This window comes from Shinella sp., assembly GCF_052438155.1.
GTDB lineage: Bacteria > Pseudomonadota > Alphaproteobacteria > Rhizobiales > Rhizobiaceae > Shinella.
In genome coordinates, this window is record NZ_JBQVPI010000020.1 from 1 (window position 1) to 56,893 (window position 56,893).

Here is a 56,893-nt window from a genome sequence, read left to right on the forward strand (position 1 = left end):
CACGGACAGGGACGGCGCTGACGACCATGACCGGAGGCGTGGGTGACGTTGTCGTCACCATCAACGATGCGACTGGATCGACGGCCGGGCGCTTCGTCGCCGATGGCGGCTCCGGCATCGATACGCTCTGGATCAACCGCTACGACAGCACCAAGAACCTGTCGTTCACGCTGTCCGCCAACGCGACCCTTGTCAATGGCGACGTTACGGCCAGAAATTTCGAGCGGGTTCACATCTCCGCCGGCCAGGGCAACGACACGATCACCGCCGGCAACCTCGCCGACGACCTCAACGGCATGGCCGGCAACGACACGCTCAAGGGCCTCGGCGGCGATGACAAGCTGACCGGCTGGTACGGCGCAGACACGATCCTCGGTGGCGATGGCGATGATACGATCTGGGGAAGCGGGGGCATCAAGGATACCCATGCTGACAAGTTGTACGGGGAAGGCGGCGACGACCTCATCACCATGAATGTAAGCGACTACGCTTCCGGTGGCTCCGGCGCGGATCGCGTCGTGGTCGATCTTTCCGAGGAAACCTTCGGCGTTTCGTTTGTATTCAGCAACAGCCTTGTCAAGGTGAACGCGAACACCTCGTTTACCGGCATGGAGGCCATCGATTTTCTCGGCGGTTCTGGCAATGATGCGGTCACCGGTGGGGCCGAAATCGACTATCTTGACGGTGCAGCCGGGAACGACACTCTGAGGGGCGGTGCAGCGGGCGACTTCCTTGTTGATGGAAGAGGCAATGACAAGCTCTACGGAGATGTGGGCAACGACATTTTCACGCGCTATCTCGATGAAGTTGGCACGGATTACTTCAATGGTGGTTCTGGTACGGATACATTGAACTTCAACATCGTTTCAGACCAGTCGGTGATTGTCGACCTTGAGAACAATGCCAAGAATGGTGGTGTCGCATCCGGCCTGACGCTGGTGAGCATCGAAAACGTCACCGGCAGTTACAAAGACGATACGATCTTCGGCAGCAGCGCGGGCAATGTGCTCAAGGGCGGCTCGGGAGACGACAGGCTCGACGGACGGGCCGGCAATGACAAACTCGAAGGTGGCGGCCACGGCGACCTCCTGACCGGCGGCGCGGGTGCGGACCAGTTCATCTATGCCTCCGACGAGGCCGTCGGTTCCGGCGATCGGATCACGGATTTCACGCGCGGGCAGGACAAGCTTGTCATCGACGACTATGTCTTCGGCTTCTCCAAGCTGGTGCTCTATTCCGGCAATGACCTGAAAGCGACCGGGACGGCAGCGCAGTTCTTCTTCGAGAAGGACAATGGCCGCCTCTGGTATGACGCCGACGGCACGGCCAACGAAAGCGATGCCGTCCTGGTCACCACCCTCGACAAGGTGACCTCGCTTTCGACGTCGGACTTCCTGCTGATTTGATCGTCAGGCACCGTCTTCAGCAAAACGCATCCGGCCGCCTCACCGCGGTCGGATGTCCCGCACCTAGGACGGCGCGCTGAGCCGCGTCTGCGCCAGGAGGCGGACGATCCAGTCGACGAAGACGCGGACCTTGTTGCTGAGATGACGGTTCGGCGGGTAGACGATGTAGAGCGGAATGGGCTCCGATCGCCAGCCGGGCAGCACCGGCACAAGCTGGCCGCTGGCCAGCGCCTCCGTTGCCATGAAATGGGGAAGCGGCGCCACGCCGAGGCCTGAAAGGGCAGCGGCGAGATAGCTTCGCGCATCATTGACCGAGACGAGGTAGCGGCTGTTGACTTCGATCTTTTCCCCGTCCTTCTCGAATTCGAAGGGCATGGTGCGGTTGGTCTGCGCGAGAAAATAGTTCACGCAGTGATGGCTGGTTTCGAGGTCCGACGGGTGCTGCGGCACGCCGAAGGTCTTGATATAGCTGGGTGCTGCGCACGCGACGACGTCGATCTCGGCGACACGCCGGGCAATCAGCGATTGGTCCCCCGGCGCCCCGCCACGCAAGGCGCAGTCGACGTTTTCGGCCAGATAATCCACCGTCCGGTCGCCGACACCCAGGTCGATATGGATGTCAGGGTATTTTTCATGGAAATCGCCGAGTGCCGGAATGACCAGCAGATCCGCAAAGGCGCCCGCCATCTCGACGCGCAGCCGCCCGCTCGGGCTGGTGCGCGAATGGGAGAGGCTGCCGTCCAGTTCGTCGATCTCGGTGACGATCTGGATCGCGCGTTCATAGTAGAGCGCCCCGTCGGTCGTCACCATCACCCGGCGGGTGGTGCGATTCAGGAGCTTGGTCTGGAGATGGGTCTCGAGATTCTGGATGAGATTGCTCACGGTTGCCTTGGGCATGCCGAGCGCCGAAGAGGCCCGGGTGAAATTGCCGGTCTCCACCACGCGGAGGAAGGCACGCATTGCGGAAAGCTGATCCATGGAACATTCCCACGTTGGAAGGCGCTATTGTTCGAAAATCCGGATAGTGAAGTCAGTTTTGGCATACTTATTTTAGTGAGGCCACTCACGATATAAATGGTGAGGGACCAGCCTATATACAGTTGGCTCAAGGAACAAAACGATGTCGGTAGAAATCAAGGATATGACGTTCGACAAGGTGGCCACCGGCCCCGTGTCGGTGCGCGTCTATCAGGGCGCGGAGTTCGCCAAGGGCGCGCCGATCCTGCTCTACTTCCATGGCGGCGCTTTTCTTGAGACGGGTCTCAGCCCCTGCCCGCTTGCCGAAGCCCTGGCGGCTACCGGCGCCATCGTTGCCGTGCCGGATTATAACGCGCCGGGCGGCGGTGTCTTCCCGAAACCGCTGGAAGTGGGCTTCTCGATCTTTTCCTATCTCGCCAAGAAGCGCGCCGGCCTTGGCGACCGCAAATCGCCGCTGCTCATCGGCGGCGAGGAAGCCGGCGGCAATATTGCAGCCGGCGTAGCGCTCAAGGCCCGTGATCACTTCGCCAACGAGCTGGACGGCCAGGTGCTGATCTCGCCGCTGCTCGATCCCTTCATGGGCACGGCGTCCTTCCGCAATGCCGAAACGATCGGCATGCGCGAGCGCTGGGCGGAGGGCTGGAGCCACTATCTGAGCGGCGGCGTCTGTCACCCCTATGCCGCCCCGAGCCTCTGTTCGCGTCTTTCGGGGCTCGCACCTGCCCTCGTGCTGTCGGCGGCGGACGATCCGCTGCTCGACGAAGCACAAGGTTATGCCGACCGCCTGAAGGCGGCGGGTGTCAAGGTTCAACAGCATGTTCTTCCCGCCGGAACAGGCTGGTCTTCAATTTACAGCGGGAAATCCGATGTAACCGGAAGCTGGAAACAAAGCCTCTCAAGCCAGTTTTCCGATTTCATTCAAGACATAAGCATTCACTGATTTAAATTGAGAACAAGCGGATAGAGCGTGGCCTAGACGGCCACAAGGAGAAGAGAAAATGATGTCGAAGCGCAAACGCTGGGCCCTGACGGGCGCCGGCCTGGGACTGGCTGTGTCTGTTTCTGCCGCAGCCCTGATCTTTCAACTGCCGGGCAATGTCGCCCAGGCCGAAGCAACTGTGACGGCCGAAGTGCCTGCCGTACCGGTCACCGTCGCGGTCGTCGAAAACCGTGATGTCGTCACCTGGCAGGAATTCTCCGGCCGGCTGGAAGCGATCGACCGCGTGCAGATCCGCTCGCGGGTCAGCGGCGCCATCCTCTCGGTAAACTTCCGCGAAGGCGCGCTCGTCAAGGCGGGTGACCTGCTGTTCACTATCGATCCGGAACCCTTCCAGACTGCGGTGACACAGGCCGAAGGCCAGTTTGCCTCCGCGGAAGCCCGGGTGAAGCTCGCCACGACCGAACTTGAACGTGGCGAGCGGCTTGCCCGCAGCAACAGCATCTCGCAAAGCGATGTCGACACGCGCCAGAATGCGCTTGCCGAAGCGCGCGCCGCGCTCAAGACGGCCGAAGCCGCCCTGCACGGCGCAAAGCTCGAGCTGAGCTACACCAATGTCCGCGCTCCGGTCGCCGGCCGCGCCGGCAAGGTCGAGATCACAGCCGGCAACCTCGTCGCCGGCGGCTCGACCTCGCCAGCGCTGACCACGCTCGTCTCCGTTGACCCGATCTATGCGGGCTTCAACGTGGCCGAGGAAATCGTCGCCGCCGCACTCGCTGCCCTGCCGGCAACCGATGGCGCGCTTCCCCCGATCGAGCAGATCCCGGTCGAGGTCGGCACGCTCGCCGATGAGGGCACGCCGATCCACGGCAAGCTGCAGCTCATCGGCAACGAAGTGGATGCGGCAAGCGGCACGATTTCCGTCCGCGCCGTCTTCGACAATCCGGGCGGCAAGCTGATCCCCGGCCAGTTCGTGCGTATCCGCATGGGCGAGCCGCGGGCTGAAAGCAAGATTCTCGTCAGCGAGAAGGCGATCGGCACCGACCAGGACAAGAAGTTCGTCTTCGTCGTCGACAAGGACAACAAGGTCACCTACCGGCCGATCGTTCTGGGCAGCCTGTCCGGCAACGAGCGCGTCGTCGAAAGCGGCCTTGCCGGTGGCGATCGCATCGTCGTCAACGGCCTGCAGCGCATCCGCCCGGGCGTCGTGGTCGACCCGCAGACGCAGGAAAACGTCGCTTCCGCGAAGTAACGCGGGCTGGCAGGGCGCTGACGCGCCCTGCCCCGAACATCAGAAATTCGATATCCGCCGGCGGTGCCTGAGCCCGCCGGACAGGATCGTTTGTCCCGTATTTCACCCTTTGGAGAGGGTACCGAAATGAACATCTCCCGTTTCTTCATCGATCGTCCGGTCTTTGCCGGGGTACTGTCGATCCTCATCGTGGTCGCAGGCTTGATCGGCATGCGCGCACTGCCGATTTCCGAATATCCGGAGGTCGTGCCGCCGTCGATCGTCGTGCGCGCTACCTATCCAGGCGCAAACCCCGTCGTCATTTCCGAAACCGTCGCCACGCCGCTCGAAGAGCAGATCAACGGTGTGGAAGACATGCTCTATATGAACAGCCAGGCCACATCCGACGGCGTGCTGACGCTGACCGTGACGTTCAAGCTCGGCACGGACCCGGACAAGGCACAGCAGCTCGTTCAGAACCGCGTGTCGCAGGCCGAACCCCGCCTGCCGGCAGAAGTTCGCGCACTCGGCGTGACCACGGTCAAGAGTTCGCCGGACTTCATCATGGTGGTGAACCTCGTCTCGACGACGGATCGCTATGACATCACCTATCTGCGCAACTACGCGACGCTGAACATCAAGGACCGCCTCGCCCGCATCGAAGGCGTCGGCCAGGTACAGGTCTTCGGCGCCGGCGACTACGCTATGCGCGTGTGGATCGACCCGCAGAAGGCGGCCGAGCATGGCCTCGCCGCCAGCGACATTTCCAACGCGATCCGCGAGCAGAACGTCCAGGCTGCCGCCGGCATCATCGGTGCCTCGCCGGTGTCGAACGACGTGAACCTCCAACTCAACGTCAACGCCCAGGGACGCCTGCGCACGCCGGAGGAATTCGGCAACATCATCGTCAAGGCCGGCGCGGAAGGGGAGATCACGCGCCTCCGGGACGTCGCGCGCATCGAAATGGGCGCGGCCGACTACTCGCTGCGCTCACTGCTCGACGGTGAGCCGGCCGTTGCCGTCGCCGTGCTCCAGGCGCCCGGCTCGAACGCCATCGAGATCGCCGACAATGTGCGTGCGACGATGGACCAGCTCCAGATCGCCATGCCCGAGGGCGTGAAGTACGAGATCGTCTACGACACGACGGAATTCGTGCGCGCCTCGATCGAAAAGGTCGTCGATACGCTGCTTGAAGCCATCGCGCTCGTCGTCCTCGTCGTCATCATCTTCCTCCAGACGTGGCGCGCCTCGATCATCCCGCTGCTCGCCGTCCCGGTCTCCATCATCGGCACGTTCGCGGTGATGTATGCCTTCGGCTTCTCGATCAACGCGTTGACCCTCTTCGGCCTCGTGCTGGCGATCGGCATCGTGGTCGACGACGCGATCGTCGTCGTCGAAAACGTCGAGCGCAATATCGAGAATGGTCTGAGCCCGCGTGAAGCGACCTACCGGGCGATGCGCGAAGTGTCCGGCCCGATCATCGCGATCGCGCTGGTGCTCGTCGCCGTCTTCGTGCCGCTCGCCTTCATCAGCGGCCTGTCCGGCCAGTTCTACCGCCAGTTCGCGCTGACGATCGCCATTTCGACGGTCATCTCGGCCATCAACTCGCTCACCCTTTCGCCGGCGCTGGCAGCCCTTCTGCTGAAGGAGCACAACGCGCCCAAGGACTGGCTGACACGCGTAATGGACGGCCTGTTCGGCTGGTTCTTCCGTGGCTTCAACCGGTTCTTCAGTGCCGCTTCCAATGGCTATGGCCGCAGCGTCAGCGGGCTCGTCTCGCGCAAGTCGCTGGTCATGGTCGTCTATCTCGCGCTCGTCGGCGCCACCTATGCAGTGTTCAACGCCGTACCGGGCGGTTTCGTGCCGGCGCAGGACAAGCAATATCTCATCGGCTTTGCCCAGCTTCCGGACGGCGCCACGCTCGACCGCACGGAAGAGGTCATCAAGAAGATGAGCGCGATTGCGCTCGAACAGCCGGGCGTTGCCCATGCCATCGCCTTCCCGGGCCTGTCGATCAACGGCTTCACGATCGGCTCCAACTCGGGTATCGTCTTTGCCGCACTCGACCCGTTCGAGGAACGCACGACGCCGGAACTTTCCGGCGGGGCGATCGCCATGCAGCTGAACCAGAAGTTCGCCGGCATTCAGGACGCCTTCATCGCCATGTTCCCGCCACCGCCGGTCAACGGTCTCGGCACGACGGGCGGCTTCAAGCTGCAGATCGAGGACCGTGCCGGCCTCGGCTATGGCGCGCTCAACGAGGCGACCCAGGCGTTCCTCGCGAAGGCATACCAGACGCCGGAACTGGCTGGCCTGTTCTCCAGCTTCCAGATCAACGTGCCGCAGCTCTATGCCGACCTTGACCGTTCCAAGGCCCAGCAGCTCGGGGTGCGCGTGACGGATGTCTTCGAGACGCTGCAGATCTATCTCGGTTCGCTCTACGTCAACGACTTCAACGCCTTCGGCCGCACTTACAGCGTGCGCGTTCAGGCCGATTCCGCCTTCCGCGCCAAGCCGGAGGACATCGGTCAGCTAAAGGTCCGCTCGCAGACGGGCGAAATGATCCCGCTTGCCGCCCTCTTGAAGGTAGATGCCACGACGGGGCCGGAGCGCACCACGCGCTACAACGGTTTCCTCGCCGCCGACATCAACGGCGGGCCGGCACCGGGCTTCTCGTCCGGCCAGGCGGAGGCGGCCGTCGAAAAGATCGCTGCGGAAACCCTGCCGGCCGGCATCGACTTCGAGTGGACCGACCTCACCTACCAGCAGATCCTTGCCGGCAATTCGAGCATCTTCGTCTTCCCGCTCGCGCTGCTGCTGGTCTACCTGGTGCTCGCCGCCCAGTATGAAAGCCTGACGCTGCCGATCGCCATCATCATGATCGTGCCGATGGGTGTGCTCGCGGCGCTCGCCGGGGTCTGGTACACGGGCGGAGACAACAATGTCTTCACCCAGATCGGCCTCGTGGTGCTGGTGGGACTATCGGCGAAGAATGCCATCCTCATCGTCGAGTTCGCCCGCGAGCTGGAATTCGAGGGGCGGACACCGGTCCAGGCCGCAATCGAGGCAAGCCGCCTGCGCCTGCGCCCGATCCTCATGACCTCCATGGCCTTCATCATGGGCGTCGTGCCGCTGGTTCTGTCGACGGGTGCTGGTGCCGAAATGCGCGCCGCCATGGGTCTCGCCGTGTTCTCCGGCATGATCGGCGTCACCTTCTTCGGCATCTTCATGACGCCGGTCTTCTACGTGCTGCTACGCCGGCTCGCCGGCAACCGCCCGCTCGTGCAGCACGGCAAGTCAACGTTCGAGGAGGTACGGCCTGAAAGCGTTCCGGTGTCACAGCACTGATCATTTGAAACAGCCGTGAAAATCGAAAAGGCCCCTATTGGGTGAACGATAGGGGCCTTTTCGATTCCAATCCTTGCACAGAAAGAATTTTCTTCGATCCGCCGCGCTTATCCCCGATGGTCGAGGCGGGCGACGAGACGATCACCGAGCCGTTGGATGCGGCAGACCAGCACGATGGGCACCGCGATGACCGCAAACATCACCGTCGTTTCGAAGCGCTGGTAGCCGTAGCGGATGGCGAGGTCGCCCAGACCGCCGGCACCGATTGCGCCCGCCATGGCGGAGGCGCCGATGAGCGCTACGAGCGTCACGGTGAAACCAGCGACGATGCCGGGAGCGCCTCGGGGACCAGAACTTCGCGCACGATCGTCCAGCCATTGCCGCCCATGGCCCTCACGACCGCGATCGACCTCGCGCAGCGAGACTTCCGCAATGCGCGCGTAGTCGGGCATTGCGGCGATTGCTAGCGGGGCGATTGCCGCCCAGGTGCCGATCGACGTGCCGACGATGAGGTTCGTCACCGGGAGGAGCGCCACGAGAAGTATGATGAAGGGCACAGAGCGGAAGCCGTTGACGACAGCACCGAGCCCACGATTCACCCAGAGGTTTTCCGCAATGCCGCCGCGGGCTGTGGCGACCAGCGCGAGACCAAGCGGCAGGCCGAAGGCGAGCGAGATGACGCCGTAGGCGACCGTTCTGACGATCGTTTCCCAGGGGGGTCGAAGAAGAAGTTCAAACATGATCGGCGGCATGGCAAAGGACCTCCACCTAGGTGCCGAGGCGCTCTGCAAATGAGACGCGCGCTGGCCTCGGCCGGCACGGCAATGAAGAACCGGCCGACGGCCTGCTCCTGGATATGATCGACACCGCCATGAACCAACCGGAAGACGTCCGGAAACTCTGCGGAAAGCAACTGGAACAGCGGGTCGGTTGCGGCGGAGCCTGCAATGTCGAGCCCAAGAATGGCTTCACCGATGACAGCGGCAGTCAACTTCCAAGCGATGTGCGCCGGCAGTTGCGGGCAAATGCCGCTGAGCAGGCTTTTTGTCGTTTCGGACTGCGGCGAGTGCGCGAGCGATGCCGACGCGCTGCTTCTGGCCACCGGAGAGCTCGGACGGATAGGCCTTTTCCCTGCCGGCCAGACCAACAAGTTTAATCAGTTCCGCGGCGTGCACGAGACGCTTGGCCTTCGATCTTCAGCGGCAGGGCAACGTTTTCTTCCACGTCTTGGCGGAAAGCAGGTTGAAGTGCTGGAAGACCATGCCGATACGGCGTCGAAGACCCGCAGCTTGCCCGGGCGCTCGCCGATATCCACGCCAATGTCCGACGGGACTGGACGATTGCCGAACTGGCACGCAAAGCGGGCATGTTGCGCTCGGCCTTCGCCCGCCGCTTTTCCACGGCGGTCAGGCTTGCACCGGTGGAATATCTGCTGCGCTGGCGGATGGCGCTCGCCAAGGATGCCCTGCGCCAGCGCCAGGGGTCGCTGGAGGAAATCGCGGAAGGATCGGCTATCGCGTTCTGCAAGCGCCTTCAGCACGGCCTTCAGCCGCAAGGTGGGCTGCCCGCCAGGCGAATTCGCGCGAGGCCTGACGGCATAGTCTTTTCGGCTAGAACGTCGGCGGGGTGTTGATCCAGATCAGCACCGTCTCGCCGTCGTGGCGGTTGCGCCAGGCATGGCGGCGGCAGCTTTCGAAGTACAGGCTGTCGCCGGGGCCGAGGTCGTGGAACTCGTGGCCGTCCAGCACCATTTCGATGTGGCCGGAGAGCACGTGCACGAATTCCTCGCCCTCGTGCTTGTAGGCCCCGTCGGAGGACGCGCCGGGGGCGAGCACGAAGCGATGGCAATCCATCATGTTCCGCCCGTCCGCCAGGACCTGTACGGTGACGCCCGGGGAGGTTTCCGGCCAGAATTTCCACTCCCCGGCCCTGACGACCGAACGGTTGTCATTTTCTTCTTCGCCCGAGAGTTTCGAGACGGTCGTATCGTAATAGGCTGCGAGGTCGTGCAGCACGCGGAAGGTTACGCCCTGCGAGGTGCGTTCGAAGGTGGAAAGCACCGATGTCGCGATACCGATATCGCCGGCGACCTGTTCCAGGGTTTTACCCGTCGCATGGCGCAGGCTTCGCAGCTTTCGCCCGACGCCTTGCGGCGCTTCGCCGTCGGGGGAATGCGCTTCAGCACTGGGCTCTTCGGCTTCCAGCGCCTCGCGAATGGCGGCCGGGTTGAGGCCGCGTTCCGTCCTGAACCAGGCAATGCGCTTCAGCCGCGCGACGTCGTCGCCACTATATTGGCGGTGACCGGTCTCCGAGCGGCCCGGCACGACGAGGCCCTGCGTTTCCCAAAGCCTGAGCGTCGACGCCGAAACGCCGGCGAGCCGTGCGGCTTCCGCCACCTTGTAGTGCACCGGCTCCTCGGAACCCATCGCGCCAAATCCCTGATTCTGTAGTAGTGTCTTTTATAGCATTCCCGGCGGACTGCGCTCGATTTCGAGTCTGGGTTTGCCGCCGCGAAATCCGTCTTAGTGCGGGCATAAAATGCCCATTGCATTCTTGCAGAAAAAATGTAGGAATTCCACAAGAAGCTTGCAGAAAAAATGCAAGTTATTAAACGAAGCCTCCAGATTCAGGATAGCGCCATGACCGCCACGCCCCTTACAGACCGCAAGAACGCCGCCATTTCGCGTGGCGTCGGCATGACCACGCAGATCTACGCTGACCGTGCGGAGAATGCGGAAATCTGGGACAAGGAAGGCAACCGCTACATCGATTTTGCGGCCGGCATCGCCGTCGTCAACACCGGCCATCGCCATCCGCGCGTCATTGAAGCCGTCAAGAAGCAGCTCGACCGTTTCACGCATACCTGCCACCAGGTCGTGCCCTATGAGAACTATGTCGAGCTTGCCGAGCGCCTGAACACCATCACCCCCGGCAACTTCGCCAAGAAGACGATCTTCGTCACCACCGGTGCCGAGGCCGTCGAAAACGCCGTGAAGATCGCCCGCGCCGCCACCGGCCGCCAGGCTGTCATCGCCTTTTCCGGCGGCTTCCACGGCCGCACCTTCATGGGCATGGCGCTGACCGGCAAGGTCGTGCCTTACAAGGTTGGTTTCGGCGCCATGCCGGCCGACGTCTTCCATGCGCCCTTCCCGGTCGAGATGCACGGCACCACCACCGAGCAGTCGCTCGGCGTGCTGAAGAAGCTTTTTGCCGCCGACGTCGATCCGAACCGCGTTGCGGCGATCATCATCGAGCCGGTGCAGGGCGAAGGCGGTTTCTACCCGGTCCCGGTCGCCTTCATGAAGGCGCTGCGCGAAATCTGCGACCAGCACGGCATCCTGCTCATCGCCGACGAAGTGCAGACCGGCTTTGCCCGTACCGGTAAGCTCTTCGCCATGGAGCACTACGGCATCGCGGCCGACATCACGACCATGGCCAAGGGCCTCGGCGGCGGTTTCCCGATCGCTGCCGTCACCGGCCGCGCGGAAATCATGGATGCGCCCGGCCCGGGCGGCCTCGGCGGCACCTATGCCGGCAGCCCGATCGGCGTTGCGGCGGCGCATGCCGTGCTTGATGTCATCAAGGACGAGGATCTCTGCAACCGCGCCGAAAACCTCGGTGCGCGCCTCAAGCAGCGCCTCGCGTCGCTGCAGGACAAGGTTCCGGAAATCGTCGATATCCGCGGACCGGGCTTCATGAACGCCGTCGAGTTCAACGACGTTTCGACGAAGCTGCCGAGCGCCGACTTCGCCAACAAGGTGCGCCTGAAAGCCCTCGAAAAGGGCCTGATCCTGCTCACCTGCGGCGTACATGGCAACGTCATCCGCTTCCTGGCGCCAATCACCATCCAGGACGCGGTTTTCGCCGAGGCGCTCGATATCCTCGAGGCCGCGATGATCGAAGCCCGCGCCGCCTGATCGGCAACGCGCAAGACTGAACCACATCCTCCCAAGGCAACACCCGGGGCATACGCTCCGGGTGAACGCCCTTTCTTTTCCGCAAGGAGCGACATCATGGCCTTCTACGATGCTCTCACCAAGCACCTGAAGTCGAACGAATTCCTGCGCGATGCAGGTTACGTCAACGGCAACTGGATCGGCGGCAACGGTGCCGAGACCTTTGACGTTTTCAACCCCGCGACCGGCGAGAAACTTGCGACGCTGCCGGAAATGGGCGCCGACGAGACCGCCGCCGCCATCGACGCTGCCTACAAGGTGCAGCCGGCCTGGGCCGCCCGCCCGGCCAAGGACCGCAGCGTGCTGCTGCGCAAGTGGTTCGATCTCATCGTCGCCAATGCCGATGAACTGGCCGCGATCCTGACAGCCGAAATGGGCAAGCCGCTGGCCGAAGCCAAGGGCGAAATCCTCTACGCAGCGTCCTATGTTGAATGGTATGCGGAAGAAGCCAAGCGCATCAACGGCGAGACGATCCCCGCTCCGTCCGTCGACAAGCGCATGCTGGTCATCAAGCAGCCGGTCGGCGTCGTCGGCACGATCACGCCCTGGAACTTCCCGGCCGCGATGATCGCCCGCAAGGTCGCCCCGGCACTCGCCGTCGGCTGCACGGTGGTGTCGAAGCCTGCCGAACAGACTCCGCTTTCGGCAATCGCCCTTGCAGTGCTCGCCGAAAAGGCCGGCATCCCGGCCGGCGCCTTCAATGTCATTCTCGGCACCGACGGCCCTGCGATCGGCAAGGAGCTCTGCTTCAATCCGAAGGTCCGGAAAATCTCGTTCACGGGTTCGACCGAGGTCGGCCGCATCCTGATGCGCCAGTGCTCCGACCAGATCAAGAAGGTCAGCCTGGAACTCGGCGGCAACGCGCCCTTCATCGTCTTCGACGACGCGAATATCGACGCGGCCGTGGAAGGCGCTATGGCCTCCAAGTACCGCAATGCCGGCCAGACCTGCGTCTGCGCCAACCGGCTCTATGTGCAGTCGAACGTCTATGATGCCTTTGCCGAGAAGCTGGCAAAGAAGGTCGCCGAACTGTCCGTCGGCAATGGCTTTGACAAGGGCGTCACCATCGGTCCCCTGATCGAGGAAGCGGCCATCGAAAAGGTCGAGGCGCATATTGCGGACGCCGTTTCGAAGGGCGCTACAGTGGTTGCCGGCGGCAAGCGCGTTGAGGGCAACGGCACCTTCTTCGAGCCGACCGTTCTGAAGGGCGTTGCGCGCGGCATGACGGTCGCGCGGGAAGAAACCTTTGGCCCCGTCGCGCCGCTCTTCCGCTTCGACACGGTCGAGGATGTGATCGAACAGGCGAACGATACAGAGTTCGGCCTCGCCGCGTATTTCTACGCCGGCGACCTGAAGAAGGTCTGGAAGGTCGCGGAAGCGCTGGAATACGGCATGGTCGGCGTGAATACGGGTATCATTTCCTCCGAAGCCGCCCCCTTCGGCGGCATCAAGCAGTCCGGCCTCGGCCGTGAAGGATCTGCCCATGGTGCGGATGACTATCTGGAAATGAAATATGTCTGCATGGGCGAAGTCGCATGATGTTTTCGGATCGCCCCGCCTCGTGCGGGGCGATTCTTATGCGGCATCGATATCCGTCTGCGAAAAGTCGTCGCCCTTGTAGAGCAACGGCATGCCGAGTTGCCGCGCGCAGGCATAGGCGAAACAGTCGCCGAAATTGAGCGCAGCCGGATGCCGGCCCTTGCCGAAGCGCTGATGAGCGCCAACGGCCATTTCGCCAATCTCCAGATTGACGGGTTCGACTGTGACGAAGAGCAGCTTCATGAAATCCGTGACGAGTTTGAGAGCATCCATAGGTGCAAGCTGGCGCTGGCGCCCGAGCGCCAGTGAGGTCTCCCAAACGGCCATGGGGGATGTATACCGGATCTCGGCTCGCTGCAGGCGCGCCAAAAGCTCCTCCGCCCCTTCCTCATAGGCTAGGATCGCAACGAAGGCCGACGCATCGACGAACATCAGTCGTCCTCATAGAGGCTATCGATGAAGGCCTTGTCGGCGGGCGGGCCTTTTTTGGGGTATTTGGCATCGAGTTCGCGAACAAAAGCCAGAGCCTTTTCCACCAGTGTCGGCTCGCCCTCCACCCGCTCCAATTCATGCGCAAGCGCCTGCCGCACCGCCTCGGTCTTGCTGACCTTGCGTAGCGTGGACAGTCTCTCGGCGAGCCGGTCGACCTCCTGGTCCTTGACATAGAGCGGCATGGTATATCCTTCCCTTGCTGAGGGTATATATAACATGCCGCGTCCCGTTCCAAAAGATCAGGCCGGTTTCACCGCCTGCGGATGCGCCGCCAGGAAGGCCGGGAGCGCCAGGCAGGTTTCAGCAATGCGCCGTATTTTGGTGAGGCCGGCAATGTCGACGCCCCAGCGCTCCGCATTGTAGACCTGCGGCACAAGGCAGAAGTCGGCCATGGTGGGCGTGTCGCCGTGGCAGAAGGTGCCGGTTGCCGGATTGTCGAGCGACGCTTCGACGGCCACAAGGCCCTCGCCGATGAATTTCTTCATCCAGCCGACGCGAACCTCTTCCCCTCCCCCGGTGATCTCCAGGACGTGGTTGATGACGCCCGTGTTGCAGACGGCATGGATTTCCATGGCGATGGCGCAGGAGAGTGTGCGTACCCGCTGCCGGCCGAGCGGATCGGCCGGCAGGAAACGCGCCTCCGGGCGCGTTTCGCAGAGGTATTCGATGATTGCGAGGGATTGCGTCAACGTCTGCCCATCGATCACCAGGGCCGGAACAAGGCCCTGGGGGTTTCGAGCGCGATGCTCCGGCGCACGCTGCTCTCCCGCGAGCAGATCAACCGAAATCCGCCGATAGGGTAAGCCGAGGCTTTCGAGCGCGATGCGCACACGATAGCTGGCGGAGGAGCGCCAGTAGTCGAAGAGCACGATGTCGTCGTTCACTCTTTAGCCCTTCTCGTATTGCTGCACGGTCTGCTCGATCGCGCCGAAGATCGAATGACCCGTCTTGTCCTTCATCTCGATGCGCACGGTGTCGCCGAATTTCAGGAAAGGCGTTTTCGGAGCGCCGTTGACAATCGTCTCGATTGTGCGGATTTCCGCGATGCAGGAATAGCCAGCACCACCCTCCGAGACCGGCTTGCCGGGCCCGCCATCGAGCTTGTTGGAAACGGTGCCGGAGCCGATGATCGACCCGGCGACGAGCGGCCGGGTCTTCGCCGCATGGGCGACGAGCTGGCCAAAATCGAAGGTCATGTCGATGCCGCTATTGGCCTTGCCGAAGGCTTGGTCGTTGATCGCGACAAGCAGCGGCAGATGCAGCTTGCCGCCGTCCCAGGCGTCGCCCAGCGCATCGGGCGTCACGGCGACGGGGGAAAAGGTGGAGGACGGTTTCGACTGGAAGAAGCCGAAGCCCTTGGCGAGTTCAGCCGGAATGAGGCCACGCAGCGAGACGTCGTTGACGAGCATGACCAGCTTGATCGCCGCGCGCGCTTCCTCCACGCTTGCCCCCATCGGCACATCGCCGACGATTACGGCGACTTCGCCTTCCATGTCGATGCCCCAGGCCTCGTCGGCGGCGAGAATGGGGTCGCGTGGTCCCAGAAAGCTGTCGGAGCCGCCCTGGTACATGAGGGGGTCGGTCCAGAAACTATCCGGCATCTCGGCATTGCGGGCCTTGCGCACCAGTTCGACGTGGTTGACGTAGGCGGAGCCGTCTGCCCACTGGTAGGCGCGCGGCAGGGGAGAGGCGGCGTCATGCTCGTGGAAGCGGGCGGTCGGCTGCGCGCCGGTTTCCAGCCCCTCGGCAACCCGCGCCAGCCGTGGCGCGACATGGTCCCAGTCGTCCAGCGCATCCTGCAAGGTGCGGGCGATATGGCCCACTTCCGAGCAGCGCGTCAGATCGCGCGAAACGACCACCAGCCGGCCGTCGCGGGTGGAATTCTTCAACGTCGCAAGTTTCATGCGTGTCTCTCCCGATCTTGTTTGCAGCCGTCAAACTGTGTCATCTTCCGGCGCCTGTCTCCACCCTCGTGCGCCGCTCCCACGGCGCATCGCATTTTTCGAGGAATCCCCTTTGAACCGCTCGGTCCGAAACTCCCTGCTGATCGTCCTCGGCTTCACCGCCGCGACGGCCATCATCCTTTATACGATGGGTCAGCCGCTCATCTGCAAGTGCGGATATGTCAAACTCTGGCATGGCGTCGTTTTTTCTTCGGAAAACTCGCAACATCTGTCCGATTGGTACACGCCGAGCCATATCATCCACGGCATTCTGTTCTTCGGCTTCTTCACACTGATCTTGCCCAAGGCGAGCATCAATGTGCGCCTGGTGCTCGCGCTCATCGTGGAATGCGCCTGGGAAATCCTCGAAAACACCGACATGATCATCAACCGCTACCGTGAATCGACGATCTCGCTCGATTATTTCGGCGATAGCGTGATCAATTCGAGCGCGGACATCCTCGCCATGGTCGTCGGCTTCTTCCTTGCCGCACGCCTGCCGGTCTGGGCGAGCGTCGCGTTGATCGTCATCTTCGAGGCGACGACGATCTATCTCATCCGTGACGGACTGGCGCTGAACATCCTGATGCTCGTCTGGCCGATGGAAGCGGTGAAAGCCTGGCAGGGCGGCTAACTTCATTTGATGCCCGGCGTACCGTCGAATTTGCGCTCCAGGCCATCCCAACAGTCGAGGTAATTGTCCTGCAACGTCTCCAGTTCGGCCGCGAACTTGGTGAGTTGCTGCGGATAACGGGTCTCGAACATGAAGGCCATGGTGTGGTCGAGCTTGACGGGCTTCAACTCGCTGTTGGAGGCTTTTTCGAAGCCTGTCGTGTCCGGCCCGTGCGGCAGCATCATGTTGTGCAGGCTCATGCCGCCGGGCACGAAACCCTCTTCCTTGGCGTCGTACTGGCCGTGGATCAGCCCCATGAATTCGCTCATGATATTGCGGTGATACCACGGCGGGCGGAAGGTGTGCTCGGCCACCAGCCAGCGCGGCGGGAAGATGACGAAGTCGATGTTCGCCGTGCCGGCCTCTTCCGTCGGCGCCGTCAGCACCGTGAAAATCGACGGGTCGGGATGGTCGAAGAGGATCGCCCCGACAGGGGAATAGGTGCGCAGGTCATATTTGAACGGCGTGTAGTTGCCGTGCCAGGCGACGACGTCGAGTGGTGAATGGCCGATGTCCGTGACGTAGAACTTCCCGCACCATTTCACATGCACCCGGCAGGGCGTTTCCTTGTCCTCGTAGGCGGCAACCGGCGTCTTGAAGTCGCGCGGGTTGGCAAGGCAGTTCGCGCCGATTGGCCCGCGGTCCGGCAAGGTGAATTTCGCGCCATAGTTCTCGCAGACGTAACCGCGCCAGGTGTCTCCTTCACCGATGCGGGAGACCTTGAACATCATGCCGCGCGGGATGAGGCAGATTTCCAGCGGTTCGACATCCATGATGCCCATTTCAGTGAAGACGCGGATGGCACCCAACTGGGGCACGACCAGCAATTCGCCGTCGGCATTGAAGAAATAGTCGTCCACCATATCGGCATTGAACGTGTAGGCATGCGCGGCCATGCCGACCTGGGTCAACACGTCGCCGGCGGTCGTCATCGTCCGCATGCCGTCGAGAAAGCTCTGCGTCTCCTTCGTCGCCGGCAACGGGTTCCAGCGCAGCTGGCCGAGCGGCAGGGAATGATCGTCGAGGCAGGGCGCCGTTTTCCAATGCGGATAGTTGGCATTCGAAAAACGACGCGTGTGGCGCACGCTCGGGCGGATGCGGTAGAGCCAGGAGCGTTCATTGGTGCCGCGCGGGGCCGTGAAGGGCGAGCCGGAAAGCTGTTCGGCATAAAGGCCGTAATTGCATTTCTGCGGGCTGTTTTGGCCCTGCGGCAGGGCGCCGGGCAGGGATTCCGTCTCGAAATCATTGCCGAAGCCCGGCATGTATTTCAGGCTGTTGGACGTCTCCGTGGCATGATCCGGCATGGTTTGCCCTCCTCGCAAAGCGTGCGTATAGTCATATGGTTACAGATGTAACTGTCTATTTTGTAACCATCAAGGCGCGTGTCGTGGACTTCAAGCTCGAGAGTTTCCTGCCCTACAGGCTCAACCAGGCGGCCGAGCGCGTAAGCCAGCGCTTTGCCGCGCAATACCGCTCACGCTACCACATGACCCGGCCGGAATGGCGCGCACTCGCGGCAATCGGGACCTACGGCCGCATGACGGCGACTGAGATCGGGGCCAATTCCAGCATGCACAAGACGAAGGTATCCCGCGCCGTGCGGGCGCTGGAGGAGAAGCGCTGGCTGAAGCGCAGCGAGCATGCCGAAGACCGGCGCGTCGAACATCTGGAGCTAACGCCCGCCGGCAAGCGCATCTACGGAGAGATGATTGAGCTTGCCAAAGCCTATGAGCAGGAGCTGGCGATGCTTCTCGGCGCAAGTGGCATGCAACAACTGGAAGCCGGTCTCGCAACGATCGAGGTAAAAATGGCCTCCGAAACAGGCCGCCGCGCCCCAAAGGACTGATACGCACGCATCGGTTCGAACCTTTCATGGGACGCGGGTCCCGGATCTCGCCGCATCGACGCGGACGCTACTAGACCGCTGACGGGCGATGTCGTTTCGCCCGACCCGTTAACCATTATTGCCTTGCCCTTGAATCGGAATTGATTCTAGATGCGATTCAAACCCTCACATGGGCTGCAAATCGCATTTTGAGGTTATGGACATGAATATGGCCACAACGGTCGGGCAGGCAATTTCCGACATCGACCAGCTGATCATCGGCCAGGCGCACGAACTGTCAGACAAGCTTAAGCAGCATCGTCTGGAGATGTTTCCTCCCGTCGCCCAAAAATCCCTGCGCCAGTTTCAATTGAGCGAAGCCGCCCATTTCCTCGGTGTTACAAGCGGGTATCTGCGCAATCTCTCGCTGGAATCTAAGGGCCCCCTGCCACAGGCCACACCGTCCGGCCGCCGGTCCTATTCGGCCGGGCAGTTGCAGGAAATGCGGGAGTATCTGGACCAGAACGGCCGTGGCGGACAGCGCTATGTCCCGCGGCGGCGGTCGAGCGAGCATCTTCAGGTGATCGCGGTCGTGAACTTCAAGGGCGGTTCCGGCAAGACCACCACAACAGCGCATCTCGCACAGCATCTGGCCCTGACCGGGCACCGCGTGCTGGCCGTCGATCTCGACCCGCAGGCGAGCCTTTCGGCGCTGCACGGGTTCCAGCCGGAATTCGACGTCGACGAAAACGAGACTTTGTACGCAGCGATCCGCTACGACGAGCACAGGCGGCCGCTCAAGGACATCATCAGGAAGACCAACTTTCCCGGCCTCGACATCGTGCCCGGCAATCTCGAACTCATGGAGTTCGAACACGATACGCCACGTATTCTGGCGCAGGGCAACAAGGACGACTACGGCCGGATTTTCTTCGCGCGACTGGACGAGGCGCTCTCCTCCGTCGCCGACGACTATGATGTGGTGGTGATCGATTGCCCGCCACAGCTCGGCTTTCTGACGATGAGCGCGATCTGCGGAGCGACGGCGGTGCTGATCACCGTGCATCCGCAGATGCTCGACGTCATGTCCATGTGCCAGTTCCTGCAGATGCTGGGCGAGGTCCTGAACACCCTGAAGAGCGCCGGCGGCAACATGAACCTCGACTGGCTCCGCTATCTCGTCACGCGCTACGACCCGGCCGACGGACCGCAGACCCAGATGGTTGCGTTCATGCGCTCCATGTTCAAGCAACATGTCCTGACCAATTCGATGGTCAGAAGCGTTGCCATTGCCGACGCCGCACTCACCAACCAGACCCTGTACGAGGTCGACCGAAGCCAGTTCACCCGTGCAACCTATGACCGCGCCTTTGAATCCATGGAAGCGGTCAATGCGGAGATCGTTGAAATGATTCACAAAGCTTGGGGGCGTTGAGATGGCGCGCAAGAACGTTCTTTCGAACCTGATGGCACCGGCATCGGACAAGGTGACATCGACAAATCCTTCCCATGAAGAGCCCGCGCGTCAACATGTTAGCTACAAGGGTCTCGGCGCACTGGGTGCCGTGACGCGCAGCATCGACGCACTTGCCGCCAAGGCGGATGCGGCCAAGGAAATGGAAGCCAAGCTGACGGCCGGCGAGGTCGTTATCGAACTCGAAGCTGATCAGATCGAAGACTCCTTCATCTCGGACCGGCTGGTGCATTCGGACGAGCAGTTCCAGGAACTCGTCGAAGCGATGCGCATCCGCGGACAGGATTCGCCCATCCTCGTGCGCCCGCACCCCGAGAAGAACGGTGTTTACCAGATCGCCTTCGGCCACCGGCGCGCAAAAGCGGCCCGGTTGCTCGGCCGGCCCGTTCGTGCCGTCGTCAAGCTGCTTACCGATCGCGACCACGTCATCGCGCAAGGCCAGGAAAACAGTGCGCGCGCAGACCTGTCCTTCCTCGAGCGGGCAACCTTTGCCGGTGAACTCGAGGCACGCGGATTTGACCGCGAAACGATCATGGCCGCACTCAGCGCCGACAAGACGACCCTGTCGAAAATGCTCTCGGTGGTGAACCGCATTCCGAAGTCGGTCAGGGCCGGCATCGGTCCGGCGCTGGCCATTGGCCGCGACCGTTGGCATGAATTGGCGACGCGGTTCGACGAGTCGACCAACGAAGACAGGGCAATCGAGTTTCTGGGCCGCGAGCGCGTGCAAGGCCGAATGCCGGAAGACCGGTTCAATCTCGTGAGCAACCACCTGATCCAAAAAGAGGCACCGGAGACGGACAAACCCGCGGCCAAGGAATGGTCGCGCAAGGATGGCGCCGTTCGCGCCAGCATCAAGACCAATGGCCGCCAATACACGATCGCGCTGAAGGCTGCAGAAGCAGCCGCGTTCGGCCTCTACATCACCCAGAACCTGGACCGTCTCTACGAAGCGTTCCGCACGGAAGCCAAACAAGAATCGGAAGATTGATCCGCGGCGAATTCTCGCCTGGTTCGATATCGATGCTGATGGTGATCGTGTGGACGACGGGGCACCGCTAAAGCGGGCGGGCTGACATGGAACATGTTGATACCGCAAATTGCGACCTGGAAACCGCATGTTAACCATGGGCTTATTAATTATGAGGGAGAAGATAAGGAACTCGATTCTATGCCCTCACCTGCCCCGGTCCAACCACGCCGCCTTTCGATTGCCGCCGAAACCAGACCGGTCGTTCCATTTCCCGCTGAACGCCGGACGGCTCATGTCCGTCGCTGCGCCGGAGAACTGGGCGAGCTGAACGGAGAGGAAGCCCGTCGCTATTGGCAGAAGGTTTGCCGCGAGCTTGCGGACGAAATGCGCAAGTTCGGCTCGTGCGAAAACCAGGCCCGCGAGGCCGTGTTCGCTTTCCAGGACGAAGTCCAGCAGGAACTCCAGCGCAAGCATGCCGCGGGAGGCGCTTGATTTTTTCGGAACAGGAAACTCGCGCTTGTTGAGCCGAGCTGATGCGGGGCGCCTGGGTGGGTTTCGCCATTCCCGTGCGCCGCATCATCCATGGTGATTGCGGCAGGCTTTGGTGCCATCGATCATAGATCGGCCGCTAGACGCCAATTCGATATCCGTAAAAATGCCGTGGCATTCTTTCCCCATCCCAGAAGATGAGGGTGGGCAAGCCGTCGCGCGCAAAGGATGATCTCCGCTCGCCGCTGCCCAACTCTTCCCCTTCTCGAAAAGGGTCGCTAAGGATCAATAGCGATGATCAAAGGGGGACGGCCATGACAGAGACGATTGCACAGGATATCCAGCGGCTTGAAGAACAGGAGCGGCTTCTTCGCTTCAGCCGGTTCAGCCCGGACGACGCCTGGGCGCTGGGCAATCAGCTGCGCGAAACGGCCCTGTCTATCGGCGCCGGTGTGGCGATCGACATTTCGCTGCGGGATCGTGTGCTGTTCCATTCCGCACTCCCTGGCACCAACACAGACAATGTTGAATGGATAAGACGCAAGCGGAACACCGTGTTTCGGCTTTGGCATTCATCCTATCTCGTCGGACGGCGTCTGGCGCTTTCCGGGCGCGGACAGGAAGAAGCGCATAATCTTCCGTTGACGGACTTTGCGGTGCATGGCGGCGGCTTCCCGCTTTTTGTCGCGGACCTCGGTTGTGTCGGCGCTGTCACGGTTTCCGGCGTGCCGCAACGCGTCGACCATGCGATCGTCACAAATGCGATCGCTGCTTTCCTGAAGGTCGATCTCGGCGACCGCCGATTGCCCGACTGAGCCCCTCCCCTAGGAAAGAAGCGAGCCGCTCACTAGAATAGGTCACCGGCCCCTGGTCGGTGACGAACGGAAGAGGAGCCGTCCTTCTGTGAAGCTGCGTCATGCTCTCGCCTTCGCGGTCCTGCCGATCGTTATCCTCCTTGCCGTGTTGCAAGGGGGGGCGCTGCTCACGCGCAGCTACATGGATGAAGCGTCGTCACAGGCCGGTTCCGCGTTGCGCCTTGCGGTCGCAGCACTTGCCGGCCATCTCAGCCGATACGAGCCGTTGCCCGCCCTGATCGCCGATCACGACGATATCGAGGCGCTGCTCCAGTCGCCGGAGAGCCCTGCCCTGCGGCAAACGGCGAACGAATATCTCAAGGAAATCAATAGACTGCTGGAATCATCCGATATCTATGTCATGACGCCGGATGGCAATACCGTCGCTGCCAGCAACTATGGCATTCCCGGAACCTTCGTCGGGCAGAACTTCAACTACCGCCCCTATTTTCAGGATGCGATTGCGGGTCGGCAGGCGCGATTCTACGCGCTCGGCACGACATCCCTGAAACGGGGTTATTACTTTTCCTCCCCGGTAGAAGTGGCGGGAAAGATCCTTGGCGTCATCGTCTTCAAGGTCGATATCGATTCAATCGAGAGTTCCTGGCGCGGCGGTGAGTACAAGATCTTTGTCGCCGATCCCGAGGGCATCATCTTCATGACCGGCAGTCCGGAATGGCTCTATTCCGGCATCCTGCCCCTGGATGCACCGCGCCTCGCCCGCACGCAGACGTCCCGACGCTATGCCGAGGCCGAGTTGAAGCCTTTGCCCGCGACTGAATCAGTTTACTACGGTCAACACTTGATGCAGATCCCCGGAAGTGGAACGACGCGGGAATACCTGCGCCTGTCTCACTACATGCCGGAAGCAGACTGGACCGTGAATGTTCTTCTCGACACCGCATCGGTCAGAACGCAGGCGCGCACGGCGTTGATCGCGATCCTCTTGTTCATCTGCCTCGCCGCGCTGGGTGCCGCCGTGCTCTGGCAGCGTCGTTCCCGCGTAGAGGAGCGGCTGCGATTGCAAGAAGAGACCCGGAACGAACTGGAGCGACGGGTCGAGGAGCGCACGGCGGATCTCGCGCGGGTCAATGAGCAGATCGAGCTTGAGATTGCCGAACGTCGGCTGACCGAGCAGGAACTGCGCAAGACGCAGGGCGACCTGATCCAGGCCGGTAAACTCGCGGGCCTTGGCCAGATGTCGGCAGCGCTTTCGCATGAATTCAACCAACCGCTTGCTGCCGCCAAGAGCTACGCAGACAGTGCCGCGCTCCTCATCGACCGTGGCCGCGTGCCGGAGGCGCAGGACAATGTGCGCCGCATCTCGAGCCTTATCGATCGCATGGCATCGATAAGCCGCCACTTACGCAACTTCGCGCGCAAACCGAATGAGAAGCTCGGCCCGGTTCCCCTTCCCGACGTGATTGCGGATACGCTGGAGATCGTCGCGCCACGGCTCAAGTCGGCGGATGCGGAACTTGTTGTCGAATTGTCCGGCACGGATCTCACCGTTAAAGCCGGCCCCGTGCGGCTCCAGCAGGTCCTGGTCAACATTGTCAGCAATGCTGCGGACGCGGTCGAAGGGTTGGAAAATCGCAAGATTGTCCTCTCGGCATTTCGATCGGAGAACGGTGTTGTCGTCGAAGTGCGCGATCGCGGCACCGGTGTGCCGGCGGCCATTGCCGAACGCATCTTCGACCCCTTCTTCACGACAAAGGGCGTCGGCAAGGGATTGGGTCTTGGCCTCTCGATTTCGTATAACATTATCAAGGACTTCGGTGGAAATCTGACCGTCCGGAACCACCCGGATGGCGGTGCTGTCTTCTCCGTTGTTCTCGAGGCTTCGGCACCATCGCGGGAGGCGGCGGAATGAGTGGCTCGCGTATTCTTCTCATCGATGACGAAGAGGAAATGCGCCGATCCTCGGCCCAGGCATTGGAGCTCTACGGTTTGGAGGTCGATACGTTTTCCAGTGCAGAACGGGTGCTGGAACTCGTCGGTTACGCTTTCGACGGCGTCGTGGTCAGCGATATCCGCATGCCCGGCATGGATGGAATGACATTGCTCCAGCGCATTCGCGAGGTCGATCCGGAGGTGCCGGTCATTCTCGTGACGGGCCATGCCGATGTGCAACTGGCGGTCAGCGCGATGCGGGCAGGCGTCTATGACTTCCTTGAAAAACCGTTCACCGCACAGCATCTGGCCGGCATCATTCGCCGCGCCATGGACCGCAGGAGCCTTGTGCTGGAAAACCGCCGCCTGCGGGCGGTCGCCGGCAAGCGGGACGATATCGAAGCGCGGCTGCCCGGCCGCACGCAGGTCATGGTCGATTTGCGCTATAGGGTGCGGGCAATCGGCGCGACGGACGCCGATACGCTGATCATTGGCGAAACGGGTGCCGGCAAGGAAGTGGTGGCGCGTGCCCTTCATGATATCAGCGCGCGGGCCGACCGCCCGTTCATTGCCATCAATTGCGCAGCCCTTCCCGAAAACCTTATCGAAAGCGAACTTTTCGGCCACGAAGCAGGCGCCTTTCCGGGGGCGCTGCGCCCGCGCTACGGCAAGTTCGAACACGGCCGTGGCGGTACGATCCTGCTCGACGAGATCGGCTCCATGCCGTTCGACCTGCAGGCAAAATTCCTGCGCGTCCTGCAGGAGCGGGTCATTACGCGGCTGGGCTCGAACGAGCCTGTGCAGCTCGACGTGCGCTTTATCGCGACAAGCAAGGTAAACCTGGAAGCCGAGGTGGCCGCCGGCCGGTTCCGCGCGGACCTCCTGTACCGGTTGAACGTCGCGACACTGCATGTTCCCTCGTTGGCGCAGCGGCGGGACGATATCCCCCTGCTCTTCCTCCAGCTCGTGCGCGAAGCCGCGGCGCGCTATGTGCGAAACGATATGGATGTGCCCGCAGAGTTGATGACCGAAATTGCCGGGCGCAGCTGGCCCGGCAATGTGCGTGAACTTCGCAATGCCGCTGACCGGCTGGTCCTGGGGCTTGATGCCGGGGTGGAAAATGCGCCGTCCGGCATCGGACCGCAGCGCCTCTCGGACAAGGTGGCGGCCTATGAACGGGGCCTGATTGCCAGCGCTCTGGCGGCCCATGGTGGCAGTCTGAAGCCGGTTTACGAGCAATTGGGCGTCTCGCGAAAGACGCTTTACGAGAAGATGCAGAAGTACGGCCTCGACAAGAACATCAACATGGCGGCGTTTCAGGACGATATGTGATGTCCCGATGGGTGGAAATCCACCCAAGCCGAAGCCGCTTTGTTCCCAAACCTACCCACCAAGGCAGTTTACTGCGGTAAATTACGGCCGGTAAATGCGGCGGCCGCTTGCTCTCAAGCCCGACAAAGCCCCTGTTGAGACATCCAGGACCGGCGCGGGAGGAGCCACGCCGGCTGGCCAATTCATCGGGAGGATTTGATGAAGACCATGAAAACCCTGTTTGGTATTTCCGCTGCGTTTGCCGTATCGCTGCTCGCCACCTCTGCCCTTGCCCAGACCTATCCGGAACGCACCATCACCATGGTGGTCCCCTTCTCTGCCGGCGGCCCGACCGATACCGTGACCCGCCTCGTTGCCGAAGCCATGTCGAAAGATCTCGGCCAGCAGATCGTCGTCGAGAATGTCGGCGGCGCTGGTGGCACGCTGGGTGCCGGTCGCGTGGCGAGCGCCGACGCGGATGGCTACACCCTGCTGCTGCACCATATCGGCATGGCGACGAGCGCCACGCTCTATCGCAAGCTTGCCTATGACACACTCAACGCCTTCGAATATGTCGGCCTCGTCACCGACGTGCCGATGGCAATCGTCGCCCGCAAGGACCTCGAGCCCACCGATCTCAAGGGCCTAATCGACTACATGAAGGCCAACAAGGATACCGTGACGGTGGCAAATGCCGGCATCGGCGCCGCCTCGCATCTGTGCGGCATGATGCTGATGAGCGCTCTCCAGACGCAGTTCGTCACCGTGCCCTACAAGGGCACCGGCCCGGCCATGACCGATCTCCTTGGCGGCCAGGTCGATGTGATGTGCGACCAGACGACGAACACGACAAAGCAGATCCAGGGCGGAACGATCAAGGCCTATGCCGTGACCTCCCCTGCCCGTCTCGGCAACCTGCCGGATATTCCGACGGCCGAAGAAGCAGGCCTGCCGGGGTTCCAGGTTGGTATCTGGCACGGCATCTACGCGCCCAAGGGCACGTCGACCGAAGTGACGGAGCGGCTTGCCAAGTCCTTGCAGATCGCGCTGAAGGACCCGAACGTTGTCGCCCGCTTTGCCGAGCTTGGCACCGCGCCTTCCTCGGAAGCCGATGCAACGCCGGCGGCCCTCAAGGCGAAGCTGGAAGGTGAAATCGCCCGTTGGAAGCCTGTCATCGAGGCGGCTGGACAGTTCGCCGACTAAGACACTCCCGAGTGAATGCAAAGCGGCTTTCCGTCCAAAACCGTGCGGAGACAATGCTTGCATGGATCGGACCGTGGCGGTGTTGACCGCCGTCACGGTCTTTGACGTCTGCGCGGCCCATCCTGGCCGCTGAGGAGGGGATCCCATGAAACAACTAGAGTTCGACAGCACCAACGCCATTTGCGGCCTGACCTTCATCGCGCTTGGCGGCTTCTTCGTTTACCAATGCCTCAACCTGGAGCTTGGCACCGCATTCCGCATGGGGCCCGGCTTTTTCCCGCTGATTCTGGCGGCGATCCTGACCATTCTCGGCGTGATCGTGCTTGTGCAGGCAACGCGCATGAAGGGCGACCCGATCGGGCCGATGGCCTTGCGCGGAATGCTTTTCATTCTGCCCGCGCCGGTGTTCTTCGGGCTTACGGTGCGCGGTCTTGGCTTCGTTCCGTCGCTGTTCTTCACGGCGCTTATTGCAGCCTTCGCTTCCACGCGGATGAAACCGCTCATGGCGCTTCTGCTCGCAATCGGCATCACGGTCTTCTCGGTAGCGGTGTTCAGCTACGGACTTGGCCTGCCGTTCGAGCGGTTCGGCCCGTGGACGCGGCTCTAGGAGGCTCTCATGGATCTCATTAGCAACCTGGCGCTTGGTTTTGCCACCGCCGCCTCGCCGGCCAACCTGGCCTTCTGCCTGATCGGCGTTCTGCTCGGCACGCTGATCGGCGTTCTGCCCGGCATCGGCGCGACGGCGACCATCGCCATGCTCCTGCCGATCACCTTCCAGCTGGAGCCGGTCTCCTCGCTGATCATGCTCGCCGGCATCTATTACGGCGCGCAGTACGGTGGCTCCACCACCGCCATTCTGATCAACATGCCGGGCGAATCCTCGTCCGCCGTGACGGCCATCGACGGTTATCAAATGGCGCGCAAAGGCAGGGCAGGAGCCGCACTCTCCATCGCGGCGCTCGGCTCCTTCTTCGCCGGCACGGTCTCCACGTTCCTTGTCGCGATCTTCGCCATACCGCTGACCGGCATCGCGCTGAAATTCGGCGCCGCCGAATACTTTTCCCTGATGGTCGTCGGCCTCGTCTCGTCGATTGCCCTGGCGCATGGATCCATCGTCAAGGCACTTGCAATGGTGTCGCTTGGCCTGCTGCTCGGCCTTGTCGGTACGGACATCTATACGGGCACGCCGCGCTTTACCCTGGGCATCCGGGAATATGCCGACGGGCTCAACTTCGTGGCCGTCGCGGTGGGTGTCTTCGGCATTGCGGAAATCCTGCGCAATCTCGAAGGCGAATCGACCCGCAGTGTTCTCATTGCAAAGGTCGCGGATCTTTGGCCGACAAAGGATGATTTCAAGCGCATGGTCGGTCCCGTGCTGCGCGGCACGGCGATCGGCTCGGCGCTTGGCATCCTGCCGGGCGGAGGGGCGATCCTCGCGGCTTTCGCCTCCTACACGGTCGAGAAGCGCATATCCGATCGGCCGGAAGAGTTTGGCCATGGGGCGATCGCCGGCGTTGCCGGTCCGGAATCGGCTAACAATGCCGGTGCGCAGACGTCCTTCATTCCCCTGTTGACGCTGGGCATTCCTGCAAATCCGGTCATGGCGTTGATGGTCGGCGCGATGATCATCCAGGGCATCGTTCCCGGCCCGAATGTCGCCGTCGAACAGCCGACCCTGTTCTGGGGCATCATCGCCTCGATGTGGATCGGCAACCTGATGCTCGTGGTGCTGAACCTGCCGCTGATCGGTCTCTGGGTGAAGCTGCTGACGGTGCCATACTACGTGCTGTTCCCGATCATCATGGCCTTCTGCTCGATCGGCGTCTACAGCGTGAACTCCAACGTCTTCGATCTCTATGCGGTCGCGTTCTTCGGGCTTGGCGGCTACCTGCTGGTCAAGATGCGCTGCGAACCCGCGCCGTTGCTGCTCGGCTTCGTGCTCGGCCCGCTGCTGGAAGAAAACCTGCGCCGCGCCATGATCCTGTCGCGTGGGGATCCGACGACCTTCGTTACGCGCCCGATCAGCGCGATCCTGCTGCTGATTGCAGCCGCGGTCCTGGTCGTCGTCTTCCTGCCGTCGGTCAAGGCGAAGCGCGAACAGGTTTTCCAAGAAGAAGACTAAGAAGAAGAACCTGCGGGGACGAGAAGGGGCGGTGTCAAACCGCCCCTTCTCGCATTTTAGCGATATTGCATTGCCGCAAAACTCCCGCTAAAAAACTTGATAGAATTAGGAAGGAATAGTTTGCCGGATGACGTTCCAGCCACGCATGCAGAACAGGATCGAAGGCTTCTCCGTGGTCGGCGGCCTCAATCGCCGGCACTGGAACGGCATCGTGGCGGACGTCTGGGATGTGGAATGCGCGGCCTATGCCGGTGGCTACTATGTCGGCCGGGACCCGCGTCTCTTCATCCTGCTGGATAAACGCGGCCCGGGTACGTCCCGCATCCGCCTGTCTCCAGAGGGGCCTGAAAGCACCGAGGATTGGCAGCGCTGCCCGATTGCTTACATCCCCGCCGACTTCGAGATGTGGGCGGACCTTTCCGACCACCGGTTCCTGCGCCATCTCGACCTGCATTTCCACGTGGAGACGATCAGCCGGCGGCTTGCCGAAGACCTCGATCCGGAGCGTCTGGCGACGCCGCAGCTCTTCTTCTCCGATCCTCGCCTTCTCTCGCTTGCGCAGTTCATTGCGGCCGAATGCACCAATCCGCAGCCGCTGCACGACCTCTACGGCGACGGCCTGGCGCTTGCGCTGATCATCGACGTCATGAAGCTTGCCAAGGCGCCCGGCCGCAAGCGCAGCCGGCTTGCCGGCTGGCAACTGCGCCGCGCGACCGATTTCATTGAAGAGAACTGCCTGCGCAACATCAGGCTCGAAGAACTCGCCAATCTGATCGGGCTGTCGCAATCCCATTTCAGCCACGCCTTCAAGGCCTCGACCGGCGTGGCCCCGCATCAGTGGCAGGTCAACGCCCGGCTGCGCCGCGCCAAGCACTTGCTTTTGAGGGGCGAACAGCCGCTGACGGAAATCGCCGCCGAATCCGGTTTTTCCGACCAGGCCCATTTCACCCGCGTCTTCCGCAAGAATTTCGGCACGACACCTGCCCATTGGCAGAAGGCGCAGCTCGCCTGAAGGCAAGTCGGGCAGATGTTCAGTGCCCGGAAAGTTGCCCAAGAACGTTCAATTTTCGGCGAATGCGACAATCCTCGCGATTAAATATGAGTTAACAACTCATATTATCGTTGTCGGAGTGCCTGCGACGGGGCAGGCGTGAGTGGGGTGTCGTTAAAAATGAAGACGAAGACGAAGAGAGAACGGCAGTTTAGACTGGCGCTGGCGTGCGGTACGGCCACCATCGCCCTGCTGGCGCCGCTTGTTGCCATTGCCCAGGATGCGATCAAGCCGACCCTACTGCAGGAAATCCGCATCGAGGGGACTGACTCGAACACCGGCGTTGAGCCCGTCCGCGGCATTGTTCCCAAATCCACGCGCACCGGCAGCAAGACGGCGACAGATATCACCGAGGTGCCGCAGTCGGTTTCCGTCGTCGGCCGCGAGCAGATCGACGATCAAAGCCCGCAGAAGATCGACGAGGCCCTGCGCTATGTTGCAGGCGTGAACCCGTCTACCTATGGCACTGACTCGGATACGGACTGGCTGTTCATCCGCGGTTTCCAGGCGGACCAGACCGGCGTTTTCCTCGACGGGCTTTCTCTTTTCCAGAGCGGTTTCGGTACCTTCCTCGTCGATCCGTTTTTCCTGGAGCGTATCGAAGTCATCAAGGGACCAAGCTCCGCACTTTACGGCGGTGCCAATCCGGGCGGCTTCGTGAACTTCGTCAGCAAGCGGCCGACGGACGAACCGCTGCGTTATGTCGAGACCGGGATAAACAGCTTCGGCAATGGTTATCTTGGGCTGGATATCGGCGACAAACTCGGCAGCGACGACGTCGTGAACTACCGCGTGACGGGAAAGATCTCCGGCGGCGGCTGGGAAACGGACAAGGCGGAGGATTTCAGGGGCACCATTGCGCCCAGTCTGACTTGGAAACCGGATGAGGGCACGAGCCTTACCATCCTCAGCTCCTACCAGCACATCGACCTCACGCATACGAGCACGGGCTTCTTGCCGTACAAGGGGACCGTTGAGGATGCGCCGCTGGTCGGCCGCATCCCCCGTGATCTGTTCTACGGCGAGGAAGACTTCGATACCTACGATCGCCAGCAGGCGCTGATAGGCTATGAGTTCGAGCATACTTTCGACAACAACTGGACGGTTCGGCAGAACCTTCGCTATGCAGACGTATCGCTCAAGGAAGACGGCCTTTATGGCAATGGTATTACGGACGGAATGCTCAACCGTTTCCGTTTCGGGCATGATACGAATGTAGGCCTCTTTACTGTAGACAATCAGCTTCAAGGGGAATTTGCCACCGGCGCTCTCGATCACAATCTCCTGGTTGGGCTGGACTACCGGAACTATGCGCTTGACCAAGCGCAGGCAGCGGGCGGCGCCGCTCCGATCGATCCACACAATCCGGTTTACGGCACGATCCCAGGTGACCTGTTCACCTATCTCGACCAGGATTTGAAGAGGGATCAGCTTGGCATATACGCTCAAGACCAGATCAAGTTCGGTGATGGCTGGATCGCCACGTTCAACGGCCGCTACGACTTCGTGTCGACTGATCTTGAAGATCACCTGACGCCGACGAATTCGACTGACAGCGACGAAGGCGAATTCACGTGGCGGGCAGCGCTAGCCTACGAATTTGCAAATGGTGTAACGCCCTATGTCAGCTATTCCACATCCTACAATCCGACAACGACGACAGACCCTGACAACGGTCTGCTACCATCGGAAACCGGGAAGCAATGGGAGGTCGGCGTCAAATACGAGCCCGGCTTCATGGATGCCCTTATCACGGCCGCTTACTTCGACATAACACGAGAGAATGTCGCCAACTCATACACAGAAGGCGGGCGCTTCCGAGCCGCAGCGTTCGGCGAGGTGACCTCCCGTGGATTTGAGACCGCGATACAGGCCAATGTCACGAGCAGCCTGAAGGCCATCGGCGCGGTGACATATCTCGATATGGAGATCACGAAAGATCGCACCGCCGCACTCATTGGCAAGACGCCAATCCAGGTGCCGGACCTGACTGCATCCCTGTGGTTGGACTATTCGTTCCAGGGTGACGCGCTGGAGGGTTTGAGCGTCGCTGCGGGTGTCCGTCATGTCGGCAAATCCTGGGCAAATGATGGTAATACGCTAAGGGTGCCTTCCGCGACGCTGGTGGATGCCGCGATCCGCTACAAGAAGGACAATTGGGCGATCGCGCTGAACGCGTCGAACCTCTTCGACAAGGATTATGTGGCGAGCTGCAAGGGTGAAAACTCCTGCGGCTATGGCGCAGGGCGCACCTTCATGCTCAAGGCAAGCGCCTCCTGGTAATCTAAGTTGACACCTTCGATGGCCGCAAATGCCGGCCATCGCTGGACATTCGACGCAAAAGACGCGCCAGGGGCTCTCTGGCGCGTCTTTTCATTTTAGAGCGGGGAAATGGTGCCACCCGAGGTCGAGAACGCGCGCCTAGCGCCATCCCAGGGCTGGGGCGACGTGCTTCAGGATCGCCTCGATGACATGGGCGTTGTATTCGACGCCCAGCTGGTTCGGCACGGTGAGCAGGAGCGTATCCGCTTCCTTGATTGCCTCATCTTCGGCAAGCTGCTTGATGAGTTCCTCCGGTTCGCCTGCATAGGAGCGGCCGAAGATCGCCCGGGTCTTGTCGTCGATGAAGCCGACCGAATCCTCTTCCTTGCCGCCGCGGCCAAAATAGGCACGGTCGCGGTCGTCGACGAGCGCAAAAATGCTGCGGCTCACGGAAACGCGCGGCGTGCGGCTGTGGCCCGCTTCCTTCCAGGCCTCGCGATAGGCGCGGATCTGCGCCGCCTGCTGAACGTGGAAGGGTTCGCCCGTCTCGTCGTTCTTCAAGGTCGAGCTTTGCAGGTTCATGCCGTGTTTCGCAGCCCATACCGCTGTGGCGTTCGAGCTTGCACCCCACCAGATGCGCTCGCGCAGGCCTTCCGAGTGCGGCTCGAGGCGTAAAAGACCGGGCGGATTGGGGAACATCGGCCGCGGGTTCGGTTGCGCAAAACCTTCGCCCTTCAGGATATCGAGAAACACTTCGGCGTGGCGGCGGCCCATGTCGGCGTCGCTCATGCCCTCCTGCGGCTCGAAACCGAAGTAGCGCCAGCCATCGATGACCTGCTCGGGCGAGCCGCGGCTGATGCCGAGCTGCAGACGTCCACCGGAGATGAGGTCTGCGGCGCCGGCATCCTCGGCCATGTAGAGCGGGTTTTCATAGCGCATGTCGATCACGGCCGTGCCGATCTCGATCCTCTTCGTCTTTGCGCCAACAGCCGCCAGCAACGGAAATGGGGAAGCGAGCTGGCGCGCAAAGTGGTGTACCCGGAAGTAGGCCCCGTCCGCGCCAAGCTCTTCCGCCGCGACGGCAAGGTCGATCGACTGCAGCAAGGTGTCACCCGCCGAGCGGGTTTGCGATTGAGGGGATGGGGTCCAGTGTCCGAAGGACAGGAAGCCGATTTTCTTCATGGATGTCTGCCTCGACGCATGGCGTCCGTGCGAGTATGATGTGCCGAAGATGGGATATCGAAGCCGGCTTGAAAAGGCACGCTCAGCGAACGCAGTGTTCACAGATCGACACTGAACGGGCGGTCAAGTGAAAAGTCTTCCCGCGTTTTTCGTCTGGACGCTTAGGAAGCGGAAGTTTGCGCGACGACCGACCACCGTTGAACGGCAGAACCGGACGTCCGATCACCAGAATCTGCGCGTTTGAGCCCAGCCGAGGTGATCGATGAGGCGAGGCTATCGGGTGCATTTCCACCTAGCGGACATTAGCTATCATATAGTGTCCGTTTAAAAATTCGTTTACCATGAATTCAATGAGTTACGATCTTTCAAAATTGCCACTGCACAGCCTGTTACCTCGCATCTGTGGCGCGACGGCCGCATTGGCGCGCCTCGACGAGCGCCTTGCCCATTCGCCGGTTGGCGACGGCTGGATCGAGCGCATGCATTTCACTGATGCCTGTGCCTCGCTGTGGATGGACGGTGAGCTTGTTCATCTCGAGGATCTTGTGCTGCACGATGACGGCCACGATATCCGCGCACCGACCCACGAACTCACCATCGCCCGCGATGTGCTGCGAACACGCCGGCGGATTGTCTTGCAGCCGCCGGACTGGGCGCTCAGCATCGAGAGCGTGCGCAGCCTGCGTGGCCTGGGTGGTGCCGATCCGATTGGGGATCGACGGAAGGCGGCGGCTCCCCTCCCCGGCGATGCCCCCCTACCGCTGGCGAAAGAGGGGGATGAAACGGACCTGGCCGATCCCCTGACGAGAGAACTCGCCGCGATCGATGCCGTGCTGGCACGTTCGGAGGCCGTCTTATCGGGCGCCAGCGTTCCACCACGACGGGGTGGCCGGGAGAAGGACCCTCTCGTCTACGACCTCGACTGGGACGAGGAGGCGCGGCTGGAAGAATGGCGCATTGCCGTCGATGAAAGCAGGGATCTGCCCCCGGTCTTGCGCGCCATATTGCTGCTCGATGCCTGGAATGCCCTGCAGGTCTTGCAACATGCCCCATGGCTGGGGCGCCTTCTCGCTGCCGCCTGCCTGCGCGAAGCGGGGCTCACGACGGGGGCGCATCTTGCAGCCGTCAATCTCGGCCTGAAGACCATCCGGCGCGAACAGCGTGTGCACCGCGACCGGGATACCCGCCTTGCCGCTCACCTCGATGGGGTGACGGCCGCGGTGACTATCGGCATGAAGGAGCATGATCGCCTGATCCTCGCGCGTCAGATGATGGAGCGTCACCTTGTTGATCGTCGGACATCCTCACGGTTGCCGGACCTGATCGATCTCGTACTTTCCCGCCCGATGGTGTCGACAGGCATGGTCGCGAGGGCGCTCGGCGTGACACCACGGGCAGCGCTGCGGATTGTGGAGGAACTCAAGCTGCGGGAGTTGACGGGCAGAGGGCGTTTTCGCGCGTGGGGCGTCTTGTAAGGGACGAGGGTTCCTCGCCGTTGGCAGAACGCTCCAGGAGGCAAGCGGCAAGTGGTGCGCCCTATGCATAGCTGCATTGCACAATAAATGTTTTCCAAACGGTCAAAAAACGAGCATAGTGCCCTCAGTTGATGCACATGGCGGTCTCCTCCCAGTCCGCTGCATCAGCTGTTCCCCTCTGGAGGTTTAAATATCTCCACACTTCATGGGCCTCGGTTTTCCGGTGGCCCATTTTTTTGGCTTGAGCAGGGCACGGTTACGGTCCTGTTCGGCAGGCCTCGATCGCAATCGCCCGCCCGCGCCTCTAGTTCACCATGAAGCGCGAGCTGAACGGCAGGCTTGCGGCCCCGATGGCCTTTGGCGCGGCGGATGTCTTGCCGACCACCGCATCGATGGTGGGGATTTCCCGGTGGATGAGATCGCAGAGCGCTTCGCAGGCCGCAGGGGGAATGAACGAGGAGAGCACGACGGTCTTCAACTCGATGAAATGCAGAAGCGACTGGACCGACCGGACGAGGCTTTGCGCGCAGGCCTGCTGCCAGGCTTCGAAGGCTGGCCCCATCGGCGGCAAGGCCTGGGATGGCGTCCAAAGCTTTTCCACCGCCGCATCGCCGGCTGGCAGGGTGCGTTCGAGCGCGAGCATGCCGACATCATCGCTAAGCGGCGAATTGCCGTTGTAGATCTGGTGATTGAGCACGAGGCGGCTGTGCAGGCGGGCGCCGAGATAGAAGAACAGGAAATCCTGCAACTGCCGCGCGGCACCGAACAAGCTTTCGCCGCCGGCTGCGGCGGTGATGTCGTTCTGTACGAAAACCGGAAGGCCAAGCTCGGCCTCCATAAATCGGTGCAGGATGGCGTGGTCCGGGCCGGCCTCGAGCGGTGGTGTCGGCAGCGCCAGCCCGATGCCCGCAATGCGTCCCCGCCGGCTGTCCGAAAGGCTGGCAATCGCGTTGCGGATTTCCAGTGCCAGCCCCTCCGACGCGTCGAAGACGCCGGCGGCCCTGTGCGGCATCACATGCTGGTGTTGTACATTGCCGATGAAGTCGACGACGACGATATGGCTGTTGCGGTATCCAACGCTGACGCCGACGGAGTAGGCGCCCTCCGGATTGAGCATGATGGGTGTCGTCGGTGGTCCGACGCGGCCCTTCTGCGCCTCGCCACGCATGACGAGCCCTTCCTGCTCGAGCGAGCGCACGATCACCGAGATCGTCTGGGCCGAAAGGCCGGTCTTCTCGCCGATTTCAAGTCGCGTCGTCGCCTCGTTCTGCAAAAGCAGCGAGAGCACGAGACGCTCGTTGTAGCTGCGCACGCTCAGCGAATTGAGGCCGCTCGCGCGGTCGGCGATGCGAAGCGGATTGGGGGGCGCAAATCGCATGTCAGGCAAGGGGGCGATCCTTCCCGCAAAGGGCGGCGTCGTTCCGGGTGGGGGTGCGCCTATGCATCTGGCCACCCGATTGCCAGCACTTCCTGCGCCAGCGCCTCGCCGAGACGACGGTGCGCCTCCCCGTCGATATGGAAACCATCCGCCGGAGAGCATTGGCAGGCTGTGCCCGCATCGAAGAAATGCACCTCCAGCGAATCCGCCATGATTTCGAATTCGAGCGCCAGCTTGCGGGATTTTTCCTGCGCGCCGGAGAAGATCGCCTCCCATTCCCGCAGGTCATCGAGCATCGGCGGCGGCGCCACGATCATGATCTCGGGGTCATGGCCGGCCGGCCCGGGCGAAAGCTCCCGGATATCGTGCACGAGGCAGCCGATGCCCATGGCGACCTCCGAGGGCGGCATGTTGAACCGCCGCTTCAGGTCGTTGGTTCCGAGCATGATGATTATGAGGTCGAGGGGCGCATGGCTTTGCAGGCAGGGGCGCAGATAGGTCCGGCCGTTCTTCAGTGCCCCTTCGATCGGGTCGTCATGCACCGTCGTGCGGCCGCTGAGACCCTCCTCGATGATCTGCCAGCCGGCACCGAGCGTGCCTTCCAGCACGCCGGCCCAGCGCTCTTCGCGGCGATAACGCTCAAGCGGCCCGCGACCTGGAATCTGGCCGTAGGTGTTCGAGTCCCCGAAACATAAAACGGTCCGCTTCACTGTCTCCTCCACCGTGCCGGCTGATCGCATCTGCGGCGCAGACTTCGCATCCGCACGGGCGATTTGCAAGGATCGCTAATTATTCATTCAGTCTGAATAACTATTGACAGCAGAAAGCGCCAGTGATTTTGTGTCGGCCGGAGGAGAGCTTCAGGTCGTTTCAGGCTGCGAGCGAGTGCGTGACAAAGGTCACGGGCTGCCGATACCGCATGCCTTTTCGCCCGCCTTCCTTTCGTTTGACGCCTGCTTTTGGAGGAAAAGTATGAGCAGCATCATCAGGAAAATCGGTATCACGGCCCTATTGGCCGGCGTGGTCTTTGCCCATGGCAGTCTGGCGCAGGAGGTGCCCCTGCTCGACGGCGTGACGACGCGGGCAGAAAACAACCCAAGCGTCGAAGAGGGCAAGTACAAGAAGGATGCCCCCTGGGTTATCGGCATGAGCAGCTTCGGCGTCAATGCAAATACCTGGACGGTGCAGGTGGCGCACGAAGCGCAGGCCGCAGCCGACCGCGACACGCGTATCACCAAGTTCGTTCTGCTCGATGCCGGCTTCGATCAGAAGAAGCAGGTCGCCGATATCGAGGACCTGATCGCCCAGAAGGTGGATGCGATCATCGTCCAGCCGGTCACCTCAACCTCGGCCAATGCCAGTATCGAGAAGGCCGTAGAGGCGGGCATTCCGGTTGTGCTTCACACGGGCCGCATCGAATCCGACGCCTACACGACTGAGATCCAGGGTGGTGCCGAGCATTTCGGCAAGGTGATGGGCGACTTCCTCGTCAAGGAACTCGGCGGACAGGGGAATATCTGGGTGCTGCGCGGCCTGGCAGGCCACCCGGAAGACACCAACCGCTACAACGGCCTCAAGCAATCGCTCGAAGGCACCGGGATCAAGATCACCGCCGAGGAGCATGGCGACTGGCAATACGACAAGGCCAAGAAGGTCTGCGAGACGCTCTATCTCAACGATCCGAATGTCGCCGGCATCTGGTCGTCCGGCGCGGACATGACGCGCGCCTGCGTCGACGTGTTCAAGCAGTTCGGCGCCACGATCCCGCCGATTTCCGGCGAGGGCAACAACGGTTTCTTCGGCCAGTGGATCGCCGACAATTTCAAGTCGATCTCGTCGGAATACAGCCCTGCCCAGGGAGCCGCGGGCATCCGCGCCGCCGTCGCGCTGCTGGAAGGCAAGGCGCTCAAGAAACACTACGACTACAACCCGCCGGGCTGGGACCTCGAAAAGGTCAAGAAATACTACCGCGACGATCTTTCGGCCAATGTCTGGTGGCCGTCGGAACTCTCCGAAGAGCAGCTCAAGCAGTTCTACGCCAAGCAGTAGCGTGGACTGCAGGGAGGCAGGCGGATCGCCTGCCTCCGGTCGCGGATGGGAGGGGCCAGTGACGCATCTCATTGAAATGTCCGGAATATCCAAGGCGTTCGGCGGAAGTGCTGCGCTCAGGAACGTGTCGCTGGCGCTCGCACCCGGCACGGTGCATGCCCTGATGGGCGAGAACGGCGCCGGGAAATCGACGCTAATGAAAATCCTTGCCGGCGTGCACCAGCCGGATAGCGGCGAAATCCGGCGCGCGGGCCGAACGGTCAGTTTCGCCAATCCGCGCGCAGCCCTTGCCGCCGGCATATCCACGGTGTTTCAGGAACTCTCGCTGCTGCCCAACATGACGATTGCGGAAAACCTGTTTCTCGGACGCGAGCCCATTGGCCGCTTCGGCAGCATCGACCGGCGGCGGATGCGCGAGGAGACGAAGGGAGCGCTTGCCCGCCTCGGCCTCACGCTCGATCCGGATACATTGGTGTCGGAACTTTCCATCGCCGAACGGCAGTTCGTCGAGATCGCCCACGGCATCGATGCGGACGCCGACATCTTCATCCTCGACGAACCGACCGCCGCGCTCAACGCGGCGGATGTCGAGGTGCTCAACCGCCACATCCGTGCGCTGCGCGATGAGGGCAAGGCCGTGGTCTACATCTCCCACCGCATGGACGAGATTTTTGCGATCTGCGACGTGGTGACGGTGCTGAAGGACGGCCAGCTGGTTGGCACGCGACCGCTCACGGACATCACGCCATCCGCCTTGATCGCGATGATGGTCGGGCGTGAACTGGAAGCTCTTTTCCCCGAACGCAGCGATACGGCCGGAGACGCGGCCCTGTCGATTTCCGGGCTACGGCTGGAGCCGGATGCACGGCCGTTTTCGCTTGTCGTTCGCAAGGGCGAGATTGTGGGGCTCGCGGGGCTCGAAGGACAGGGACAGCAAAAGGCGTTGCGCGCCCTGATTGGGCAGTTCGCGCCGGTCGAGGGGACATTTACCCGTCGGGGCGAAACCATGCGCCTTCCGGTGCCGAAGGAAAGCGGTGTGCGCCGATGGCAGGCCCGCGGCGGCGCCTTCGTGCCGGAGGATCGCAAGGACGAAGGATTGTTCCTCGGCCATTCGGTCGGCCAGAACATTGCCATGGCGCTCCATGGCGGACGATCCGCAATACGGCCGGCGAAGCGCTATCGTGATGTGATCGCGCAGACGATGCAGCGATTGGGCGTCAAGGCAACGGGTCCGGCCGCGATAGTCGGTGCGCTCTCCGGCGGCAACCAGCAGAAAGTGCTGCTCGGCCGCTATCTTGCGACCGACGCCGATCTTCTCCTCATCGAGGAGCCGACACGCGGGGTCGATGTTGGCGCCAAGGCGGAAATCTACCGGATCCTGCGGGATTTCGCCAAGGCGGGCGGTGCAGTGCTGGTGCTCTCCCGCGAGACGCTTGAGCTGATCGGCCTTTGCGACCGCCTCTATGTCATCCACGACAACACCATCGTGTCCGAAATGCAGGCCGGCGAAGCGACCGAGCACGGCATTCTCGACGCGGCTCTCAGCACATGACGGATCGGAACGCCCGATGACCCCTTCCCCTTCCGCCATTCTGGGCAAACTTCTCACCGGTCGCGGCAGCCGGCAGGGCCTTTGGCTACTTCCGCTTCTCATCACCCTCGCCATGGTCCTTTGGCTGGCGGCAACGACCAGCCAGTTCGGCCAGTGGAACAATCTTGCCAACCTCGTCGCCCAGGGCATGCCGCTCCTCATCACGGCGGTCGGGCAGATGTTCGTCGTGCTCGTCGGCGGGCTGGATCTCTCCATCGGCTCCGTCGTCAGCTTCACGACGGCCATTCTGGCGCTCGACCTGCCGGCCGGCATCACCATTCCCGGCGTCTTCATCTTCGCGGCACTGATCGGTGCCACCAACGGCTACTGCGTCACGCGGCTCAATGTGCATCCGATCGTCGCGACGCTCGCCACGCAATATGTCGTGCTCGGCATCACCCGCGTGCTGCGGCCGGTATCGGGCGGGTCCGTGCCAGAGGTCGTGCGCTGGGCGGTGGACGGCTCGGTCGCTGGCATTCCGTTTCCAGTCTTCTGGGGCATTGCGACGATCCTGATCGCCTGGAAACTGCTCTACGGTTCGCGTTACGGACTGCATCTCTTTGCCATCGGCGGCGGCGTTGCATCCGGTTCGACCGATGCCGCGCGCAATTTCGGCATCCCCGCCAGCCGCAACATTCTCCTGGCCTATGTGGTCTGCTCGTTGTTTGCCGCGCTGGCCGGCGTCTTCCTGGCCGGGCGCATCGTCTCGGGCGATCCGAATGTCGGCCTGTTCATGGAGCTCGATGCGATCACGGCGGTGGCGATCGGCGGCACGCAACTGTCCGGCGGCGTCGGCAGCCTGCACGGCACGATCGTCGGGGTTGCGGTGCTGGCGCTCCTCTCCAACGGCATGAACCTGCTCAACGTCACGCCTTTCGTGCAAACGGCAATCAAGGGCATTCTGCTTATGGCCGTCGTGGCGCTTCAGTCGCGCAAGAAGATCGGACTCTGACCCATGTCGGCCCTCGTCAACTCTCCCCTCCTGCGCCGGATTTCCAAGGTCCCGCCATCCTATTACCTGCTCGTCATTCTGCTCGGGATCCTGTTCGTCGCGCGTCCGCAGATGCTCAATTCCAATGTGCTCGGCGTCTTCGTGCGTCAGGTCGTTCCGCTCGGCATCCTCGTGCTCGGCCAGCTGCTGGTCATGCGGGTGAAGTCGATCGATCTGTCCGGCGGCGGCGTAATCCTGCTGATCAACTATTGCATCTCGTCCGGCATTTTCCCGGGCGCCTCGCTCGGCTTCCATGTCGGGCTGGCGCTTGCGATCGGTCTCTCGATCGGCCTCTTCAACGGCGTGATGGTGGCCCGGCGCCGTGTTTCGGCGGTCATCGTCACGCTTGCGCTGAGCATCGTGCTCGTGGGCTTCGTGCAGTATCTTTCGAGCGGCAAGCCGCCGGGCGATGTCCCGACCGTTTTCAACGATCTGTTCAACACACGCTTTCTCGGGTTGCCGAGCCCCGTGATCTTCTGGATCGGCCTCACGGCGCTGATGGCATTGCTTCTCTCGCAGACGGTCTTCGGACGTTTCGTCACCGCCGTTGGCGAGAGCATGCCGGCTGCCCACTTCTCCGGCGTGCCGGTGGAGCGCACGGTGATCCTCGCCCATACGCTCGCCGGCCTGATGGCGGCCATCGCCGCCCTCGTCCAGACCGCGTCCATCGCCGTCGGCAGCGTGCGCGTCGGGCTCGACCTGCCGATCCTCTCGGTCGCCGCCACCATTCTGGGCGGCGTCGTCTTCGGGCGTGGCGAGGGAGGTGTCTGGGGGCCATTTTTCGGCGTGTTGTGCTTCGCCTTCCTCTTCGTCGTGATGACGATGTTCGGCGTCGGCGATGCCGGCAAACTCGTCGCCCAGGGGCTGATCATCCTGCTTGCAGCCATTTTCTACGGCCTGCGCGCCGAAAAATAACAATCAACCAGCCATTCAAGGAGGTCGTTAATGGCGGAGAAACGTTCAATCCTGTGCTTCGGGGATTCACTGACATGGGGCTGGATTCCGGTGAAGGAATCCGCCCCGACACTGCGCTATCCCTATGAGCAGCGGTGGACCGGCGCCATGGCAACACGGCTCGGCGCGGACTATCATATCATCGAGGAGGGACTCAGCGCCCGCACCACCAGCCTCGACGATCCGAATGACGCAAGGCTCAACGGCAGCGCCTATCTGCCGGCGGCACTCGCCAGCCACCTGCCGCTCGATCTCGTCATCCTCATGCTGGGCACCAACGACACGAAATCCTATTTCCACCGTACGCCCTACGAGATCGCCAACGGCATGGGCAAGCTCGTCGGCCAGGCCCTGACCTCTACCGGCGGCGTCGGTACGCCCTATCCCGCGCCGCGCGTGCTCGTCGTTGCCCCGCCGCCGCTGGCGCCGATGCCCGATCCCTGGTTCGAAGGCATGTTCGGTGGCGGGTATGAAAAGTCGAAGGAGTTGGCCGGGCTCTACAAGGCGCTCGCCGCTTTCATGAAGGTCGAGTTCCTGGCCGCCGGCGAGCACGTCTCAACCGATGGTGTCGACGGCATCCATTTTTCTGCGGAAACCAACATCCGGCTCGGAAACGCGATCGCGGCGAAGGTCGAGACGCTGTTCTGAGAAAAGCCACTCCGGCGCCTCCCTTGTCGGAGTGGCTTTATGCTTTGCCTGCGGCTATGCCAATCAAGGCATCCGGATCACGGCGATCCAGGAAAAGCCGCGATGCAGCCGTTTCGCTTCGCTGCGTCCGGCATGGGCATCGACCAGTTCGGTGGCAAAGTCGAACAGGTCGGCGCGTGGCGTCACATGGTGCCAACCGAGCCAGGTAGTCACGGCGCTTTTGAACCAGCCGGGCAAGCCCTGCATGTCGCCAAAATCGGCGATATGCAGCTCCCCGCCCGGGGCAAGGCGGGCGGCGGCCTCCGTGACGACCTTCTGCCATTGCGGGATCATCGATACGGCGTAGGAGATGAAGATGCGATCGTAGCTGCCCTGGCCGAAAGCCACTTGCGGGTCGAAAGCGGCGGCGTCCGCTCTGGCGAGGCGTATCCTGCCGTCGAGGCCGGCGCCCGCGACGGCCTTTTCCGCTGCCGTGAGCATTTCCTGGGAGATGTCGATGCCGTGGAACCGGGCCTCAGGATAGAGCCCAGCAGCTTTCACGAGATTGCGCCCGGTGCCGCAGCCGATCTCCAGCACCGAACCGCCCGGTGCTGGTCGGAGGCCGGCAAGCAAGGGATCTCGGCCGAGCAGGTAGTATTTTCGCGTGGCGTCATAGATGCCGAACCGCCGCTGCCAGCGGTAGATGCGGTCCATCAGCAGCGCATGATCGGATAGCGCGTTCATCGGCGCTCACCCCTTGAATTCATAGAGGTGGAAACCGCCGTAGATCGACGAGCGGTCCTTGTCGTGCAGCGCACGCGATTCCGCGGCGTGGTAGGCCCAGCGATCGAGGATGGTGTCGGCGACACGGCCGGGCAGCAGGCTTTCCGCAGGCGCCGTGCGGAAGATGACGCGCGCGCCGGGGGCGGCGGTGCGGGTGATCTCGCTCCACAAGGCGTTGAGCTGCGCATCCGTCATCCAGTCCTGCGCGTCGAGCAGGATGAAGCGATCGACGGATTGAGGCGCTTTTGCCGCGAGGAACTCGGTCAGCGACGTGTTGGTGATGGAGACGCGGCCGGCGCGGCTGCGCACCGCCTCGAAATTCTGCCGGGAGAGATAGGGCGGCAGTGGCGCAAGTTCTCCGCTGCCATAACCGCGCCCGAAGGCCTGCCAGGCGAAATAGTTTTCCGAGAGCGGGAAGCCGCAGGCGAGTTTTTCGACGCGCTGGCGCAGGATCGACGCCATGTCGCTGCCGGCGCCCGAAAGCGCTTCATATTGCTGCGGCGGAATGCCGAGCCCGAAGAGCGAGCTTTTCCGCCCCGTCGCCCAGCGGACCAAACGCTTTTCAAACAGCGGTGCCAGCGTTTCGTCGAAGAAGCGCTTCTGGTCCTCGATCGTACGCGCCTTGAGCAGACCGCGCGGATCGGCGCCGTAAAGACGGGCCATGGTATGGCCGAGGCCGATGAAACCGCCAAGCAGGCCGTGACGATAGAGGTGGCGATGGAAGATGGAGATGCGGCGGCGGCCGGTGACGGTCCGGCTTTCCCAGTAATCACGGGTCTCCGCATCGAGGTGCGGCCGAAGATAGTGCTGGTAGGCGTCGAGGTTCCGGCGGTCGTCGCCCTGGCCGTAGAACCGGTAGAACGTCTCGTAGTCCGGCAGGTGGGCGGCGGCGGTCAGTTTCAGGCGGTTGAAACAGACATGCGCCGGGTTGAGATCCACCGCCTCGATGCGGGCGGGATCAGCGACGAGATAGGAAAGTGCATTACAGCCGCCGGACGCGATGGTAACGATGCTGTTGCCCGGCACGATCTTCAGCGCAGCCATGTCGACGTCGGGATCTTCCCAGATCTGTGCGTAGACGAGATTCCGGAAAAGCCGGGAGAAGACATATTCGGACATTCCGGAGGCGGAGAGCAGCGGATTGCGGCGAACGGCGCGGTTGAGGCGCTTGCCGACCCCGTCCTTGCGCGCTGCGGTCGGGGAAGGAGCGGGAGAGATCACCGTTTCGATCATCAGGGTTTCCTACGCTGGAATGTCCGTCCTCACCCCTCGACGCGACGGGCGGGACGGCGGCGAAGTGCGCATGCCCGTGCGGTGAAGGACGAGGATCGGTGCGAAACCTGTCTGGGCTGTTCCCATCTCGATCGTCACGATCACCGAACGGCATGGGGCAGCGTTTCAACAGATCGCCATGACACCCGCATGACATCGGCCATTCTGTCCACAGGACGGTGCCCAATGCATACTCATCGCCGTTTCGTCATCGCTCAGCGCAGGAAGATCAGGCCCATGCCGATGACGACGAGGGCGGCACCAGCCCAGGCCCCGCCGGCCGGCCGCTCGCCGGTCTTCAGCCACAGCATTGGCAGGATCATCACCGGCGAGGTGGCCGAGAGCGTCGAGATGATGCCGACCTTGCCGCCCGATAGCGCAAAGAGCAGCAGCGTCATGCCGATGGCAAGCGCGAGCACCCCGGTCAACGCGGTCATTGCCGCGATTTTGAACGTGAGCGGCCCTTTCGGTTTGACGGAGGGGATGGGCAACTGGGTCAGGACGCTGAGGCAGAGCGCGGCAATGCCGACGCGCAGCAGCGAGGCGACGAAGGGGTCGATGCCGGTCGCCATGACAGGGCGCACGAGGATGGAGCCGATGGCCTGGCCCGTCGCGGCGCCCAACCCCAGCAGGACACCGATCGACAGCGGCCCCTTGATCGTCTCCCATTCATGCATCTGTGCCCGCCGCTTGCCGAAGAGAATGGCGAGGAACACCCCTGTGGCCGTCAGCGCAATCCCCGCCATGGCCGGGGCCGGCAGGGCTTCGTCGAGGACCAGCCAGCCAAGCAGGGCGGCAATCGGCGCATTCAGCGCGAAGAGGATTCCGGAGCGGCGCGGGCCGAGCCGGTTCAGCGTGGCGAAGAGCAGCGTGTCGCCGACGAAGATGCCGATCAATCCGGACAGCAGCAGCGGACCGATGCTTGCCGCATCCAGCTCCCGCCATGTGCCGGTCGCCAGCACATAGAGGGCGAGAAGACCGGTGACGAAGATCTGGCGGACCCGGTTGAAGGTGGGCGCGCCGAGATGGCCGGCAGGGCCTGCCGAGATCAGCCCCGTCATGGCCCAGCAGGTCGCGGCGCCGAGCGCGGCAAGTTCGTGAATTGGCATTGTGTTCCGATCGGTCGATTATATGCTGGTGGACAGTACATGTCCGTGATTCGCGTTAAAGCGCGCACAAACGGCTCGCGTCCAGTGCCATGTCTGTTGAATGAACTGAGTGCTTGGAAGATTTGCTGCCTTCAATATCCAAGCTTGCATTCACTTTCTGTTTACAGCGAAGGCGGGAACAAATTTCTGCTGCATTCAGTTTAAAAATTAGGGACGGCAGACTGGAAAAAAGATATACTGTTCGGTGACCGCAGGAGGGTTCCATGAGAACCACTGACAGCGATGTTTTCGACCTCTTTTCAAAAACTTACGCGAGTACCGCGCAGGAGGAGCTGAGCCTCCAGGAATACCTGCTGGCGTGTCGCGACGATAAAAGCATGTATGCCACCGCGCCGGAGCGAATGGTGACGGCGGTCGGCGAGCCGAAACTGATCGACACCAGCGCGGACGAGCGCCTTGGCCGCATTTTCGGCAACCGGACCATCAAGATCTATCCTTCTTTCGCCGATTTCTACGGCATGGAAGACACAATCGAGCGGATCGTCGGCTATTTCCGCTACGCCGCCCAGGGGCTCGAAGAGCGCAAGCAGATCCTTTACCTGCTGGGACCGGTGGGGGGTGGCAAATCCTCGCTCGCCGAACGCCTGAAGAAGCTGATGGAAGAGCAGCCGATCTATACGCTCGCCATCGACGGCAAGATCAGCCCGGTTTTCGAATCGCCCCTCGGCCTGTTCAGCCGCGAGCGCATGGGCGATCTGCTGGAGGACAAATACGGCATTGCCAAACGGCGGCTCACGGGCCTTATCTCACCCTGGACGACAAAACGGCTCGACGAGATCAGCGGCGATATTTCGCGGTTCAGCGTCGTCAAGGTCATGCCTTCCCGGCTGCGCCAGATCGCCATCGCCAAGATAGAGCCCGGCGACGAAAACAACCAGGACGTCTCGACCTTGGTTGGCAAGGTCGATATCCGCCAGCTCGAAAACTTCAGCCAGGCCGATCCCGACGCCTATTCCTTCAGCGGCGGCCTCAACCGCACGACGCAGGGCCTGCTCGAATTCGTCGAAATGTTCAAGGCGCCGATCAAGGTGCTGCATCCGCTGCTCACCGCCACGCAGGAAGGCAGTTATAACGGCACGGAAAATTTCGGTGCCTTCCCCTATCAGGGCATCGTGCTTGCTCATTCCAATGAATCGGAATGGCTGCAGTTCAAGCACAACAAGAACAACGAGGCTTTCCTCGACCGTATTCTGGTGGTCAAGGTGCCCTATTGCCTGCGCATCACCGAGGAGCGGCAGATCTACGAAAAACTGCTGCGCGAGAGCGAACTTTCCGCCAGCCCCTGCGCGCCGGAAGTGCTGGAAAACCTCAGCCGCTTCACCGTCGCCACGCGTCTCGCCCCGCATGAAAATTCGCCGACCTTTACCAAGATGCGCGTCTATGACGGCGAGAACCTCAAGGATACCGATCCCAAGGCCAAGTCGCTGCAGGAATATCGCGATGCCGCCGGCGTCGACGAGGGCATGACCGGCATCAGCACGCGCTTCGCCTTCAAGGTGCTGTCCGAGACCTTCAATTACGACACCAAGGAGGTCGCGGCCGACTCGGTCCATCTGATGTACATCCTCGAACAGGCGATCCGCCGCGAGCAGTTTCCCAAAGAGGTCGAGGCGAACTACATCGATTTCATCCGCTCGGAGCTGGCGAGCCGCTATGCCGAGTTCATCGGCCACGAGATCCAGAAAGCCTATCTCGAATCCTACAGCGAATATGGCCAGAACCTGTTCGATCGCTATATTTCCTATGCGGATGCCTGGCTGGAAGATCAGGATTTCAAGGATCCCGATACGGGCCAGATCCTCAACCGGGAGATCCTCGACAGCGAGCTGTCGCAGATCGAAAAGCCCGCCGGCATCGCCAACCCCAAGGACTTCCGCAACGAAGTCGTGAAATTCACCCTGCGTGCCCGAGCCCGCAATGGCGGGCGCAATCCGGCCTGGACGAGCTACGAAAAGCTGCGCGAGGTCATCGAAAAGCGCATGTTCGGGCAGGTCGAGGATTTGTTGCCGGTCATCAGCTTCGGCTCGAAGAAGGACAGCGCGACAGAGAAGCAGCACGCCGAATTCGTCGACCGCATGACCGAGCGTGGCTATACCGTGCGGCAGGTCCGGCGGCTGGTTGACTGGTACATGCGCGTCAACAAGGCTGGCTGACACCGAAACGGGAGTCGGCCCATGCCGAATTTCATCGACCGCCGGCTGAACCCGAAGGACCGCAGCCTCGGCAACCGGCAGCGTTTCCTGAAGCGGGTGCATGACGAGCTGAAACGCTCGATCCGTGATCAGGTCCGCTCCGACAAGATCGTCGATGTGGACGCCGCCCATGGCGTGCCCGTGCCGAAGCGCGGTGCCGACGAACCGAGTTTTCGCAACGGCTCGACCAGCGGCGAACGGCATCATGTTCTGCCCGGCAACGAGAGTTTTTCGGCGGGCGACCGGATCGGCAAGCCCGACGCCGGCGGCGGCCAGGGCGCCGGTCGCGGCCCCGGTCGAGGCGAAGGCGACGACGATTTCCTCTTCATCCTCTCGCGCGACGAGGTGCTTGATCTTTTCTTCGAGGATCTGGAGCTTCCCGACATGGTCAAGCTCAACCTCAAGGAAACGGTGACCTACAGGCTGCACCGCGTCGGCTTCACCACGGCAGGCACGCCGAGCAACATCAATGTCGGGCGCACGATGCGCAACAGTTTTGGCCGGCGCATTGCGCTCCACCGCCCGAGTACAAAGGAATATCAGGCGGTCGCCGACGAGATCGCGACGTTGGAAAACGAGCCGAACCCTTCCCAGCCGCAGCGCCGGCGGCTTGTGGCGCTGCGCGAAGAACTGGAGGCGCTGGAGCGGCGGCGCAAACGCATCGCCTATGTCGATCCCGTGGACGTGCGCTTCAACCGCTTCGAACGCCAGCCGCTGCCGAACGCCTGTGCCGTGATGTTCTGTCTGATGGACGTTTCGGCCTCGATGGGCGAGCGGGAAAAGGATCTCGCGAAACGCTTTTTCGTTCTCCTGCACCTCTTCCTCAAGCGCCGCTACGAGCGCATCGACATCGTCTTTATCCGCCACACGGACGAGGCGCACGAGGTGGACGAAGAAACCTTCTTCTTCAGCAAGCAGAGCGGCGGCACGGTGGTTTCGACGGCGCTCGAGGAGATGCAGCGGATCATCCTGGACCGCTACCCCTCCAATATCTGGAACATCTACGCCGCGCAGGCTTCCGACGGCGACAACGCGACGGGCGACTCCGAGCGCTGCGCAGCACTTCTGCGCGACGAGCTGATGAAGCTCTGCCAGTACTATGCCTATGTCGAAATCATCGACGAACGGGAGAGCGAGATTTTCGGCGCGACGGATAACGGCACCTCGCTCTGGCGTGCCTATCGCAAGGTCGATGGCGCGGTGCCGAACTTCCAGATGACCCGTATTGCCAGACCCGCCGATATCTATCCGGTTTTCCGCAAACTCTTTGCCCGGCACAAAGCCGTGCAATTCAGCCGGTGAAGGGCGGGAACATGGCAAAACGGCCCCCGTCCTCCCTGCTGTTCAGTGGTTCCGAATGGAATTTCGCAACGCTTTCGCGCGCCTACGAGGCCATCGAGGAGATCGCCGTCGGCGAAATGGGGCTGGATGTCTATCCAAACCAGATCGAAATCATCTCCTCCGAGCAGATGCTCGATGCCTATTCCTCCATCGGCATGCCGCTGATGTATCAGCACTGGTCCTTCGGCAAGCGCTTCGTGTTCGAAAGCCATTTCTACCGCAAGGGGCGCCGGGGGCTCGCCTATGAGCTGGTCATCAATTCCAATCCCTGCATCACCTATCTCATGGAAGAAAACACCATGCCGATGCAGGCGCTGGTGACCGCGCATGCCGCCTTCGGCCACAACCATTTCTTCAAGAACAACTATCTCTTCCGCCAGTGGACCGATGCCGGCGCGATCCTCGGCTATATGGATTTTGCCAAGAAATACATCACCCGATGCGAGGAGCGGCACGGTATTGCCGCCGTCGAGGAAATCCTCGATTCAGCCCATGCGCTGATGGATCAGGGCGTGTTCCACTATCGCCGCCCGCCGCGGCTTTCGCCGGCAAAGGTGACGGAACGGGCGCGCGAAAGGCTGGAATACGAGGAACAGACCTATAGCGATCTTTGGCGGACATTGCCGATGGCAACTGGCAGCGCCGGCATAGAAGAAGCGGAGGAGGAGGCGCTGGAACGCAAGAAAGTGCTGAACCTTCCGGAAGAAAACCTGCTGTATTTTCTGGAAAAACACAGCCTGATCCTGGAGCCCTGGCAGCGGGAAATCCTGCGGATCGTTCGCGTCATCGCACAGTATTTTTACCCGCAGGGCCAGACCAAGGTGATGAACGAGGGCTGTGCGACCTTCGTGCATTACACGATCATCAACCGGCTGTTCGATCAGGGCAGGATGAGCGAAGGCGCCATGCTGGAACTCCTGGCGAGCCATGCCAATGTCGTCTTCCAGCCCGGTTTCGACGATCCACGATTTTCCGGCATCAACCCCTATGCGCTGGGTTTTGCGATGATGCAGGATATCGAGCGTATCTGCATGACGCCGACCGCGGAGGACAAGGACTGGTTTCCCGACATTGCCGGCAATGGCGACGGGATGGGCACGCTGATCGACGCCTGGGAAAACCACCGCGACGAATCCTTCGTCCTGCAATACCTGAGCCCGGCGCTGATCCGCAAATTCCGCCTGTTCCACCTCTCCGACCGTGCCGCCGACCGTTTCTGCGAGGTCGCCTCCATCCATGACGAGCGCGGTTATGCGGCCGTGCGCGCCGCGCTCGCGCGCAACTACGATCCGAGCACCCACCGCCCGGATATCCAGGTGGTCGACGTCGATCTCCTCGGCGACCGCCAGCTTCGATTGCGGCACGGGATCCGCAACGGCATCCTGTTGGACGAGGCCGAGCGCGACAGGACCCTTGCCCATGTCCGCCGGCTTTGGGGCTATGGCGTCAGCCTGGCAGGTGTGGACGCCGCGACCGACAAAGTTCTCTACGAATGCTCTTCGGCGCAGACATAGCCATAAAAAAAGCCTCGCAGGCTGCGAGGCGTTTTGGGTGCGCCGGCCACGGAAACGTGGCCCGCCTATCTTTTAGGCACGCGCCTGAGCGCATGCCGGGATTGCTCAGCCGAGGACCAGAAGGCCGGCAACGGCAGAGCGGATGTTGGCGCGCGAGATGCCGAGGTCCTGCAGGGCGCGGTCGTCGAGGGCGCTGAGTTCGCGGACGGCACGGCGTTCGGCGGCGTTCTTCTTGAGCTTTGCGAAAACGTTCATGATCAACTCCTTTGTGTTGAGCTGTAGATAGTGGATCATGTGCTCAGAAAAAATGCATATGCACGCAGTGTAGGCATGCGCTTTTTGCATGACGCCGCCTACTGGTGCTGCTCGGCCGCCGCTGCACAATTTTTGACCAACAAAAAACGCCCCGCAAAGTGCGGGGCGTTCTGTAAGCTGGCCGATGAACGCGGCCGCCTGTTTCAGCCGGCGCGTTCAGGTGCCCATACGAGGGGTTAAGCGGCCTCGCGCTTTTCGATATCGGTCGGAACCAGCGAGATCGTCTTCAGGATCTGCGAGGCGATCTGGTAGGGGTCGCCCTGCGAGTTCGGACGGCGGTCTTCCAGGTAACCGCGGTAGCCGCTGTTGACGAAGCTGTGGGGCACGCGGATCGACGCGCCACGGTCAGCCACGCCGTAGCTGAACTGGTGGATCGACGCCGTTTCGTGTTTGCCGGTCAGGCGCATGTGGTTGTCCGGACCGTAGACGGCGATGTGGTCGGCGCGCGCTTCCGCGAAGGCGCCCATCAACTCTTCGAAATAGTCCTTGCCGCCGACTTCGCGCATGTATTCGGTCGAGAAGTTGGCGTGCATGCCCGAGCCGTTCCAGTCGGTGTCACCGAGCGGCTTGCAATGGTATTCGACATCGACGCCATACTTTTCGGTGAGGCGCTGCAGCAGGTAGCGGGCAAGCCAGATTTCGTCGGCCGCCTTGCGCGAGCCCTTGCCGAAGACCTGGAATTCCCACTGGCCCTTGGCCACTTCCGCGTTGATGCCTTCATGGTTGATGCCGGCAGCAAGGCAGATGTCCAGATGCTCTTCGACGATCTTGCGGGCGACGGTGCCGACATTGCAGTAGCCGACGCCGCAATAGTACGGGCCTTGCGGTGCCGGGAAGCCGGCTTCGGGAAAGCCGAGCGGACGGCCGTTCTGGTAGAAGAAATATTCCTGCTCGAAGCCGAACCAGGCGCCTTCGTCCTCGAGGATCGGCGCGCGCGTGTTGGACGGATGCGGCGTCTTGCCATCGGGCATCATGACTTCGCAGAGGACGAGGACGCCGTTCTTGCGCTCGGGATCGGGATAGACGGCAGCGGGCTTCAGCACGCAGTCCGAGCTTTTGCCTTCGGCCTGCAGGGTCGACGAGCCGTCGAAGCCCCAGAACGGAAGCTGCTCAAGCGTCGGGAATGCGTCGAACTCCTTGATCAGCGTCTTGCCGCGCAGGTTCGGGGTGGGCTGGTAGCCGTCGAGCCAGATGTATTCGAGCTTAAACTTAGTCATTTCGTTCTCTCACGTGACGCTGGTTCCAAGGCTGCCGGGCATTTCAAAACCTGCACGACAGCCGCTGCCTGTTAAAAAGCATGAAACGTGCCAAGTCGGAATCGGGGCCGGGAATCGTAAAAAATCGCTGTTCGACCGCCCGTCAGGGCCAGCGTTACGACGTGGCCGCGCAAGAAAGAAGCGGATTGCACAAAAAATAGGCTACGTGCGATGACCTCTAAGGCAGTGGCTCAAATCATAAGCCCCGTGCGGCTGCCTGCCGTCAGCCGGCAGGCGCAGGCTTGGCCTCCAGGGTTTTCTGCCGATCGGCATAGACGCGGGCGAGCCAGGCGCAGACCATCAGCTGGATCTGGTGGAAAAGCATCAGCGGCAGCACGATTGCGCCGATCGACTGGCCGGCGAAGATGACGCTCGCCATCGGCACACCGCTGGCGAGGCTCTTCTTCGAGCCGCAGAAGACAGCGGTGATACGGTCTTCGCGGTTGAAGCCGAGCAGCTTGCCGCCAACGCTGGTGATGACGAGGACCACCGCGAGCAGCAGGCTGTCGATGACGAGGAGGAGAGCGAGATCTTCCACCGCCAGCCTCTGCCAGATCCCCTCTGTCACCGCCTCGGAGAAGGCGAGGTAGACGACCATGAGGATGGAGCCGCGGTCGAAAGGGGTCAGCAGCTTCTTTTTCGAGCGCACCCAGTTTCCGATGAAGGGTTGCAGCAGTTGGCCGGCGATGAACGGCAGGAAGAGCTGCAGCATGATCTTCCAGACCATATCAAAGGACACGCCGACATGGCCGCCCGCCGAAAACAGCAGGGCGACGAGGGCGGGTGTCAGGAAAATCCCGAGAATGTTCGACGTCGAGGCGGCGCAGATCGCGGCCGGCACATTGCCGCCGGCAATCGAGGTGAAGGCGATCGACGATTGCACCGTCGATGGCAGGACGCAGAGGAACAGCAGGCCGAGATAGAGCGGCTGGTCGATAAGCCAGGGCGAGAAGAGGCCAAGGCCGAGGCCGAGCAGCGGGAAGATGGCGAACGTCGTGACGAGAATGAAGAGTTGCAGGCGCCAATGCAGGAAACCGGCAACCACCACGTCGGTGGAGAGGCGCGCGCCGTGCAGGAAGAACAGGAGGGCGATGGCGATGTTGGTGGCGACGCCGAACCACTCCGCCGCCACACCGGAGATCGGCAGCAGGGAGGCGAGGATGACGGCGCTTATGAGGAGCCAGGTGAAGGTATCGGGAAGAAGACGTTTCATCTCTGTGCGCTTCGCTTGAGGTCTCGACAGGCGCGTATTTTTAGCTATCCTATTTTGCGATGCAAACAATAAGGCTTATCATGGATCGTGATATGCTTGATCTCGTCCAGTTGCGCAGCTTCGTCATGGTGGCCCAGACGAAAAGCTTTACGCTTGCCGCCGAGCGATTGAAGCTCGGCCAATCGACGGTCAGCCAGCACCTGCAACGGCTGGAGCGCGGGCTGGCGCGACGGCTCATCGACCGCGACACCCATGTGGTCCGGCTGACGGCGGATGGGGAGGCGCTGTTGCCGCATGCCCGCCAACTTCTCGCGCTCGAGCGGCAGGCGGCCGCACAGTTCGAGGTGGATGCACCGCGCGGACCGTTCCGCTTCGGCATCTCGGAGGATCTCGTCAGCGGTCAGTTGCCGGGGCTGCTGGAGGACTTCATCGCCGACTATCCCTCCGTCGATCTCCAGCTTTCCGTCGCGCTCTCCAAGACATTGGCCGAAATGCAGGATCGCGGTGAGCTCGACCTCGTCATGGCCAAGCGCCGGATCGGCGAACAGCGCGGCGATGCCATCCTGCGCGAACCGCTCGTCTGGCTCGCCAGCGATCCGGAAGCAGTGCTGGCAAAACCGGTATTGCCGCTCATCGTGTTCCCGCCGCCGAGCCTGACGCGCCTGCTTCTGATGGAAGCGCTGGACCGCAGCGCGACGCCGTGGCGCATCGTCTGCTCGTGCCAGAGCCTCAGCGGCCTGACGGCAGCGGCACGGGCCGGCATGGGGGTGCTCGTCCAGCCGCGCAGCCTGGCGCCCGCCGGCCTTCGCGAGATTGTCCCGCCGGCTTTGCCCCCGTTGGAGGATGTGGAGTTCGTCCTGGTGACATCGCGCTCGGCCGACCACGCCACCGTCACCGCCTTCTCGCGCAAGGTGCGCGACCGGTTCGGCAAGGGCTTTGCCCTGCGACATGAAACATCCTGATACAGCGCCACAACAGGCCTGCTTGAGAACACTGATACCCGGAGGAAACAACAAAATGCGCAATTTCGAAAAGCCGACGCGATCCGTCGCGGTGTCCCGACAGGCGATGGCTGCGACCTCGCATCCGTCGGCGACGCTTGCGGCGCTCCAGATCATGGACGCCGGCGGCAATGCCATGGATGCCGCCATCGCCGCCTCGGCCGTGCAATGCGCCGTCGAGCCCGGTTCGACCGGCATCGGCGGCGATTGTTTCGTGCTGTTCGCTCCAAACGGCTCCGACCAGGTCATCGCCTATAACGGATCGGGCCGCACGCCGGCAGCGCTGACGCTCGACTGGTTCACCGAGCGCGGCCTTGACGAGGTGCCCCGCCAATCGCCCGCCTCGGTGACGATCCCGGGCGCCATCGACGCATGGACGCGGCTCCATGCCGATCACGGCCGGATGCCCTTTGCCGACGTGCTCGCACCGGCCATCCGATTTGCCGAAGACGGTTACGGCATCAGCCCGCGCGTTCACCGTGACTGGTCGCTGGAGGAGACGGTCCTGGCCGCAGACCCGACCGCCGCGCGCATTTTCCTGCCGGGCGGGCGGGCGCCGCGGATTGGCGAAGTGCACCGCCAGCCGGAGCTTGCCGCGACCCTGAAACGCATCGCCGCCGAGGGGCGCGACGGCTTCTATACCGGTCTGGTCGCCGAGGACATGGTCACCTACCTGCGCTCGCTCGGCGGACTGCACACGATGGAGGATTTTGCTGGCGCACGGGGTGAATACGTCACGCCCGTCACCACCGATTTTCGTGGGTATACGGTGCACGAATGCCCGCCGAACGGACAGGGCATCATCGCGTTGCTCATCCTCAACATCCTGAGCCGCTTCGATGCCAAGGGCGATCCGCAATCACCCGACCGGCTCCATATCGAAATCGAGGCGACACGGCTTGCCTATGCCGCGCGCGATGCATGGATCGCCGATCCGGACAAGGCGGACGTGCCGGTGGAGGAGATTCTCTCGGATGACCTGGCCGACCGGCTGGCGGCGATGATCGACCTGCGCCATGCCCTCACCGATCTGCCGTCCTTCGACATGCCACTACATCGCGACACGGTCTATATTTCCGTCGTGGATCGCGACCGCAACGCCGTCAGCTTCATCAACTCGGTGTTCTACAGTTTTGGCACAGGCCTGGTCGCGCCGCGTTCAGGCGTGGTGCTGCACAATCGCGGCCAGAGTTTTTCACTGAAGCCAGGCCATCCCAACGTGGTCGCGCCGCTGAAACGCCCCCTGCACACGATCATTCCCGGCATGGTGACGCGCGGCGGCCGGGTGGAGATGCCTTTCGGCGTGATGGGCGGCTACTACCAGGCGATGGGCCACGCGCACCTTCTCTCCAAGGTCTTCGATTACGGCATGGATCTCCAGGAGGCGATCGACCTGCCGCGAGTGATGCCACGCCCGGAGGGAACGCGCGTGGAGGCCGAATGCACGCTGCCAACGACGACGACGGATGAGTTGACGCGCCGCGGCTTTGATCTCGTTCCGGCCGAGGATCCCATCGGCGGTGCGCAGGCGATCCGCATAGATTGGGAAAATGGAACGCTGATCGGCGGCTCGGAATCGCGCAAGGATGGTATCGCGCTCGGCCTTTGAAGGGACGCCTGTCAGGCAGAGCCGGTGATGCGGTTGAGGACGCGATCCAGTGCCTGCTTCAGCGCATCCGTTCCGCCCTTGCGGTCGAAATCCTGGAAAACCTGCTCGTTCAGGCCGCCCTTGGTGGCGAACTCGTGGCTTAGCGCGATGAAGTCGGTCCCTTTGTCGGCGAGAAGCGCCGTCTCCGAGAGGCTGGAAAACAAGGGAGCGAGATAGGCCCGGCCCTTTTCTTCCGGCAGGCCGTTATCCGCGAGCCATTCGGTCGCGCGGTGCATGATGCCGAAATAGGTGGCCATCAGGGCACTGACCGCAGCGAGCAGGTCGTATTCCGCTTTCGTCTCGCATTCGACGGCATTGCCGAGCACATTGAAGACGGCGCCTGTATCCGCGTCCGGCGGATAGACGGCGGTAACGCCCTTGCGCCGTGCGACGAAAGGCAGGGGGATCGCCTGGGAGAGCCGCACATCCGCACCGATCCAGTCGAGCAAAGCGGACCGGCCAGTGGCGGCGATGACGCTGATCACCGCCTGACCATCGCGGAACCGCAGGGGGCGAATGACCTCCTCGGCGATCTGCGGGCGGATCGCCAGCACGACCATATCGCAGCCGTCGACGATCGCCTGGTTGTCCCCAGAAACGAGCACGGCCGGGAAATCGGCGGCGAGCCTGGCCGAAATGTCGGCGCTGCGTTGGGACACCATGACATGCGGCACGGCCGCGGGCTCGGCGAGAAGGCCGCGCACCATGGCGTCGGTGATGGCGCCGGTTCCGATGAATCCGATTTTCTGGGGCAAGGGCATGATAATTATTCCGCAGCAGCAAGGGGACCGAAGGAGACTTCGGTGGTGTAGTTTTCGCGCAGGAACGCGATGAAATTGTCCTGGAACTGCCGCGTGTGGGCGTGCGCCAGCTCGTCGGCCAGTTCGACATTCTTGGCGCGGATCGCTTCCAGCATCGACTCGTGCTCATCCGTCAGAAGATAGCCGTCGCCGGTGCGCTCCAGATATTCGAAATGCAGGTG

The 56,893-nt window shown here is 62.2% G+C and carries 49 protein-coding genes and 2 pseudogenes (1 of these 51 cut by a window edge); 31 read left to right on the top strand and 20 right to left on the bottom strand.

Annotation, left to right across the window (positions count from 1 at the left end; all coding sequences use genetic code 11):
• Positions 1-1,406, top strand: a 1,406-nt coding sequence (locus tag ACT6VE_RS25790; protein WP_444801195.1) for a calcium-binding protein, incomplete at its 5' end; no start/stop codon positions are given.
• A gap of 63 nt (positions 1,407-1,469) precedes the next feature.
• On the opposite strand, the gene ACT6VE_RS25795 is transcribed toward ACT6VE_RS25790, so the two are convergent.
• A complete protein-coding gene (locus tag ACT6VE_RS25795; RefSeq protein WP_444801196.1) occupies positions 1,470-2,384 on the bottom strand; it encodes a LysR family transcriptional regulator in 915 nt (304 codons plus the stop codon).
• A 142-nt stretch (positions 2,385-2,526) separates the two neighbouring features.
• Between ACT6VE_RS25795 and ACT6VE_RS25800 the strand changes: the two genes are divergently transcribed.
• The 3 genes from ACT6VE_RS25800 to ACT6VE_RS25810 all read left to right on the top strand — a co-directional run bounded on the left by ACT6VE_RS25800 (position 2,527) and on the right by ACT6VE_RS25810 (position 7,900).
• A complete protein-coding gene (locus ACT6VE_RS25800) occupies positions 2,527-3,324 on the top strand; it encodes an alpha/beta hydrolase fold domain-containing protein (RefSeq protein WP_444801197.1) in 798 nt (265 codons plus the stop codon).
• A 58-nt stretch (positions 3,325-3,382) separates the two neighbouring features.
• Positions 3,383-4,573 carry an efflux RND transporter periplasmic adaptor subunit gene (locus tag ACT6VE_RS25805; protein ID WP_444801198.1) on the top strand — a complete coding sequence of 397 codons (1,191 nt, stop codon included), beginning with the start codon at positions 3,383-3,385 and terminating at the stop codon, positions 4,571-4,573.
• Between the two features lie 126 nt (positions 4,574-4,699).
• Positions 4,700-7,900 carry an efflux RND transporter permease subunit gene (locus ACT6VE_RS25810; protein WP_444801199.1) on the top strand — a complete coding sequence of 1,067 codons (3,201 nt, stop codon included), beginning with the start codon at positions 4,700-4,702 and terminating at the stop codon, positions 7,898-7,900.
• A 107-nt stretch (positions 7,901-8,007) separates the two neighbouring features.
• Here ACT6VE_RS25810 and ACT6VE_RS25815 read toward each other — a convergent pair.
• A pseudogene (locus ACT6VE_RS25815) lies at positions 8,008-8,652 on the bottom strand (methionine ABC transporter permease).
• Positions 8,653-8,711: 59 nt separating this feature from the next.
• Positions 8,712-9,180 (bottom strand): annotated as a pseudogene (locus ACT6VE_RS25820) (ATP-binding cassette domain-containing protein); the annotation flags it as partial.
• An 86-nt stretch (positions 9,181-9,266) separates the two neighbouring features.
• Between ACT6VE_RS25820 and ACT6VE_RS25825 the strand changes: the two are divergent.
• Entirely contained in the window at positions 9,267-9,533 is a 267-nt protein-coding gene (locus ACT6VE_RS25825; RefSeq protein ID WP_444801200.1) for a hypothetical protein, read from the top strand.
• On the opposite strand, the gene ACT6VE_RS25830 is transcribed toward ACT6VE_RS25825, so the two are convergent.
• Positions 9,511-10,326 (bottom strand): MerR family transcriptional regulator, encoded by an 816-nt coding sequence (locus ACT6VE_RS25830; RefSeq protein ID WP_069062201.1) that lies wholly within the window; start codon positions 10,324-10,326, stop codon positions 9,511-9,513. The two genes, ACT6VE_RS25825 and ACT6VE_RS25830, sit on opposite strands and share 23 nt — an antisense overlap.
• Before the next feature lie 213 nt (positions 10,327-10,539).
• On the opposite strand from ACT6VE_RS25830, the gene ACT6VE_RS25835 reads away from it, so the two are divergent.
• Positions 10,540-11,817: a 4-aminobutyrate--2-oxoglutarate transaminase gene (locus ACT6VE_RS25835; RefSeq protein WP_444801201.1), complete on the top strand. Its 1,278-nt coding sequence runs from the start codon at positions 10,540-10,542 to the stop codon at positions 11,815-11,817.
• Positions 11,818-11,913: 96 nt separating this feature from the next.
• Entirely contained in the window at positions 11,914-13,395 is a 1,482-nt protein-coding gene (locus ACT6VE_RS25840; protein WP_444801202.1) for an NAD-dependent succinate-semialdehyde dehydrogenase, read from the top strand.
• Between the two features lie 36 nt (positions 13,396-13,431).
• Here ACT6VE_RS25840 and ACT6VE_RS25845 read toward each other — a convergent pair whose 3' ends face one another.
• The 4 genes from ACT6VE_RS25845 to ACT6VE_RS25860 are packed head-to-tail and all read right to left on the bottom strand — an operon-like array spanning position 13,432 to position 15,791.
• The gene (locus ACT6VE_RS25845; RefSeq protein ID WP_069062198.1) at positions 13,432-13,827 is read right to left on the bottom strand and encodes a type II toxin-antitoxin system VapC family toxin; all 396 of its coding nucleotides are present in this window, start codon (positions 13,825-13,827) and stop codon (positions 13,432-13,434) included.
• Positions 13,827-14,069: a type II toxin-antitoxin system VapB family antitoxin gene (locus ACT6VE_RS25850; protein WP_444801203.1), complete on the bottom strand. Its 243-nt coding sequence runs from the start codon at positions 14,067-14,069 to the stop codon at positions 13,827-13,829. Before ACT6VE_RS25850 ends, ACT6VE_RS25845 begins: the two co-directional genes overlap by 1 nt.
• Positions 14,070-14,126: 57 nt before the next feature.
• Entirely contained in the window at positions 14,127-14,771 is a 645-nt protein-coding gene (maiA, locus tag ACT6VE_RS25855; protein ID WP_444801204.1) for a maleylacetoacetate isomerase, read from the bottom strand.
• 3 nt (positions 14,772-14,774) lie between these two features.
• Positions 14,775-15,791 (bottom strand): fumarylacetoacetate hydrolase family protein, encoded by a 1,017-nt coding sequence (locus tag ACT6VE_RS25860; protein ID WP_444801205.1) that lies wholly within the window; start codon positions 15,789-15,791, stop codon positions 14,775-14,777.
• 112 nt (positions 15,792-15,903) lie between these two features.
• On the opposite strand from ACT6VE_RS25860, the gene ACT6VE_RS25865 reads away from it, so the two are divergent.
• Positions 15,904-16,464 carry a DUF2585 domain-containing protein gene (locus ACT6VE_RS25865; protein WP_444801206.1) on the top strand — a complete coding sequence of 187 codons (561 nt, stop codon included), beginning with the start codon at positions 15,904-15,906 and terminating at the stop codon, positions 16,462-16,464.
• 2 nt (positions 16,465-16,466) lie between these two features.
• Here ACT6VE_RS25865 and hmgA read toward each other — a convergent pair whose 3' ends face one another.
• On the bottom strand, positions 16,467-17,807 hold the full coding sequence (hmgA, locus tag ACT6VE_RS25870; protein ID WP_444801207.1) for a homogentisate 1,2-dioxygenase: 1,341 nt from the start codon (positions 17,805-17,807) through the stop codon (positions 16,467-16,469).
• 35 nt (positions 17,808-17,842) lie between these two features.
• Here hmgA and ACT6VE_RS25875 point away from each other — a divergent pair, with 35 nt between their 5' ends.
• The 12 genes from ACT6VE_RS25875 to ACT6VE_RS25930 all read left to right on the top strand — a co-directional run bounded on the left by ACT6VE_RS25875 (position 17,843) and on the right by ACT6VE_RS25930 (position 31,981).
• Complete coding sequence (locus tag ACT6VE_RS25875; protein WP_444801208.1) at positions 17,843-18,349, top strand: MarR family winged helix-turn-helix transcriptional regulator; 507 nt, start codon at positions 17,843-17,845, stop codon at positions 18,347-18,349.
• 202 nt (positions 18,350-18,551) lie between these two features.
• A complete protein-coding gene (gene repA / locus ACT6VE_RS25880) occupies positions 18,552-19,763 on the top strand; it encodes a plasmid partitioning protein RepA (RefSeq protein ID WP_069063657.1) in 1,212 nt (403 codons plus the stop codon).
• Position 19,764: 1 nt separating this feature from the next.
• Positions 19,765-20,793, top strand: a complete 1,029-nt coding sequence (gene repB / locus ACT6VE_RS25885; RefSeq protein WP_444801209.1) for a plasmid partitioning protein RepB — start codon at positions 19,765-19,767, stop codon at positions 20,791-20,793.
• A gap of 180 nt (positions 20,794-20,973) precedes the next feature.
• Entirely contained in the window at positions 20,974-21,267 is a 294-nt protein-coding gene (locus ACT6VE_RS25890) for a DUF6074 family protein (RefSeq protein WP_444801270.1), read from the top strand.
• 200 nt (positions 21,268-21,467) lie between these two features.
• Positions 21,468-22,079 (top strand): heme-degrading domain-containing protein, encoded by a 612-nt coding sequence (locus tag ACT6VE_RS25895; protein ID WP_444801210.1) that lies wholly within the window; start codon positions 21,468-21,470, stop codon positions 22,077-22,079.
• An 88-nt stretch (positions 22,080-22,167) separates the two neighbouring features.
• Positions 22,168-23,991 (top strand): sensor histidine kinase, encoded by a 1,824-nt coding sequence (locus ACT6VE_RS25900; protein WP_444801211.1) that lies wholly within the window; start codon positions 22,168-22,170, stop codon positions 23,989-23,991.
• A complete protein-coding gene (locus tag ACT6VE_RS25905) occupies positions 23,988-25,343 on the top strand; it encodes a sigma-54-dependent transcriptional regulator (protein WP_444801212.1) in 1,356 nt (451 codons plus the stop codon). Before ACT6VE_RS25900 ends, ACT6VE_RS25905 begins: the two co-directional genes overlap by 4 nt.
• Positions 25,344-25,550: 207 nt before the next feature.
• A complete protein-coding gene (locus ACT6VE_RS25910) occupies positions 25,551-26,525 on the top strand; it encodes a tripartite tricarboxylate transporter substrate-binding protein (protein WP_444801271.1) in 975 nt (324 codons plus the stop codon).
• A 145-nt stretch (positions 26,526-26,670) separates the two neighbouring features.
• Positions 26,671-27,132, top strand: a complete 462-nt coding sequence (locus ACT6VE_RS25915) for a tripartite tricarboxylate transporter TctB family protein (RefSeq protein ID WP_444801213.1) — start codon at positions 26,671-26,673, stop codon at positions 27,130-27,132.
• 9 nt (positions 27,133-27,141) lie between these two features.
• A complete protein-coding gene (locus ACT6VE_RS25920; RefSeq protein WP_444801214.1) occupies positions 27,142-28,647 on the top strand; it encodes a tripartite tricarboxylate transporter permease in 1,506 nt (501 codons plus the stop codon).
• Positions 28,648-28,774: 127 nt separating this feature from the next.
• Positions 28,775-29,659, top strand: a complete 885-nt coding sequence (locus ACT6VE_RS25925) for a helix-turn-helix domain-containing protein (protein ID WP_444801215.1) — start codon at positions 28,775-28,777, stop codon at positions 29,657-29,659.
• Between the two features lie 159 nt (positions 29,660-29,818).
• Positions 29,819-31,981 carry a TonB-dependent siderophore receptor gene (locus tag ACT6VE_RS25930; RefSeq protein ID WP_444801216.1) on the top strand — a complete coding sequence of 721 codons (2,163 nt, stop codon included), beginning with the start codon at positions 29,819-29,821 and terminating at the stop codon, positions 31,979-31,981.
• Positions 31,982-32,119: 138 nt separating this feature from the next.
• Here the strand turns inward: ACT6VE_RS25930 and ACT6VE_RS25935 are convergent, their stop codons facing one another.
• Entirely contained in the window at positions 32,120-33,142 is a 1,023-nt protein-coding gene (locus tag ACT6VE_RS25935; protein WP_444801217.1) for an LLM class flavin-dependent oxidoreductase, read from the bottom strand.
• Positions 33,143-33,483: 341 nt separating this feature from the next.
• On the opposite strand from ACT6VE_RS25935, the gene ACT6VE_RS25940 reads away from it, so the two are divergent.
• On the top strand, positions 33,484-34,617 hold the full coding sequence (locus ACT6VE_RS25940) for an RHE_PE00001 family protein (protein ID WP_444801218.1): 1,134 nt from the start codon (positions 33,484-33,486) through the stop codon (positions 34,615-34,617).
• Positions 34,618-34,921: 304 nt separating this feature from the next.
• On the opposite strand, the gene ACT6VE_RS25945 is transcribed toward ACT6VE_RS25940, so the two are convergent.
• Entirely contained in the window at positions 34,922-35,995 is a 1,074-nt protein-coding gene (locus tag ACT6VE_RS25945; protein ID WP_444801272.1) for an ROK family transcriptional regulator, read from the bottom strand.
• Between the two features lie 59 nt (positions 35,996-36,054).
• On the bottom strand, positions 36,055-36,705 hold the full coding sequence (locus ACT6VE_RS25950; protein ID WP_444801219.1) for an SGNH/GDSL hydrolase family protein: 651 nt from the start codon (positions 36,703-36,705) through the stop codon (positions 36,055-36,057).
• Positions 36,706-36,967: 262 nt separating this feature from the next.
• Here ACT6VE_RS25950 and ACT6VE_RS25955 point away from each other — a divergent pair, with 262 nt between their 5' ends.
• Genes ACT6VE_RS25955 through ACT6VE_RS25975 form a run of 5 tightly spaced genes read left to right on the top strand, consistent with a single transcriptional unit; the run spans position 36,968 to position 42,228 of the window.
• Positions 36,968-38,044: an ABC transporter substrate-binding protein gene (locus ACT6VE_RS25955; RefSeq protein ID WP_444801220.1), complete on the top strand. Its 1,077-nt coding sequence runs from the start codon at positions 36,968-36,970 to the stop codon at positions 38,042-38,044.
• Positions 38,045-38,102: 58 nt separating this feature from the next.
• Positions 38,103-39,596: a sugar ABC transporter ATP-binding protein gene (locus ACT6VE_RS25960; RefSeq protein ID WP_444801221.1), complete on the top strand. Its 1,494-nt coding sequence runs from the start codon at positions 38,103-38,105 to the stop codon at positions 39,594-39,596.
• A 16-nt stretch (positions 39,597-39,612) separates the two neighbouring features.
• Complete coding sequence (locus ACT6VE_RS25965) at positions 39,613-40,587, top strand: ABC transporter permease (protein ID WP_444801222.1); 975 nt, start codon at positions 39,613-39,615, stop codon at positions 40,585-40,587.
• A 3-nt stretch (positions 40,588-40,590) separates the two neighbouring features.
• Complete coding sequence (locus tag ACT6VE_RS25970; RefSeq protein WP_444801223.1) at positions 40,591-41,541, top strand: ABC transporter permease; 951 nt, start codon at positions 40,591-40,593, stop codon at positions 41,539-41,541.
• 30 nt (positions 41,542-41,571) lie between these two features.
• Complete coding sequence (locus tag ACT6VE_RS25975) at positions 41,572-42,228, top strand: SGNH/GDSL hydrolase family protein (protein ID WP_444801224.1); 657 nt, start codon at positions 41,572-41,574, stop codon at positions 42,226-42,228.
• 63 nt (positions 42,229-42,291) lie between these two features.
• On the opposite strand, the gene ACT6VE_RS25980 is transcribed toward ACT6VE_RS25975, so the two are convergent.
• The 3 genes from ACT6VE_RS25980 to ACT6VE_RS25990 all read right to left on the bottom strand — a co-directional run bounded on the left by ACT6VE_RS25980 (position 42,292) and on the right by ACT6VE_RS25990 (position 45,371).
• Positions 42,292-42,951 carry a class I SAM-dependent methyltransferase gene (locus ACT6VE_RS25980; protein WP_444801225.1) on the bottom strand — a complete coding sequence of 220 codons (660 nt, stop codon included), beginning with the start codon at positions 42,949-42,951 and terminating at the stop codon, positions 42,292-42,294.
• Positions 42,952-42,957: 6 nt separating this feature from the next.
• Positions 42,958-44,223 (bottom strand): DUF3419 family protein, encoded by a 1,266-nt coding sequence (locus ACT6VE_RS25985; protein WP_444801226.1) that lies wholly within the window; start codon positions 44,221-44,223, stop codon positions 42,958-42,960.
• A 254-nt stretch (positions 44,224-44,477) separates the two neighbouring features.
• On the bottom strand, positions 44,478-45,371 hold the full coding sequence (locus tag ACT6VE_RS25990) for a DMT family transporter (RefSeq protein ID WP_444801227.1): 894 nt from the start codon (positions 45,369-45,371) through the stop codon (positions 44,478-44,480).
• Positions 45,372-45,634: 263 nt separating this feature from the next.
• On the opposite strand from ACT6VE_RS25990, the gene ACT6VE_RS25995 reads away from it, so the two are divergent.
• The 3 genes from ACT6VE_RS25995 to ACT6VE_RS26005 are packed head-to-tail and all read left to right on the top strand — an operon-like array spanning position 45,635 to position 50,478.
• Positions 45,635-47,584: a PrkA family serine protein kinase gene (locus ACT6VE_RS25995; RefSeq protein ID WP_444801228.1), complete on the top strand. Its 1,950-nt coding sequence runs from the start codon at positions 45,635-45,637 to the stop codon at positions 47,582-47,584.
• Between the two features lie 21 nt (positions 47,585-47,605).
• Complete coding sequence (locus tag ACT6VE_RS26000; RefSeq protein ID WP_444801229.1) at positions 47,606-48,925, top strand: YeaH/YhbH family protein; 1,320 nt, start codon at positions 47,606-47,608, stop codon at positions 48,923-48,925.
• An 11-nt stretch (positions 48,926-48,936) separates the two neighbouring features.
• Complete coding sequence (locus tag ACT6VE_RS26005) at positions 48,937-50,478, top strand: SpoVR family protein (RefSeq protein WP_444801230.1); 1,542 nt, start codon at positions 48,937-48,939, stop codon at positions 50,476-50,478.
• A gap of 105 nt (positions 50,479-50,583) precedes the next feature.
• Here ACT6VE_RS26005 and ACT6VE_RS26010 read toward each other — a convergent pair whose 3' ends face one another.
• From ACT6VE_RS26010 to ACT6VE_RS26020, 3 genes are all read right to left on the bottom strand, one after another.
• The gene (locus ACT6VE_RS26010) at positions 50,584-50,733 is read right to left on the bottom strand and encodes a DUF1127 domain-containing protein (RefSeq protein WP_083243217.1); all 150 of its coding nucleotides are present in this window, start codon (positions 50,731-50,733) and stop codon (positions 50,584-50,586) included.
• Positions 50,734-50,969: 236 nt separating this feature from the next.
• Positions 50,970-52,010 carry a glutamine synthetase beta-grasp domain-containing protein gene (locus ACT6VE_RS26015; RefSeq protein ID WP_444801231.1) on the bottom strand — a complete coding sequence of 347 codons (1,041 nt, stop codon included), beginning with the start codon at positions 52,008-52,010 and terminating at the stop codon, positions 50,970-50,972.
• 262 nt (positions 52,011-52,272) lie between these two features.
• Positions 52,273-53,262: a bile acid:sodium symporter family protein gene (locus ACT6VE_RS26020; RefSeq protein WP_444801232.1), complete on the bottom strand. Its 990-nt coding sequence runs from the start codon at positions 53,260-53,262 to the stop codon at positions 52,273-52,275.
• A 92-nt stretch (positions 53,263-53,354) separates the two neighbouring features.
• Here ACT6VE_RS26020 and ACT6VE_RS26025 point away from each other — a divergent pair, with 92 nt between their 5' ends.
• Both ACT6VE_RS26025 and ggt read left to right on the top strand, forming a co-directional pair.
• Entirely contained in the window at positions 53,355-54,224 is an 870-nt protein-coding gene (locus tag ACT6VE_RS26025; RefSeq protein WP_444801233.1) for a LysR family transcriptional regulator, read from the top strand.
• A gap of 55 nt (positions 54,225-54,279) precedes the next feature.
• Positions 54,280-55,872: a gamma-glutamyltransferase gene (gene ggt, locus ACT6VE_RS26030; protein ID WP_444801234.1), complete on the top strand. Its 1,593-nt coding sequence runs from the start codon at positions 54,280-54,282 to the stop codon at positions 55,870-55,872.
• Positions 55,873-55,883: 11 nt separating this feature from the next.
• On the opposite strand, the gene ACT6VE_RS26035 is transcribed toward ggt, so the two are convergent.
• Positions 55,884-56,672, bottom strand: coding sequence for a pyrroline-5-carboxylate reductase (locus ACT6VE_RS26035; protein WP_444801235.1), 789 nt, complete (start codon positions 56,670-56,672; stop codon positions 55,884-55,886).
• Between the two features lie 5 nt (positions 56,673-56,677).
• Positions 56,678-56,893 carry the end of a GntR family transcriptional regulator gene (locus ACT6VE_RS26040; RefSeq protein ID WP_444801236.1) on the bottom strand. It continues 504 nt past the right edge of the window, so only the last 216 of its 720 coding nucleotides appear in the window; its start codon lies beyond the right edge, outside the window; its stop codon occupies positions 56,678-56,680.

Bases quoted from the DNA above. Each gene is read 5' to 3' on its own strand.
- ACT6VE_RS25800 (WP_444801197.1), top strand. From the start codon at position 2,527: ATGTCGGTAGAAATCAAGGATATGACGTTCGACAAGGTGGCCACCGGC.
- hmgA (WP_444801207.1), bottom strand. From the start codon at position 17,807: ATGCCGGATCATGCCACGGAGACGTCCAACAGCCTGAAATACATGCCG.
- repA (WP_069063657.1), top strand. From the start codon at position 18,552: ATGAATATGGCCACAACGGTCGGGCAGGCAATTTCCGACATCGACCAG.
- ACT6VE_RS25980 (WP_444801225.1), bottom strand. From the start codon at position 42,951: ATGAACGCGCTATCCGATCATGCGCTGCTGATGGACCGCATCTACCGC.
- repB (WP_444801209.1), top strand. From the start codon at position 19,765: ATGGCGCGCAAGAACGTTCTTTCGAACCTGATGGCACCGGCATCGGAC.
- ACT6VE_RS25825 (WP_444801200.1), top strand. From the start codon at position 9,267: ATGTTGCGCTCGGCCTTCGCCCGCCGCTTTTCCACGGCGGTCAGGCTT.
- ACT6VE_RS26015 (WP_444801231.1), bottom strand. From the start codon at position 52,010: ATGACTAAGTTTAAGCTCGAATACATCTGGCTCGACGGCTACCAGCCC.
- ACT6VE_RS25840 (WP_444801202.1), top strand. From the start codon at position 11,914: ATGGCCTTCTACGATGCTCTCACCAAGCACCTGAAGTCGAACGAATTC.
- ACT6VE_RS25915 (WP_444801213.1), top strand. From the start codon at position 26,671: ATGAAACAACTAGAGTTCGACAGCACCAACGCCATTTGCGGCCTGACC.
- ACT6VE_RS25910 (WP_444801271.1), top strand. From the start codon at position 25,551: ATGAAAACCCTGTTTGGTATTTCCGCTGCGTTTGCCGTATCGCTGCTC.
- ACT6VE_RS25850 (WP_444801203.1), bottom strand. From the start codon at position 14,069: ATGCCGCTCTATGTCAAGGACCAGGAGGTCGACCGGCTCGCCGAGAGA.
- ACT6VE_RS25845 (WP_069062198.1), bottom strand. From the start codon at position 13,827: ATGTTCGTCGATGCGTCGGCCTTCGTTGCGATCCTAGCCTATGAGGAA.
- ACT6VE_RS26025 (WP_444801233.1), top strand. From the start codon at position 53,355: ATGCTTGATCTCGTCCAGTTGCGCAGCTTCGTCATGGTGGCCCAGACG.
- ACT6VE_RS25920 (WP_444801214.1), top strand. From the start codon at position 27,142: ATGGATCTCATTAGCAACCTGGCGCTTGGTTTTGCCACCGCCGCCTCG.
- ACT6VE_RS25830 (WP_069062201.1), bottom strand. From the start codon at position 10,326: ATGGGTTCCGAGGAGCCGGTGCACTACAAGGTGGCGGAAGCCGCACGG.
- ACT6VE_RS26035 (WP_444801235.1), bottom strand. From the start codon at position 56,672: ATGCCCTTGCCCCAGAAAATCGGATTCATCGGAACCGGCGCCATCACC.
- ACT6VE_RS25925 (WP_444801215.1), top strand. From the start codon at position 28,775: ATGACGTTCCAGCCACGCATGCAGAACAGGATCGAAGGCTTCTCCGTG.
- ACT6VE_RS25930 (WP_444801216.1), top strand. From the start codon at position 29,819: ATGAAGACGAAGACGAAGAGAGAACGGCAGTTTAGACTGGCGCTGGCG.
- ACT6VE_RS25875 (WP_444801208.1), top strand. From the start codon at position 17,843: ATGGTTACAGATGTAACTGTCTATTTTGTAACCATCAAGGCGCGTGTC.
- ACT6VE_RS25905 (WP_444801212.1), top strand. From the start codon at position 23,988: ATGAGTGGCTCGCGTATTCTTCTCATCGATGACGAAGAGGAAATGCGC.
- ACT6VE_RS25795 (WP_444801196.1), bottom strand. From the start codon at position 2,384: ATGGATCAGCTTTCCGCAATGCGTGCCTTCCTCCGCGTGGTGGAGACC.
- ACT6VE_RS25975 (WP_444801224.1), top strand. From the start codon at position 41,572: ATGGCGGAGAAACGTTCAATCCTGTGCTTCGGGGATTCACTGACATGG.
- ACT6VE_RS26005 (WP_444801230.1), top strand. From the start codon at position 48,937: ATGGCAAAACGGCCCCCGTCCTCCCTGCTGTTCAGTGGTTCCGAATGG.
- ACT6VE_RS25890 (WP_444801270.1), top strand. From the start codon at position 20,974: ATGCCCTCACCTGCCCCGGTCCAACCACGCCGCCTTTCGATTGCCGCC.
- ACT6VE_RS25970 (WP_444801223.1), top strand. From the start codon at position 40,591: ATGTCGGCCCTCGTCAACTCTCCCCTCCTGCGCCGGATTTCCAAGGTC.
- ACT6VE_RS25985 (WP_444801226.1), bottom strand. From the start codon at position 44,223: ATGATCGAAACGGTGATCTCTCCCGCTCCTTCCCCGACCGCAGCGCGC.
- ACT6VE_RS25940 (WP_444801218.1), top strand. From the start codon at position 33,484: ATGAATTCAATGAGTTACGATCTTTCAAAATTGCCACTGCACAGCCTG.
- ACT6VE_RS26020 (WP_444801232.1), bottom strand. From the start codon at position 53,262: ATGAAACGTCTTCTTCCCGATACCTTCACCTGGCTCCTCATAAGCGCC.
- ACT6VE_RS26000 (WP_444801229.1), top strand. From the start codon at position 47,606: ATGCCGAATTTCATCGACCGCCGGCTGAACCCGAAGGACCGCAGCCTC.
- ACT6VE_RS26010 (WP_083243217.1), bottom strand. From the start codon at position 50,733: ATGAACGTTTTCGCAAAGCTCAAGAAGAACGCCGCCGAACGCCGTGCC.
- ACT6VE_RS25955 (WP_444801220.1), top strand. From the start codon at position 36,968: ATGAGCAGCATCATCAGGAAAATCGGTATCACGGCCCTATTGGCCGGC.
- ACT6VE_RS25965 (WP_444801222.1), top strand. From the start codon at position 39,613: ATGACCCCTTCCCCTTCCGCCATTCTGGGCAAACTTCTCACCGGTCGC.
- ACT6VE_RS25805 (WP_444801198.1), top strand. From the start codon at position 3,383: ATGATGTCGAAGCGCAAACGCTGGGCCCTGACGGGCGCCGGCCTGGGA.
- ACT6VE_RS25945 (WP_444801272.1), bottom strand. From the start codon at position 35,995: ATGCGATTTGCGCCCCCCAATCCGCTTCGCATCGCCGACCGCGCGAGC.
- ACT6VE_RS25835 (WP_444801201.1), top strand. From the start codon at position 10,540: ATGACCGCCACGCCCCTTACAGACCGCAAGAACGCCGCCATTTCGCGT.
- ACT6VE_RS25935 (WP_444801217.1), bottom strand. From the start codon at position 33,142: ATGAAGAAAATCGGCTTCCTGTCCTTCGGACACTGGACCCCATCCCCT.
- ACT6VE_RS25995 (WP_444801228.1), top strand. From the start codon at position 45,635: ATGAGAACCACTGACAGCGATGTTTTCGACCTCTTTTCAAAAACTTAC.
- ACT6VE_RS25860 (WP_444801205.1), bottom strand. From the start codon at position 15,791: ATGAAACTTGCGACGTTGAAGAATTCCACCCGCGACGGCCGGCTGGTG.
- ACT6VE_RS25990 (WP_444801227.1), bottom strand. From the start codon at position 45,371: ATGCCAATTCACGAACTTGCCGCGCTCGGCGCCGCGACCTGCTGGGCC.
- ggt (WP_444801234.1), top strand. From the start codon at position 54,280: ATGCGCAATTTCGAAAAGCCGACGCGATCCGTCGCGGTGTCCCGACAG.
- ACT6VE_RS25810 (WP_444801199.1), top strand. From the start codon at position 4,700: ATGAACATCTCCCGTTTCTTCATCGATCGTCCGGTCTTTGCCGGGGTA.